Here is a 57362-nt window from a genome sequence, read left to right on the forward strand (position 1 = left end):
CACCGGGGCTGTGACCGACGAGACGTCCCCCGGGTTGGGGGATGAGGCCCCGCGCGCGGGACAATGGAGGCGCGAGGATCGACGAGGTCCGAGAGAGGGATGTCATGACGACGAGCACCACCGGCCGCCACCAGGTGGTCGTGATCGGTTCCGGGTTCGGCGGACTGTTCGGCACCAAGGCGCTGCGACGCTCCGACGTCGACGTCACGATGGTCGCCAAGACCACCCACCACCTGTTCCAGCCGCTGCTCTACCAAGTGGCGACCGGCATCCTCAGCGAGGGCGAGATCGCCCCGCCGACCCGCGAGGTGCTGTCGGGGCAGAAGAACGCCCAGGTGCTGCTCGGCGAGGTCACCGACATCGACCTGGCCGCCCAGACCGTCACCTCCCACGTGCTCGGCCGCGAGACGGTCGTGCCCTACGACTCGCTCATCGTGGCCGCCGGTGCAGGTCAGTCCTACTTCGGCAACGACCACTTCTCCGAGTTCGCCCCCGGCATGAAGAGCATCGACGACGCCCTCGAGCTGCGCGGCCGGATCTTCGGCGCCTTCGAGATGGCCGAGCTCGGCGCCCAGCGCGGCGACAACGTCGACCACCTGCTCACCTTCGTCGTCGTCGGCGCCGGCCCCACCGGTGTGGAGATGGCCGGCCAGATCGCCGAGCTGGCCCACCGCACCCTGCGTCGCGACTTCCGGGCGATCAACACCCGCAGCGCGCGGGTGATCCTGGTCGACGCCGCGCCGCAGGTGCTGCCGCCGTTCGGCGCCAAGCTCGGTGCCAACGCCCAGAAGGGGCTCGAGGACCTCGGCGTCGAGGTCATGCTCGGCGCCATGGTCACCGACGTCGACGAGCGCGGCCTGACCGTGAAGTACAAGGACGGCTCCACCGAGCGGATCAACGCCGTCACCAAGATCTGGGCCGCCGGCGTGCAGGCCAGCCCGCTCGGCAAGATCCTGGCCGAGCAGACGGGTGCGCCGCTGGACCGGGCCGGTCGGATCGGCGTCAACCCCGACCTCACGCTGCCCGGCTACCCCGAGGTGTTCGTGGTCGGCGACATGATCGCCCTCGACAACCTCCCGGGCGTGGCGCAGGTCGCCATCCAGGGCGCGAAGTACGCCGCCAAGTCGATCGACGGCCGGCTGCGCGGCAAGCCGGTCACCAAGCCGTTCAAGTACTTCGACAAGGGCTCGATGGCCACCATCAGCCGGTTCCGGGCGGTGGCGCTGGTCGGCAAGATCCGGCTCACCGGCTTCGTGGCCTGGCTGATGTGGCTGGCGGTCCACCTCTTCTACATCACCGGGTTCAAGAACCGGGTCACCGCGGTGCTGCACTGGCTGGTCTCGTTCCTGGGCCGCGGCCGCTCCGAGCGCACGGCGACCGAGCAGCAGATCTTCGGGCGCAACGCGCTGGCCCGGCTCCGCCGTGGCGCCACCGACCTGGTCTCCGAGCCCGGCGAGTTCGACGCCGCCCTGGAGGCCGAACGCCGAGCCGCGCTCGAGGAGCAGGCGGCCGAGGAGGTCCGGCTCACCGACGAGGGCGTCCGCGGCAGCCGGATCGCGCAGTCCCGCGTCAACGCCTGACCCGGACTACTCGAAGTAGCTGGGCGGCTCGTCCGCCGCGTCCTGCTTCGCCTTGAGCTCGCGCGCCCAGCGCGGCAGCACGAAGAGGCCCTCGGCCTCGACGGTGACGCCCTCGGCGTCCTCGATGTGGCCCCGGGCCCAGGTCTTGTGGTCCTCGACCCGATCGATCCACGCCTTGGCCCGCAGGTCGCCGAGCGGCGTGGGCCGCCGGTAGGTCATGGTGATCGTCGCGGTCATCCCGGGCCGGCCGCCGGCGCCGGCGGCCTCGCCGAGCATCTGGTCCAGGATCAGCGCCGAGACGCCGCCGTGCACGAAGGTCGGTGGCCCCTCGTACGCCGCGCCGAGGTGGAACTCCGACCACACGTCGCCGTTGGCGCTGGGGTCGTGGTCGATGACCAGGGGCGGTGCGCAGGCGTTGCGCAGCCCCACCACCGTGTTGCCCCACGGACGACCGCGCCCGGTGGGCCCGAACCGCACGCCGTACGAGCCCTCGAGCTGCGAGCTGCGCAGCCGGGCGGTGATCGCCTCGATCTCCGCCTGTGCCCGCCGTACCTCGTCGTCGTCGACGGTGGTGCGGATCGTCGCGTCGACCAGCTCGCGGACCGCCTGGGTGAACGGGCCGTAGAGCGCACGCTGGCGCTCCAGCTCCTCGGGGGAGATGTCGTCCTGCACGTAGCCGTGGGGCACCCGGCGATCCTAGAACAGGTTCCAGTTTGATGGGTCGGGTGTCTGCGGTCGTTGAGGAAGGACGAAGTCCTGTCTCGAAACGCGGTGAGACCAACGCTCTCTTCGGCGTCCTTGACCGCGAGCCTCGGCCGGCCTGCTGGTACGGCGCACTGCCGGCACTCGCAAGCTCGCGCCGCCAGCCTGCGCGGGCTTCGCGGATCGTTGGTTGAGGTGCGAGGAGCGCTAGCGACGAGCCTCGAAACCCGGTGAGCCGAAAGCCCTCCGGCGGGGACGCAGGGCGTTCGGCCGGCGGGGGTTTCGAGACAGTCGCTAGCGCGACTTCCTCAACCAGCGGTTGGCGCTGGTTGAGGTGCGAGGAGCGCTAGCGACGAGCCTCGAAACCCGGCGAGACGAACGCCTCTCCTTGCTCGGGATTCGGGTCACGCCGGTGGTGACTCGGGGCCCCCGCGCGGCTAGCAGGCCGACGCTCGCCGTCAAGGATTCCCTGCGGCGCCTTCGGCGTCCTTGACTGCGAGCCTCGGTCGGCCTGCTGTCACGGCGCACTGCCGGCACTCGCAAGCTCGCGCCGCCAGCAGTGCGCGGGCGCTCGTGCCCACCGCTGGTTGAGGAAGGCGTGCAACGCCTGTCTCGAAACCCGGTGAGACGACAACCCTCCCGCAACCCTCCGGCGGGCAACCCAGGTTTCGCCGAGCCGTCGTCAATTGACGCCGGGTCGGCGCAAGCCGGCGACAACAAGCGCCGGGTCGGCGATACCCCGACGCGCATCCGTTGGGGACGGAGGGCGTTCGGCCGGCGGGGGTTTCGAGACAGTCGCTAGCGACGAGCCTCGAAACCCGGTGAGCCGAACGCCCTTCCTCGCTCGGGCGTCGGGTCGCTCCGGTGGTGACTCGGGGCGCCCGCGCGGCTAGCAGGCCGACGCTCGCCGTCAAGGATTCCCTGCGGCGCCTTCGGCGTCCTTGACTGCGAGCCTCGGTCGGCCTGCTGTACGGCGCACTGCCGGCACTCGCAAGCTCGCGCCGCCGGCACTGCGCGGGCTTCGCGTATCGCTGGTTGAGCAAGGACGAAGTCCTGTCTCGAAACCTCGTACGACGAACGCCCTCCGGTGGGGACGGAGGCGGTCGGCGGGCGGGGTTCGAGACAGTCGCTAGCGCGACTTCCTCAACCAATGGTGAGCGACGGACGACCCCGGTATCGATCGGGTCACAACGTCGAATCCCGTTGTGGGCAACGCGGAAACCAGGCCGGGGACTGTCGGTGGTGGGTGCTTGGGTAGAGGCATGACAGCGAAGGCCACACCCCACGGACGGCACCGCATCTCGCGCGCCGTCGGCGAGGTGCGCGCCACGTTGGACGACGTGGGCGAGCTGCCGCTGTGGAGCATGCCCGCCCCCGAAGCGGCAGAGACCCTCACCGAGATCGCCAAGCTCGAGTCCCAGGTGGCGGCGCTGAAGCTGAGGGTCGCGAGGCATGCCCAGACCCAGAAGGTCGAAGCCGCCTCTGGCGCCACCAGCACCGCAGCGTGGTTGGCGGTCGCGACCCACGCCACCCGCCGGGACGCGTCGCGGACGATGCGGCTGGCCGAGCAGCTCGACACCATGCCCGTCGTCGCGCAGGCGCTTGGACGCGGTGAGCTGCTGCTGGAGCAGGCCGAGGTCATCGCCAGGGCGATCGCCAAGCTCCCCGACGACGTGGACGCCGTGATCCGGGAGCAGGCACAGGCCAAGCTGGTCGAGCTGGCCCGGCATCACGACGCCAAGGACCTCATCGTCTTCGGCAACCGGATCCTCGACATCGTCTGCCCCGAGGTCGGCGAAGCAGCCGAGGCCAAGGCGTTGGAGCGTGAGGAGCGGGAGGCCGAGAAGGCGTGCAAGCTCACGATGCTCGACGACGGGGAGGGCCGGACCCACGGCCGGTTCGTGATCCCGACCATGCACGCCGAAGCCTTGACGAAGGCGCTGTTCGCCCACGCCGCGCTCACCCACGGGAAGGTCACCTCGCAGACGCTCGGCCAGGCGTTCTGCGACTACGTGCTCCGCTACCCCGCAGACCGGCTTCCGCAGCGCGGCGGCGTCAACGCCACCGTCGTCGTCACCATCCCCCTCGCTGTCCTTGAAGGACGCCTCGCGGCGTGCGAGCTCGACACCGGCACCCGGATCAGCCCCGGCGCCGCCCGCCGCCTCGCCTGCGAAGCCGGACTCCTCCCCGCCGTCCTCGACGGACAGTCCCAGGTCCTCGACCTCGGCCGCACCCGACGACTCTTCACCACCCCGCAACGCATCGCCCTCGGACTCCAGCAGAAGACCTGCCGCAGCGAAGGCTGCGACCGACCCGCATCCACCTGCGAAGCCCACCACAAGACCCGCTGGACCGACGGCGGCAACACCGACCTCAAGGACGGCGTCCTCCTCTGCCCCTCACACCACCAACGCGCCCACGACCCCGCGTACCGGACCGCCTACCTGCCCACCGGCAAGGTCCAGTTCCACAGACGCACGTGACCGAGCGGGCTAGAACTCCCGCTCCGGCCGGAAGAAGCGCAGCACCCGCATGAAGTCGTGCGGGTCGACCATGGTGCGGTCGACGACGAACGGCGGCATGCCGCGGCGCAGGAACAGCACCTTCCAGCGGCGCTCACCGGGCTGGCCGATCACCTCGACCGGGGTGTAGTGACCGGCCAGGTCGAAGACGAAGCGGTCGCCCTGGCGGCGGACCTCCAGCTGGCCGGTGCGCACCTGGAGGCGGGTCACCGGCGAGGAGGTCCGCACCGCCCACACCGCGAGGGTGGCGACCGCGGCGATGGCCGCGAGCCCCGTGCTCACCGCGGTGCGCTCCTGCCACGCCTGCCAGCCGAGGACGCCGGTCAGCACCAGCCCGGCCAGCAGCAGCAGCGTGGTCGCCGTCCGCGCCACGGTGAGCGGGCGGAAGTCGTAGACGGCCGGCATGGCGGCCACCGGGGTCGTGGTCTCGCGGCGTGCTGGGCGCGTCGGTGGGGCCTCGGGTTCGGGTTCGGGCTCCGGCGCCGCGGCCTCGACGGTGTTCTCGACGACCGGCTGGGCCGGAGGCTCGGCGCGCAGCCGGGCCAGCAGCTCCTCGGTCGATTCCGCCTCGGGCTCGACCTCGGGCAGGGGATCGGTCAGGGGATCGGGGGCCGGGGCCTGCCGACGGGCCCGGCGCAGCCGTCCGCGGCGCTCCGCGGCCGGGTCGGCCTGGGCCTCCTGCTCCAGGCGCCGGCGCACCGAGGCCAGCAGCACCGGCTCGAAACCGGAGTCGTCAGGCCCGGCAGCGGGGGCCGGGCGGGGTGGCTCGGGTGCGGCCTCCGGCGCCGGGGCACGGGCCGGGCGGCGCTCCGGATCGCGCTCGTGGTGCTCGAGCCAGCGTCCCAGCAGGTCGTCGGCGCCCTCGGCCTCGTCGCCGGCCGCCTCGGGGCCGGGCCGGTCGCCGCGCTGCTCCGTCACGGTCGCGAGCATAGGTCGCGCACGACGACCGCGGGCACGAGACGCAGAAAGCCCGCTCAGGCGCACCCCCCGATGTCACCTGAGCGGGTCTCCGCTGTCGAGGCCGGACGCTGCGTGATCCCCCCGGATGCACGACGTCCTGGCCACCGCCGGCCCGGGACCCCCCGGTCCTGGTCCGACACCGAGAACGCTACGAGACCGGCCGACACGATCCGACCACGGGAAGTCCACGGGTCGGTAACAAAACCCGCCGGCCAGCGAGAGCGTCAGGCAGGTGACTCGGGATCCTCGGGGTGCCGACGCCGGCGGTCGAGGTCGCGCAGGAAGTCCTCGTCGTCGTCCGGGGCCACCGGCCGGGCCGGGCGGGCCGGGCGCTGCGGGCGCCGGCGGGGCTGCTGCGGGAGCAGGCCGCGGCGCTCGATCACCCGGATCGTCGCGTAGGTGATCGCCGCGAAGACGAGCACCACCAGCAGGAGCTTCAGCACGCCTCCATCGTAGGCCGCGCGTGGTGACCCGGGGCCGGGCGGCGGCGCCCGGCCGGACGCGGGCACGGCCTAGGCTGGTGGCATGAAGCCGTTCGTCGTCTACACCGCCCTGCGCCTGCTGCTGCTGGTGGGCACGTTCGCGATCGTGGGCGGCGTCTGGCTGCTCGTCGCCGACGAGGTGCAGGTGCTGCCGGCGATCGTGATCTCGTTCGTGGTGAGCGGGTTGCTGTCGTACGTGTGGCTGCAGCGCCCCCGCCAGGAGTTCGCGCAGCGGGTCGAGCAGCGTGCCCAGCGGGCGACCAGGGCGTTCGAGGAGATGAAGTCGCGCGAGGACGCCGACGACGACCCGCCGGTCAACCCAGGCCGCTGAGGAGGGGAACGGCGACCAGCGCCGCCCACGCCAGCTGCGCCAGCCCGGTCGTCTGCAGCGCCGGCACCAGGTCGCGACCGGTCGCGCCGTCCAGCACCGTGCGCACGCCGGGCGCGGCGACCACGAGGAAGCCCAGCCCGACCAGGCCCCACCAGGTCGTGGTCGCGGCCACGGCCACCACCGCGGCGGCGGCGACCAGCACGAGCAGCAGGTAGAACAGCCGGGTGCGGCGGTCGCCCAGGCGCACCGCCAGCGTCCGCTTGCCGGCGACCGTGTCGGTGGGGATGTCGCGGAGGTTGTTGACGACCAGGATCGCGCAGGCCAGCGCGCCGACGCCGACCGCGGCGGCCACCGCGGCCTCCTCCCAGGTGCGGGTCTGCACGTACGTCGTGCCGACCACCGCCACCAGCCCGAAGAACACGAACACCATCACCTCGCCGAGCCCGAGGTAGCCGTAGGGGCGCGAGCCGCCGGTGTAGGCCCAGGCGGCCACCACGCACACCAGGCCCACCGCCACCAGCCACCACGCAGTCGTGGCGGCGAGCACCACCCCGGCGACGCCGGCGACGCCGAAGGCCAGGAAGGCGGCGCGCTTCACCGCTGCCGGCTGGGCAGCCCCGGACCCCACCAGGCGCATCGGGCCGACCCGGTCGTCGTCGGTGCCGCGCACGCCGTCGGAGTAGTCGTTGGCGTAGTTGACCGCGACCTGCAGCGCCAGGCTCACCACCAGCGCGAGCGCCGCCCGCCACGCGACCGCCCCGTCGAGGTGGGCGGCGACGGCGGTGCCGGCGAGCACCGGCGAGACCGCGGCCGGGAAGGTGCGCGGCCGGGCGCCGGCGAGCCACTGAGCAGGGGTTGCCACGAGGCCTGATTCAAGCAGGCATAGCCTCGGTGACGTGAAGCCAGGAGGGACGCCGCACGAGGTCGCCGCGGCGCTGGCCGGTTCGTTGGCCGCCTGGCTCGACGCCCCCGTCGAGCCCGAGCCGCTGGTCGTGGAGACCTCCGGCTCGACCGGCCGGCCCAAGCGGGTGATCCTGCCGCGGGCCGCGGTGCTCGCCTCGGTCGTCGCCACCGAGCGACGGCTGGGCGGGTCGGGCCGCTGGCTGCTGGCCCTGCCGCCGTCGTACGTCGCCGGGCTGCTCGTCGTCGTCCGCTCGCTCGTGGCCGGCCACCAGCCGGTGGTGCTGCCCGAGGGCGGCCGGCTGGCCGACGCCCCACCGGTCGACTACGTCTCCCTGGTGCCGACCCAGCTGCACCGGGCACTCGACGACCCCCGCGAGGCGGGGTGGCTGGCCGCGACCACGGTGCTGCTCGGGGGCGGGCCGGTCGACCCCGCGCTGCGGGCCCGGGCCGCCGACGCCGGGATCCGCGTCGTGGCGACCTACGGCTCGGCCGAGACCTGCGGCGGCTGCGTCTACGACGGCGTGCCGCTCGACGGGGTCGCCGTCGCGCTCGAGGCCGACGGTCGGATCCGGGTGGGCGGCCCCACCCTCTTCGCCGGCTACGACGGCGACCCGGGGCTGACCGCCGAGGTGCTCGTCGACGGGTGGTTCCGCACCTCCGACGCCGGACGGCTCGACGACGACGGACGGCTCCAGGTGCTCGGCCGGGTCGACGACGTGGTCGTCAGCGGCGGCGTCAACGTGCCTGCCCCCGCCGTCGCGGCCCGGTTGCGCCACCACCCCGGCGTCCGCGAGGTCGAGGTGCTCGGCGTGCCCGACGAGGAGTGGGGGCAGCGGCTGGTCGCCTTCGTCGCCGGCGACCTCGACCTCGACTCCGCGCGGGCCTGGGTCGCCGAGCGGCACCCGCGCTCCTGGGCGCCGCGCCAGCTGGTCGCGGTCGACGCCGTACCCCTGCTGCCCAACGGCAAGCCCGACCGGGTCGCGCTGCGGGCGCTCGTGACGGGACGGCCGGCGTGAGGGTGTGGTCGGTGCCGATGCGCACGCGCTTCCGCGGCATCACCGTGCGCGAGGGCATACTCGTCGAGGGCCCCGCCGGGTGGGGGGAGTGGAGCCCGTTCCTGGAGTACGACGCTCGGGTAGCCGCACCGTGGCTGCGCTGCGCCGAGGAAGCCGCGGCCGGCGCCTGGCCGGCGCCGGTGCGCGACCGGGTGCCGGTCAACGTCACCGTGCCGGCCGTCGATCCCCAGCGTGCCCACGAGATCGTCCGCGTCGGCGGGTGCACCACCGCGAAGGTGAAGGTCGCCGAGCCCGGCCAGTCGCTCGGCGACGACCAGGCTCGGCTCGAGGCCGTGCGCGACGCGCTCGGCCCCGGCGGGCGGGTGCGGGTCGACGCCAACGGGCTGTGGGACGTCGACGGGGCGGTCGCCGCGATCGGGGTGCTCGACCGCGCCGCCGGCGGGCTCGAGTACGTCGAGCAGCCGTGCGCGACCGTCGAGGAGCTCGCCGCCGTACGCCGCCGGGTAGGGGTGCCGGTCGCCGCCGACGAGTCGATCCGTCGCGCCGACGACCCCTACCGGGTGCGCGAGCTCGAGGCTGCCGACGTCGCCGTGCTCAAGGTGCAGCCGCTCGGCGGGGTGGCGGCGTGCCTGCGGATCGCCGAGGACATCGGACTGCCGGTCGTGGTCTCCTCGGCGCTGGAGTCGTCGGTGGGCATCGCCGCCGGGGTGGCCCTGGCCGCCGCGCTGCCCGAGCTGCCGTACGCCTGCGGGCTCGCGACCGTGCAGCTGCTCACCGCCGACCTGGTGACCGAGCCGCTGCTGCCGGTCGACGGGCAGCTGCCGGTGGGGGCGCCGGCCGTCGACGCCGACCGGCTCACCGAGCTCGCGGCCGCCCCCAACCGGGTGGCGCACTGGGAGGCCCGGCTCGCCGAGGTCCGCGCCGTGATGGGGGAGGATCGGCCGTCGTGACCTCCTCCGCCGCCGAGCTGGCCCGATCGGTCGTCGACCAGCTGGTCGCCGCCGGCGTCACCGAGGTCGTGGTGTGCCCGGGCTCGCGCAACGCCCCGCTGTCGTTCGCCGTCCACGACGCGGCCGTCGCGGGCCGGGTGCGGCTGCACACCCGGATCGACGAGCGCTCAGCCGGCTTCCTCGCCGTCGGCCTGACCCGCACCGGGGCGCGGTCCGCGGTGGTCTGCACCTCCGGCACCGCGGTCGCCAACCTCCATCCCGCGGCCCTCGAGGCCGCTCACGCCGGGCTCCCGCTCGTGCTGGTGACCGCCGACCGGCCCGCCCGGCTGCGCGGCACCGGCGCCAACCAGACCACCGACCAGGCGGCGGCTTTCGGGCCGCTGGTGCCCGCCGCCGACCTCGACGCCCCCGCCGAGCTCGCCACGCTGCTGGCGCACCCGGGGGCCGTGCAGCTCAACGTGCAGCTCGACGAGCCGCTGATCGCGCCGGGGTGGTCACCCGCCGCCGGTCCGCTGGCCGCGCCTGCCCAGCGGTCCGACGGCCCCCGGCCCCGGGCCACCGAACCCGCCCCGGTGCCGCTCGGGCCGCGCACGGTCGTGGTCGCCGGCGACGACGCCGGCCCCCCCGCGCGGCTGCTGGCCCAGGCCGCCGGCTGGCCGCTCCTGGCCGAGCCGAGCAGCGGCGCCCGCACCGGTGACCACGCGCTGCGCACCTACCGCCTGCTGCTCGAGGGGCCGCTCGGCCGCAGCGTCGAGCGGGTGGTGGTGCACGGGCACCCCACCCTGAGCCGGCCGGTCAGCCGGCTGCTGGCCCGCCGCGACGTCGAGGTGCTGGCGGCCCCGGCCCGCGGGGCCTGGGCCGGGCGGCCGTTCCCGGTCACCGGCACCATCGTCGGTGGCGACCCCCACCCCGACCAGGCCACCGACGACCCCGACTGGCTGGCCTCGTGGCAGCGGGCCGACCGCGAGCTGGGGCTGGCGGTCGACCGGCTGCTCGCCGAGGAGCCCGCGCTCACGCCGTACGCCGTCGCGGGCGCGGTCGCCCGGGCCCTGCCGTCCGGCGGCCTGCTGGTCGTGGGGGCGTCCAGCCCGGTGCGCGACCTCGACCTGGCCGCCCGACCCTGGCCGGTCGGCGAGCGGCGCAAGGTGGTGGCCAACCGCGGGCTGGCCGGCATCGACGGCACCGTCTCGACCGCGCTGGGTGCCGCGCTCGGCCGGCCGCACGGCACCCGCAACCTGGCCCTGATGGGCGACGTCACCTTCCTCCACGACAGCAACGGGCTGGTGCTCGGCCCCGACGAGCCGCGGCCCGACCTCACGCTGGTCGTGGTCAACGACGACGGCGGCTCGATCTTCTCGATGCTCGAGCAGGGGGCGCCGGCGTACGCGTCGGCGTTCGAGCGGCTCTTCGGCACGCCCCACGGCGTGGACCTCGAGGCGCTGTGCGCCGCCACCCGCACCCCGCACCTGCGGGTCGACTCGGCCGCCGCCCTCGAGCAGGCCCTCGCCTCGCCCAACGGAGGGGTCGAGGTGGTGGAGGCCGTCGTCGACCGCACCGGCCGCCGCGACCTCGACGAGCGGCTGCGCGCACTGGCCCCGCGGTAGGCGCTCTATCGTCGAACCCATGCGGATCACCAAGCTCGGCCACTCCTGCGTCCGGATCGAGCACGACGGCACCACGCTGGTGCTCGACCCCGGGGTCTGGTCCGAGCCCGACTCGGTCGACGGCGCCGACGCGGTGCTGATCACCCACGAGCACCCCGACCACGTGCTGGTCGACACGCTGCGCCGCAGCACCGCACCGGTGTACACGATCGACGCCGTCGCCGCCCTCCTCGCCCGGGAGGCACCAGACGTCGCCGAGCGGGTCGTGGTCGTGGCGCCGGGGGAGTCGTTCGACCCCGGCCTCCCGGTGCGCGCGGTGGGCGAGCTGCACGCGGTGATCCACCCCGAGCTCCCGCGCTTCGCCAACAGCGGCTACGTCGTGACCGCCGGCGACGCGAAGGTCTACCACCCCGGCGACGCCCTCACCGCCCCCGGCGAGGACGTCGACGTCCTGCTCCTCCCGGTCTGCGCGCCGTGGATGAAGGCCTCGGAGGGGGTGGAGTTCGCCCGCGAGGTCCGCGCCCCGCGCAACGTCGCGATCCACGACCGCGTCTACTCCGAGGCCGGCCTCGGCGTCGTCGACGGTCACCTCGACCGCTTCCTCACCCGGGACGGTCTCTCCTACGTCCGCCTCCCGGACGGCACCGACCTCTAGCCACTCACCGGTGGTTGAGGAAGTTGCGCTGGCGAACCGCCGGTGGTTGAGGAAGTTGCGCTAGCAACTGTCTCGAAAGCCCTGCACCCGAACGCCCTCCGGTGGGGACGGGAGGGCTGTCGGCTCACCGGGCAACGAGTGAAGGACTTCGTCCTTCCTCGACCAGCGGCGGTCGCCGAGTCGCTCGCGGTGCCTGAGGGAGGGTCGTCGTCTCGCCGGGTCTCGACGACGCTCGCTGGCGCTGGTGCTCGACCAGCGCTGGAGCGGCCCTACGCGTACGCGTAGTCGTCGAGCGGGAAGGTCTCGGCGGTGCGGTGGGTCTGGATCGTGGAGCTGGGGCGGAGGAGGGCGGGCTCGCCGTGCTGGTTGAAGTAGTAGCTGCGGGCGGTGGCGCAGGACCCCACGGTGAACACCGAGTCGCGGAGCCGCTCGGTGACCCAGCCGAGGAACGCCTCGTTGGCGGGGTCCCTGACCTCGAACGTCGTGGCGCCGCGGCGGCGTACCTCGCCCAGCAGGCGGCCCAGGTGCTTCATCTGGCCCTCGACGGTGGTGAAGAACGAGAGGCCGGAGTAGGAGTACGGCGAGGCGAGGTTGAGGAAGTTGGGGAAGCCCGGCACCGCGATGCCCTGGTAGGCCTGGAAGCGCGTGGACCGCCACCAGCCGCCGAGGTCCTTGCCGTCACGCCCGGTGACCCGGATCGCCGGGAAGTTGGTGTCCCAGACGTCGAAGCCGGTCGCAAGCACCAGCACGTCGAGGTCGACCGTGCCGGTGTCGGTGACGACGCCGGTGGGGGTGATCTCGGTGATGGTGGAGGTCTCGAGGTCGACGTGGTCGCGGGTGAAGGTGCGGTAGTAGTCGTTGGAGAACGTCGGGCGCTTGCAGCCGAAGGAGTAGTCGGGGGTGAGCTTGCGGCGCAGCTCGGGGTCGGCGACCTGGCGGCGCAGGTGGCGCCGGGCGATCGCGGCGGCGGCGGCGTTGAGGAACCGGGCGTGGCGGTAGTGCAGCACCGCCGCGATCATCACCAGCTCGAGCACCGTGGTGTTGACGGTGCGCGCCACCCGCTGGGTCAGCGGCACCCGCGCGAAGAGCTGCTGCACCAGGCGCGGCATCCGGTGGTCGAGCTTGGGGGTGACCCAGATCGGCGTGCGCTGGAAGACGGTGAGGTGTCCGGCCCGGTCGGCCAGCTCGGGGACCAGCTGCACGGCGGTGGCGCCGGTGCCGATCACGCCGACCCGCCGCCCGTCGAGCTCGACGTCGTCGTCCCAGGCGCTGGTGTGGACGACGGCGCCGGCGAACTGCTCGACGCCGGGGATGTCGGGCAGCTTCGGCTGGGAGAGGAAGCCGGTGGCGGCGACCAGGTAGCGGCACCGCAGCCGCTCGCCACCCGCGGTAGCGACCTCCCACTCCTGCGCCGCCTCGTCCCAGGTCGCACCCTCCACGGCGGTGCCGAACCGCATGTGGCGGCGCAGGTCGTAGCGGTCGGCGACGTGCTCGGCGTACCGCTTGAGCTCGGGGCCGCGGGCGTACCAGTGCGACCACCACGGGTTGGGCTCGAAGGAGTAGGAGTAGGTGACGCTGGCGATGTCGACGGCCAGGCCGGGGTAGCGGTTGACGTGCCAGGTGCCGCCGAGGTCGTCCTCGCGCTCGAGCATCAGCAGGTCGTGGATGCCCTGGCGCTTGAGCTCGATGGCCGCACCCATCCCGCCGAAGCCGGTGCCGATGACGATCGCCTCGTGGGCCATGACCACTGAATAGCATTCAGTAGCGACGCAGGGAAGCCGGGTGCTTCCCTCCGGCGGCCCCGGCCCGTCAGGATGCGGCCATGCCCGAACCCGTCTACGGTCCCCCGCCCGGCGCGCCGACCGCCGGAGCGTCGTACGCCCGCAGCAGCGGGGAAGACCTGCCGCTGGCGGCGCCCCCGCGGCGGGTGCCGGCGGTCATGCACCTGGGCCTGTTCGCCTGGCGGGGCTGGGAGCTGTTCACCGTGGTGATGGTGGTCGTGGCCCCCCTGGCGCTGTGGATCTTCCTGCCGGCCGGGCTGCCGGTGATGCTCGGCCTGGTGCTCGCGGTCGTCGTGGGCTACCGCTGGCGGCTGCACCGCCAGCGGATGCGGGTGCTCCGGTGGGGCAAGGTCGCGACGGTCACCGACGTCACCACCAGCCCGACCAGCACCAGCTACACCAACGTGCCGATGCGCCAGGCCCGCGGGTGGCGGACCACCTCCCGGGCCTACACGGGTCAGGGGGTGCGCTCGGAGGTCGCCTTCGAGGTCGAGGAGGCGCCCGGACGGCTCGTGCTCAAGGGCCTGCCCTACGCCGGCGGCGTGGTGCTGGCCGACCCGCGTCGCACCGCCGACGCGCTGTGCATCAGCTCGGTGCCGTTCTCGGTCGCGCCCGGCCCGGACGGCGAGCTCGCCGTGCACGTCAGCCTCTGGCAGGGCATCGGCGCCGGACTCACGCTCGGGCTGTACGCCGCGCTCGCCGGCATCGCGGTGATCGTGGCGGGCCACACCTGGACCTGACCGCGGCTCAGGCCTCGAGGGAGTTGCGCACCGGCACGAACTTCGCCTGCGACTCGGCGAGCTCGGCCTCGGGGTCGGAGTCGGCGACGATGCCGCACCCCGCGAACAGACGCACCGTCTCGCCCGTGACCTCCGCCGAGCGCAGCGCGATGCCCCACTCGCCGTCGCCGTCGGCGTCCATCCACCCCACCGGGCCGGCGTAGCGGCCGCGGTCCATGCCCTCGATCGCGGCGATGAGCGCCGTCGCGACGGGGGTGGGCGTCCCGCCGACGGCGGCCGAGGGGTGCAGGGCGGCCACCAGCTCCAGCGACGAGACCGTCGCGGCGTCGTGGACCACGCCCGCGACGTCGGTGGCCAGGTGCATGACGTTGGGCAGGTGGAGGACGAACGGCGCCTCGGGCACGTTCATCGACGAGCAGTGGGGCTCGAGGGCGTCGGCGACCGAGCGCACGGCGTACTCGTGCTCCTCGAGGTCCTTCGAGGAGCGGGCCAGCGTCGCGGCGAGGGCGAGGTCGCGGCCGTCGTCGCCGGTGCGGCGGATGGTGCCGGCCAGCACCCGCGAGGTCACCAGGCCGCGCTCGCGCCGCACCAGCAGCTCGGGGGTGGCGCCGAACAGGCCGTCGACGTGGAAGGTCCAGCACATGGGGTAGTCCGCGGCCAGCCGGGCCAGCGGCCAGCGGACGTCGACCGGGGCCGCGCACGTCGCCACCAGGTCGCGGGCCAGCACCACCTTCTCGAGCTCCCCGGCGGCGATCCGGGTCACCGCGTCGGCGACCACCGACATCCACTGCTCCCCGTCGAGCGCGCCGTCGGCGAAGACCACCCCGGCCGGGGCGGCGGGGGCGTCGGCGGCGTCGGGCAGCACGCCGGTGACGTGGCCCTCGCGCGAGGTCGTCGTCATCCAGGCGACGTCGCCGCGGCGGCCCACGACCACCTCGGGGACGACGAAGACCGAGTCGCCCGGCTCGTCGGCGAACCCGAAGGTGCCGAAGCCGACCAGGCCGGTGCCGGGCTCGCCCACCCGGTCGTCGACCTCGGCCTGCGCACACGTCTCGCTCCACCACTTCGCGGTCTCGGCGAACCGGGTCGCGCCGCGGGTGCGGACCTCGGCGGCGCTGCCCCAGCCGACCAGGCCGTCGCCGCGGCGCAGCCACGAGACGGGGGCGTCGGCCGGCAGCAGGTCGAGCAGCGAGGCGCCGGCGTCGAGGTCGACACGGACGGTGCGGGTGAACAGCCGCGAGACCGGGGTCGGCGCGGTCGTCGTCACGGGTCGAGACTACTCAGCGACGGGTGATCCCCCGCACGCGCCCGGCTCCCCGCGTGGGTAACGTCACGCCCATGGCATCGGACTTCCTGCGCGCCCGCGTCCTCCCGATCGTGACCGGGCTGCTCGTGCTCGGCGTGGTCGTCGGCCTCGCCGTCGGCCTGCCCCGGCTGTACGACGAGGACGGCGGGTCGGTCGACCTGCCCGACGAGCTGGCGGGCGGGTGGAGCGCGGTCGACACCGTGGGTCCCGGCGGTGACGACGCCGCGGAGTACGCCGAGACCCAGGCCACCGCCACCGAGTACGTGCAGGACACCTACCGCGACGTCTACGACGCACCCGTCGGGTTCCGGGCCTACGCCGACGAGGAGCGCCAGCGGTTCGTCATCGCCACCGTCTTCCCCGGGCCGGGCCGGGCGTTCGGCCCGCCCAACGGCATCGCCGACCCCGAGGTGATCCGCACCAAGAGGGCGCCCACCGAGCTGGTGCGCGAGGACGACGCGGTCTGCGTCGTCAACTGGGAGGCGGTCTCGGCCGACGACGACTCGCAGCCCGAGCCGGAGACCCCGCTCGGCGTCAGCTGCCAGGCCCCCGCCGGCGAGCGCACCGTGCAGGTGTCGACCTCGCAGCAGAGCGTCGACGACACCGTCGAGCTCCTCCACGAGGTCGCCGAGGCCGTCGCCTCCTGAGCCGCCGCTCAGGACCAGTAGACGACGACCCGGTCGCCCACCTCCACCTGGTCGAAGAGCCACTCCACCCCGCTGCGGTCGCGCACGTTGACGCAGCCGTGCGACGCGCCGCCGTACCCGGTGGCCGCGAAGTCGGCGGAGTAGTGGACCGCCTGACCACCGGAGAAGAACAGCGCGAACGGCATCGGGGTGTCGTAGAGCCTCGACACGTGGTCGCGGCTCTTGAGGTAGACCTCGAACACGCCCTCGCGGGTGGGGGTGTAGTCGGAGCCGAACCGCACGTCGACGGTCTTGCGCACCTCGCCGTCGACCACCCAGCGCAGGGTGCGGCTGCTCTTGTCGACGCACAGCGCGCGCCCGGTGCGGCAGCGCGGATCGAGCCGGCCGGGCTGGTTGACGTTGCCGTTGTGCAGCTGCTCCTGGGTGGGCGTCGTGCTCATCGAGCGGAGCCGCTTCAGGGTGCGCTGGTCGACCTCGCCGGTGACGGGGAAGCCCCGCTTGTCCTGGAACCCCTCGACCGCCTCGACGGTGTGGTCGCCGTAGACGCCGTCGACGTCCTCGGAGTACCACGCGAGCTGCTTGAGCCGGGCCTGCAGGTCGCGCACCGCCGGCCCCTCGTCGCCGGGTCCGAGCACGGTCGGCCCGGGTTGGCTCGCCGGGTCGGGCCGGGGCCCGCGGGGCGGGTCCGGCTCCGGGGCCGCCACGGTCGGGACGTCGTCCGGGGTGTCGGCGACCGGCACCACCACCCGCTCGGGGTCCGGCGCGTCGGCGCGCGCCTGCTGGCGCTGGGCGTAGCCGACGGCGAAGGCGGTGGTGGCGAGCAGGGCCAGCGTGAGCAGGCCCAGCGCCGCACGGCGCAAGGAGGTCATCGAGGGCTCCTGGAGGGGAAGTGGAGGTCTCTCACCCCAGGGTGACGCCGCGGACCGCGATTTGGTTGCCGCCTCGCCGGTGCGACCTACGGTGCTCGAGGTGCGAAGGCCGCCAAGCCTGAGCCTCGAGACCCGGTGAGCCGAACGCCGGGCGCTGGTCGAGGTGCGAAGGCCGCCAGGCCTGAGCCTCGAGACCCGGTGAGCCGAACGCCTTCCGTAGCTGCGACCGCGCGGACGGGACTCGGGCGGGGGCTGACTCCCTGGGGTGTGATCCGGGGCGCGGGTGACAGTGGGTGGGGTGCGGGGTGCCGCGCGTGGGTGGGCACTGCGGCTGCTGCGCGTCGGACGTCGTTCGGCACTCGTTGCCGTGTCGCCGGTCGCTGCCCTGCCGTGCCCCGGCCACCGCTTCGGCGCCACGCCGCCGTCTACGTGCCGAACGACGCCCGTCGCTCCGCCGCCTCCGTGCCGGGCAGCGCGGCATCCCGACGCGTGCGCGGACGGGCACCGCTGGTCGAGCAGCGAGTCCCTGCGGCCACCGCTGGTTGAGGAAGGACGAAGTCCTTCACTCGTTACCCGGTGAGCCGCACGCCCTCCCGTGCGTGGCGACTCCGGGGATGAGGCTCGGGTGGGGGCTGACTGTGGGTGGGGGTGGGTGCGGGGGGCCGCGCGTGGGTGGGCACTGCGGCTGCTGCGCGCCGGACGTCGTCCGGCACTCGTTGCCGTGTCGCCGGACCCTGCCCTGCGGTGCCCTGTCGTGGTCTTCGGCGCCACGCCGCCGTCCACGTGCCGAACGCCGCCCGTCGCTCCGCCGCCTCCGTGCCGGGCAGCGCGGCAGCTCGCTGGTTGAGGAAGTACGAAGTCCTTCACTCGTTACCCGGTGAGCCGATAGCCCTCCCGTGGGGACGGGAGGGCTATCGGCGTACGGGGTTTCGAGACAGTCGCTAGCGCGACTTCCTCAACCAGCGGGGAACGTCAGCTCCAGTAGACGACGACCCGGTCGCCGGTGCGGACCTGGTCGTAGAGCCATTCGATGCCGGGGCGGTTGCGGACGTTGACGCAGCCGTGGGAGGCGCCGTTGTAGCCGACCGCGGCGAAGTCGCTGGAGTAGTGCACGGCCTGGCCGCCGGAGAAGAACATCGCGAACGGCATCGCCGAGCCGTAGAGGGACGACACGTGGTCGCGGCTCTTGCGGAAGACGGAGTAGACGCCCTCACGGGTCGGAGTGGCGCTGGAGCCGAAGCGGACGTCCATCGACAGCACGACGCGGCCGCCGACCATCCAACGGATGGTGCGCGAGGACTTGTCGATGCACAGCACCCGGCCGGTGCGGCAGCGGCCGTCGAGGCGGCCCGGGCGGTTGGAGCCGCCGCGGGCGTGCAGCTCGCGGGGGCCGGGGGCGCGCGTGAGCTTGCGCAGCTTCACGATCGTGCGCTTGTTGACCTTGCCGGTGACCGGGAAGCCGTTGCGGCGCTGGAAGACCCTCACCGCGGCGGTGGTCTCGGGACCGTAGAACCCGCTGACGTCCGGGACGAACAGGCCGCGCTGCTTGAGCCGGGCCTGCACCCGGCGGACCTCGATGCCCTGGTCGCCCGGCTTGGCGAAGAACGTCGGGGCGGCGGTGGCCCCGTCGCCCGGGATCTCGTCCGCGGTCGCCGGGGCGGCGGTCAGCAGCGAGCCCGAGGCGAGCACGAGGAGGAGGGTGAGCGCGCCCAGGGCGGCGCGGCGGAAGGTGGTCATGGTGAGGTCCTGAGGTGAGTCGTGGGAGGTGACACCCAGATGACGCCCGGCCGGACGATTCGGTTGCATCGCCGGACCGGGCGCCGGTCACCGCCACAGGATAGGGCCGTACGCTCCCGTTCGTGGCCCGAGCCGACCTCGACAAGCAGCCGACCGACGTACGCCGGATGTTCGACGCGGTCGCACGCCGCTACGACGTGACCAACGACGTCCTCTCGCTCGGCCAGGACCGCCGGTGGCGGCGCGACGTGGTCGCGGCCGTCGACCCGCGGCCCGGCGAGCGGGTGCTCGACCTGGCGGCCGGCACCGGCACCTCGAGCCAGCCCTTCGCCGACCTCGGCGCGGTCGTCGTGCCGTGCGACTTCTCCCTCGGCATGCTCCAGGTCGGCAAGCGGGCCCGCCCGGCGTTGCCGTTCACCGCCGGCGACGGCACCCTGCTGCCGTTCGCCGACGCGACCTTCGACGCCGTGACGATCTCGTTCGGCCTGCGCAACATCGTCGACCCGGCGGCGGGCCTGCGCGAGCTGCGCCGGGTCACCCGCCCCGGCGGCCGGCTCGTGGTCTGCGAGTTCAGCCACCCGACCTGGGCCCCGCTGCGCACGGTCTACGTCGAGTACCTCATGCGCGCGCTGCCCCCGGTGGCCCGGGCGGTGTCGTCGTCACCGGACGCCTACGTCTACCTCGCCGAGTCCATCCGCGCCTGGCCCGACCAGGCGGGGCTGGCCGCGCTGGTCGCCGAGGCCGGCTGGCGCGACGTCGAGTGGCGCAACCTCTCGGCCGGCATCGTCGCCCTGCACCGCGCCACTGCCTGATGGCACAGGCCGTCTGAGACCCGTCTGGGCAGGTCACGACGGGTGCCAATTAGGCAACGTTCCCGTGCGCAAAATGTGCAGGTCAGGACCGCTTTCAGGGGGTCACCCCCCGCGCGTGACGGCGTGCCGGAGGAGTGGCAGACTGTGACCCGCGCTACTTAGTGATTGCGTTCACAAGCACACAAGTGGGCGTCGATCCAGGGAAGGAACGTCGCAGCAATGGAGCTCTACACGCCGGTTCTCGTACTGGCGGCCCTCGCCGCTCTGTTCGCCGTCGGATCGGTGGCGATGAGCGCGTTCGTGGGGCCCAAGCGCTACAACCGGGCGAAGCTCGACTCCTACGAGTGCGGCATCGAGCCGACGCCGCAGCCGGTGGGCGGCGGCCGCTTCCCGGTGAAGTACTACATCACCGCGATGATGTTCATCGTCTTCGACATCGAGATCATCTTCCTCTACCCCTGGGCCGTCCACTTCGACGCGATGAAGTTCTTCGGCCTGGTCGAGATGGTCATCTTCATCGCCACCGTCTTCGTCGCCTACGCCTACGTGTGGCGCCGCGGCGGCCTCGACTGGGACTAGGAGCAACACCATGGGTATCGAGGAGAAGCTCCCGAGCGGGGTGCTGCTGACGACGGTCGAGGGCGTCGCCGGCTACATGCGCAAGGCGTCGTTCTGGCCGGCGACCTTCGGCCTGGCCTGCTGCGCCATCGAGATGATGACCAGCGGTGGCCCCAAGTACGACCTGGCCCGCTTCGGCATGGAGGTCTTCCGCGCCAGCCCCCGCCAGGCCGACCTGATGATCGTGGCCGGCCGGGTCAGCCAGAAGATGGCGCCGGTGCTGCGCCAGATCTACGACCAGATGCCCGACCCCAAGTGGGTGCTCGCGATGGGCGTGTGCGCCAGCAGCGGCGGCATGTTCAACAACTACGCGATCGTGCAGGGCGTCGACCACGTCGTCCCCGTCGACATGTACCTGCCCGGCTGCCCGCCGCGCCCGGAGATGCTGATCGACGCGATCCTCAAGCTCCACGACCAGGTGCAGAACAAGAAGCTCGGCGCCAACCGCCTCGCGGAGATCGAGAAGCGCGAGGACGACGCGCTCAAGGCGCTGCCCACCTCGCAGATGAAGGGGCTGCTCCGGTGAGCGAGGACCAGAAGGACGTGCTGCCCGAGCCCAAGGGGCCCGAGCAGCGGGCCGAGGACGCGTCGCCCGAGAACTCCCCGGCGACGCTCGACCCGACCGTCCCCGCGGTCGGCGTGCGGCGTGGCATGTTCGGCGTCAGCGGCACCGGCGACACCAGCGGCTACGGCGGCCTGGTGCAGCCGGTCGTCTTCCCGGGCGTGGCCACCCGGCCGTTCGAGGGGTGGCACGAGGACGTCGCCGCGGCGCTCGACACCGCGCTGGCCGGCGGTGGCGTCGAGCACGCCGTGGAGTCCGTGGTCATCCACCGCGGCGAGATCACCTTCCACGTGCGCCGTGACGACCTCCCGGTGGTCGCCCGACTGCTCCGCGACGACCCGGCGCTGCGCTTCGAGATGTGCCTCGGCGTCAGCGGCGTCCACTACCCCGACGACGTCGGTCGCGAGCTGCACGCCGTCTACCACCTGCTCTCGATGACCCACAACCGCCGGATCCGCCTCGAGGTCACCGCGCCCGACGCCGACCCGCGGATCCCGTCGATCGTGGCGACCTACCCCACCAACGACTGGCACGAGCGCGAGACCTACGACATGTTCGGCCTCGTCTTCGAGGGCCACCCGGCGCTGACCCGGGTCCTCATGCCCGACGACTGGCCGGGCCACCCCCAGCGCAAGGACTACCCGCTCGGCGGCATCCCGGTCGAGTACAAGGGCGGCAGCATCCCGCCGCCCGACCAGCGGAGGAGCTACAACTGATGAGCACCACCGAGGACCTCTACGCCGGCGCGTCGGACACCACCGAGGGCCGCGTCTTCACGGTCACCGGCCAGGACTGGGACCAGATCAGCGAAGGGCTCGCCGACGACGGCCACGAGCGCGTCGTCGTCAACATGGGCCCGCAGCACCCGTCGACCCACGGCGTGCTCCGGCTGATCCTCGAGCTCGAGGGCGAGACGGTCACCGAGGCGCGCTGCGGCATCGGCTACCTCCACACCGGCATCGAGAAGAACATGGAGTTCCGCTCCTGGGTGCAGGGCGTCACGTTCTGCACCCGGATGGACTACCTCTCGCCGTTCCACAACGAGCTGACCTACTGCCTGGGCGTCGAGCGGCTGCTCGACATCGAGGACGACGTCCCGGAGAAGGCCCGCGTGATGCGGGTGCTGCTCTCCGAGCTCAACCGGATCTCCTCCCACCTCGTCGCGATCGCCACCGGCGGCATGGAGATCGGCGCGCTGACGGTGATGACCATCGGCTTCCGCGAGCGCGAGCTGGTGCTCGACCTCTTCGAGCTGATCACCGGGCTGCGGATGAACCACGCCTTCATCCGCCCCGGCGGCGTGGCGCAGGACCTGCCGCCCGGCGCGCTCGACGAGATCCGCGGCTTCATCGCGCTGATGAAGAAGCGGCTGCCCGAGTACGCCGCGCTCTGCAACGCCAACCCGATCTTCAAGGCCCGCCTCGAGGGCGTCGGCCACCTCGACCTCGAGGGCTGCCTGGCGCTGGGCCTCACCGGTCCGGTGCTGCGCAGCACCGGCTACCCGTGGGACCTGCGCAAGACCCAGCCCTACAGCGGCTACGAGGAGTACGAGTTCGACGTCCAGACGTGGGACACCGCCGACTCCTACGGCCGGTTCCGGATCCGCCTCAACGAGATGTGGGAGTCGCTGCGGATCGTCGAGCAGGCCGCCAACCGGCTGGCCTCGCTGGAGGGCGCCCCGGTCATGGTCGCGGACAAGAAGGTGGCCTGGCCCAGCCAGCTGGCCATCGGCTCCGACGGCATGGGCAACAGCCTCGACCACATCCGCCACATCATGGGCGAGTCGATGGAGGCCCTGATCCACCACTTCAAGCTGGTCACGGAGGGCTTCCGGGTGCCGGCCGGCCAGGCCTACGTGCCGGTCGAGTCGCCGCGCGGCGAGCTCGGGGCCCACGTGGTCTCCGACGGCGGCACCCGCCCGTTCCGCGCGCACTTCCGCGACCCGTCGTTCACCAACCTGCAGGCGACGAGCGTGATGAGCGAGGGCGGCATGGTCGCCGACGTCATCGTCGCGATCGCCAGCATCGACCCCGTCATGGGAGGCGTCGACCGATGAGCTTCACCCAGGAGACGCTCGCGGAGCTGCGCGAGATCGCCGGCCGCTACCCGCAGCCGCGCTCGGGCCTGCTGCCGATGCTCCACCTCGTCCAGTCCGTCGAGGGCCGGATCACCTCCGAGGGCATCGAGACCTGCGCCGACATCCTCGACCTGTCGCCCGCCGAGGTCAGCGGCGTGGCGACGTTCTACACGATGTACAAGCGCAAGCCCGTCGGCGACTACCTCGTCGGCGTGTGCACCAACACGCTGTGCGCGGTGATGGGCGGCGACGCGATCTTCGACCGGCTCAAGGACCACCTCGACGTCGGCAACGACGAGACGACCGCCGACGGCAAGATCACCCTCGAGCACATCGAGTGCAACGCCGCCTGCGACTACGCGCCGGTGATGATGGTCAACTGGGAGTTCCTCGACAACCAGACCCCGGAGTCGGCGACCCAGCTGGTCGACGACCTCCGTGCGGGCAAGGAGGTCCACTCCACCCGCGGGCCGAAGCTCTGCACCTGGCGCGAGACCGAGCGGGTGCTGGCAGGCTTCCCCGACGGCCGGGTCGACGAGGGCCCGGCCGCGGGCCCGGCGTCGCTGGTGGGTCTCTCCATCGCCCGCGAGCGCGGCTGGACCGCGCCCGACACCGACGAGACCGCCGCGGCCGACGGCACCGGCGCCGAGTCGAAGGTCGGCGCCGCCGAGCAGGCCGACACCTCGCGCGCCGAGTCCGAGACCACCCAGGAGGAGGGCCAGAAGAATGGCTGACACGCTGACGCCGGTCCTCACCGACGACTGGGACGCCGAGCAGAGCTGGAAGCTCGCCACCTACGAGTCGCGCGGCGGCTACCAGGCCCTCACCAAGGCGCTGGGCATGGCCCAGGACGACATCATCACCGCGGTCAAGGACTCCGGGCTGCGCGGTCGCGGCGGCGCGGGCTTCCCGACCGGCATGAAGTGGTCGTTCATCCCGCAGGACAACCCCAAGCCGAAGTACCTCGTCGTCAACGCCGACGAGTCCGAGCCGGGCACCTGCAAGGACATCCCGCTGATGATGGCCTCGCCGCACACGCTCGTGGAGGGCGTGATCATCAGCTCCTACGCCATCCGGGCCAACCACGCGTTCATCTACATCCGGGGCGAGGTCGCCCACGTGATCCGCCGCGTGCAGGCCGCGGTCGCCGAGGCCTACGCCGCCGGCCACCTCGGCAAGGACATCCACGGCTCGGGCTACGACCTCGACGTCGTCGTCCACGCCGGCGCCGGCGCCTACATCTGCGGCGAGGAGACCGCCCTGCTCGAGGGCCTCGAGGGACGCCGCGGCCAGCCGCGGCTGCGCCCGCCGTTCCCCGCCGTGGCCGGCCTCTACGCCAGCCCCACCGTGATCAACAACGTCGAGTCGATCGCCTCGGTGCCGAGCATCGTCAAGAACGGCGCCGCCTGGTTCGCCGGCATGGGCACCGAGAAGTCCAAGGGCTTCGGCATCTTCTCCCTGTCCGGCCACGTCACCCGGCCCGGCCAGTACGAGGCGCCGCTCGGCATCACCCTGCGCGAGCTGATCGAGCTGGCCGGCGGCATCCGCGAGGGCCACTCGCTGAAGTTCTGGACCCCCGGCGGCTCCAGCACCCCGCTGCTGACCGACGCCCACCTCGACGAGCCCCTCGACTTCGAGGGGATGGCCGGCGTCGGCACCATGCTCGGCACCCGCGCCATCCAGCTCTTCGACGAGACCACCTGCGTGGTCCGCGCGGTGCTGCGGTGGACGGAGTTCTACAAGCACGAGTCGTGCGGCAAGTGCACGCCCTGCCGCGAGGGCACCTGGTGGCTGGTGCAGACCCTGGCAGCGCTGGAGAAGGGACAGGGCAGCGAGAGCGACCTCGACCTCCTGCTCGACCAGTGCGACAACATCCTGGGCCGCTCGTTCTGCGCCCTGGGCGACGGCGCGACCAGCCCGATCACGAGCTCGATCAAGTTCTTCCGCGACGAGTACCTCGCCCACCTCACCCACGGCGGCTGCCCGTTCGACCCGGCCGCCTCCACCCTGTTCCCGTCCCTGTCGAGCACTGCTGTCGGAGCCCAGGCATGACGACCACGCCCGAGAAGGCCGCCCAGGAGACCGACCTGGTCACCGTCACCATCGACGGCGTCCAGGTGAGCGTCCCCAAGGACACCCTGGTGATCCGCGCCGCCGAGCAGGTGGGCGTGCAGATCCCGAGGTTCTGCGACCACCCCCTGCTCGCGCCGGTCGGCGCCTGCCGGCAGTGCCTGGTCGACGTCCCCGACGCCGGCAACGGGCGCGGCTTCCCCAAGCCGCAGGCCTCGTGCACCCTGCCGGTGGCCGACGGCATGGTGGTGAGCACCCAGCTGACCAGCGAGGTGGCCGACAAGGCCCAGCAGGGCGTGATGGAGTTCCTGCTCATCAACCACCCCCTCGACTGCCCGGTCTGCGACAAGGGCGGCGAGTGCCCCCTGCAGAACCAGGCGATGTCCAACGGTCGCGGCGAGTCGCGGTTCACCGACTCCGGTGCGGGCGGCATCAAGCGCACGTTCCCCAAGCCGATCAACCTCTCGCCGCAGATCCTGCTCGACCGGGAGCGCTGCATCGTGTGCCAGCGCTGCACCCGGTTCGCCGCCGAGATCGCGGGCGACCCGTTCATCGAGCTGGTCGAGCGCGGAGCCCAGCAGCAGATCGGCATCGCCGAGAACGCGCCGTTCCTCTCCTACTTCGGCGGCAACGTCATCCAGATCTGCCCGGTCGGCGCGCTGACCTCGGAGTCCTACCGGTTCCGGTCCCGCCCGTTCGACCTGGTCTCGACCCCCTCGGTGGCCGAGCACGACGCCTGCGGCTCCGCGATCCGCGTCGACCACCGGCGCGGCAAGGTGATGCGCCGGCTGGCCGGCAACGACCCCGAGGTCAACGAGGAGTGGATCACCGACAAGGACCGCTTCGCGTTCACCTACGCGACCGCCCCCGACCGGATCACCTACCCCCAGGTGCGCGACCGGGTCGAGGACGGCGGCGACGGGGCGCTGCGGCCGGCGTCCTGGCCCGAGGCGTTCGCGGTCGCGGCCCGCGGCCTCGCCGCGGCCGGTGCGATCGGCGTGCTCCCCGGCGGCCGGGTGACGGCCGAGGACGCCTTCGCCTACAGCAGCTTCGCCCGGGTCGCCCTGGGCACCAACGACGTCGACTTCCGGGCCCGGCCGCTCTCGGCCGAGGAGACCTCGTTCCTCGCCGCCCGCGTGGTGCTCGGCGCACCCCAGGTCGGTGGCGTGTCGTACGCCGACCTCGAGGCGGCCAGCACGGTCGTGCTCGCGGGGCTCGAGCCCGAGGACGAGGCCGGCATGGTCTTCCTGCGGCTGCGCAAGGCCGTCAAGGCCGGCGCCCGCGTGGTCGCGGTCGCGCCGTTCTCGACCCGGGGCCTGCGCAAGCTCGGTGGGGAGCTGGTCGCCACCGCGCCCGGTGGCGAGGCCACCGCCCTCGACGCCCTGACCGGCCTCGACGAGCGCTCCGTGGTGCTGGTCGGCGAGCGCCTGGCGACCTCGCCCGGCGCCCTGTCGGCCGCCGCCCGGCTCGCCGACGGTGCCGGCGCTCGGCTCGCCTGGGTGCCCCGCCGCGCCGGTGACCGCGGCGCGATCGAGGCCGGCTGCCTGCCGAACCTGCTGCCCGGCGGCCGACCGGTCGCCGACGCCTCGGCCCGCGTCGACGCCGCGGCCACCTGGGGCGTCGACGGCGTGCCCGAGACCCCCGGCCGCGACGCCGACGCGATCGTCGCCGCGGCGGTGGCCGGCGAGCTCGGCGGCCTGGTCGTCGGCGGCGTCGACCCCGACGACACCGCCGACCCGGCGGCCTTCCGCGCGGCGCTCGACGCGGCGTCGTTCGTGGTCGCCCTCGAGCTGCGCGAGACCGACGTGACCCGGGCCGCCGACGTGGTGTTCCCGGTGGCGCCGGTCAGCGACAAGGCCGGCACCTTCGTGACCTGGGAGGGCCGGGTCCGGCCGTTCGAGGCGGTCTTCAGCAACCCCGCCTCGCTGCCCGACCTGCGGATCCTCGCCGGCATCGCCGAGGAGCTCGGCCGCCCGCTCGGCTTCCGCACCGTCCAGGAGGTCCGTGCCCGGATGGCCGAGATGGGCCCCTGGGACGGCGCCCGCGCTACCCACGAGCCGGTCGCGGCCGCGCCCGCGGCGCCGGCGGCGGCGTCGGAGGGCTTGCTGCTCGCCACCTGGAAGCAGCTGGTCGACAACGGTTCGATGCAGGACGGCGACGACTTCTACCGCAGCACCGGGCGCACCCCGGTGGTGCGGGTGACCCGCACCGTCTACGACGCGGTCGGGCCGGTCGTCACCCTCACCGGCGACCGGGGCTCGGTGTCGCTCCCGGCCGAGATCGCCGACCTGCCCGAGGGCGTGGCCTGGGTGCCCGCCAACTCCTTCGGCAACGGGGTGCTGGCCGACCTGGCCTCGCCCGGCAGCCGGGTCACCGTGAAGGGAGTGGAGGCATGATCTCCGCCGCCGACGACCTCTCGGCCTTCGGCCAGGACCCCTGGTGGGTCATCGGTCTCAAGGTCGTGCTGATCTTCGTCGTCCTGGTGCTGCTGACGCTGTTCAACATCTGGTGGGAGCGCCGCGTGGTCGCGCGGATGCAGCACCGGATCGGCCCCAACGTGCACGGCCCCTTCGGCCTGCTGCAGTCGCTGGCCGACGGCGTCAAGCTGGCCCTCAAGGAGGACATCATCCCCAAGGCCGCCGACAAGGTGGTCTTCCTGCTCGCCCCCGTGCTGGCCACGGTGCCGGCGTTCGTGACCTTCGCGGTGATCCCGTTCGGGCCCGAGGTCAACTTCTTCGGCCACCAGACCCCGCTCCAGCTCACCGACATGCCCGTGGCGGTGCTGTTCGTGATGGCCGTCGCCTCGATCGGCATCTACGGCATCGTGCTCGGCGGCTGGTCCAGCGGCTCGACGTACTCCCTGCTGGGCGGCCTGCGCTCCAGCGCCCAGATGATCTCCTACGAGGTCTCGATGGGCCTCGCGCTCGTCGCGGTCTTCCTCTACGCCGGCTCGATGTCGACGTCGGAGATCGTCGAGGCCCAGGACGACCTCTGGTTCGGCCTGATCCTGGTGCCGTCGTTCGTGATCTACGTGATCTCGATGATCGGCGAGGTCAACCGGGCGCCGTTCGACCTCCCCGAGGCCGAGGGGGAGCTGGTGGGCGGCTTCCACACCGAGTACAGCTCGCTGAAGTTCGCGCTCTTCTTCCTCGCCGAGTACATCAACATGGCGACGGTCTCCGCGCTGGCCACCACGCTGTTCCTCGGCGGCTGGCACGCGCCGTTCTGGATCGACGAGCTCTACAGCGGCTTCAACGAGGGCTACTGGCCGGTGCTGTGGTTCTTCGGCAAGGTGCTCTTCTTCATCTTCATCTTCATCTGGCTGCGCGGCTCGCTGCCGCGGCTGCGCTACGACCAGTTCATGGCGTTCGGCTGGAAGCGGCTGATCCCCGTCTCGCTGGTGTGGATCGTCGCGGTGGCGACCATCCGGTCGATCTCGCTCGACGGCGGTATCGACCGGCGCTACCTGCTGATCGGCATCGGCGTGCTGGCCGTGGTCTTCCTCGCGCTGTTCTTCGTCGGCGACCCCGGCGGCGACGACGAGGAGGAGGCCGCCCCCGAGGGTGGTCGTGCCGGGGGCTACCCCGTGCCGCCGATGCCCGCCGGCGGCGCCGTCCGCGGGGCCGCTGCACCGCTGACCTTCGAGACATCGACCGTCGCCGCGAGCGCCGGGAAGGACGAGTAGCCCATGCCCACGTTGAAGGAGCAGTTCTGGGACCCGGTCGCCGGCTTCGGCGTCACGTTCCGGACCATGTTCAAGAAGGTCGTCACGGAGCAGTACCCGTTCGAGAAGCTCCCGACGGCCCCCCGCTTCCACGGCCGTCACCAGCTCAACCGCTGGCCCGACGGGCTGGAGAAGTGCATCGGCTGCGAGCTGTGCGCGTGGGCCTGCCCGGCCGACGCCATCTACGTCGAGGGTGCGCAGAACTCCGAGGACGAGCGGTTCAGCCCGGGCGAGCGCTACGGCCGCGTCTACCAGATCAACTACCTGCGCTGCATCCTGTGCGGGCTGTGCATCGAGGCGTGCCCCACCCGCGCGCTCACGATGACCAACGAATACGAGCTGGCCGACGACAACCGCGCCGACCTGATCTACGAGAAGAAGGACCTCCTCGCGCCGCTGCTGCCCGGCATGGAGCAGCCGCCCCACCCGATGCGGCTCGGTGACGACGAGGGGGCCTACTACCGCGGCGCCTACAGCGCCCCTGCCCCCGACGAGGCGCAGGCATGACCGCGTTCTACGTCCTGGCGCCGCTGATGGTGATCGCTGCGTTGTGCCTGCTCTTCGTGCGCAAGGCCGTGCACGCCGCGCTGCTGCTGGCCGTGGTGATGGTCAGTCTCGCGATCCTCTACGCCGTGCTCGAGGCGCCGTTCCTCTTCGCGGTGCAGATCATCGTCTACACCGGCGCGATCCTGATGCTGTTCCTGTTCGTCCTGATGCTCGTCGGCGTCGACGCCTCGGACTCGGTGGTGGAGACCATCCGCGGCCAGCGGCTGATGGCGGCGGTGGCCGGCCTCCTGCTGGGCGTCGTCCTGGTCGTCGGCCTCGGCCAGGTCACGCTCGGCACCGTGGTCGGCCTCGACGAGGCCAACTCCGGTGGCAACATCCAGGCCCTGGCCAACGTGCTGTTCTCCAAGTACGTCTTCGCCTTCGAGACCACCAGCGCCCTGCTGATCACCGCGGCGGTCGGCGCGATGGTGCTCGCCCACCGCGAGCGGCTGACCCCCAAGCCCTCCCAGGCCGACCTCGCCGCCCAGCGGGTGCGCGACTACGCCGAGACCGGCCGCAGCCTGGGCCCGCTGCCCGCACCGGGTGTGTTCGCGCGGCACAACGCGGTCGACACCCCCGCCCTGCTCCCCGACGGCACGGCCGCGGAGTCGTCGGTCTCCCGCGTGCTCGCCGCTCGGGGCACCGTGCGCTCGGTGCCGGCCGACGCGGCAGATCAGGTGGCCCGCACGATCGACGGCGTGCCCGGCGGGGCGTCGAGCGCGACGGACACCTCCGCCGGCTCGGGCCACAACACCGAGAACCCGTCGACCAGCACCCCCGACCCGGGCGAGGAGGCCGACCGATGACCGACATCACCCCGTTCATCGTGCTCTCCGCGATCCTGTTCACGATCGGCGCGGTCGGCGTCCTCGTGCGCCGCAACGCGATCGTGGTCTTCATGTGCGTCGAGCTGATGCTCAACGCCTGCAACCTCGCGCTGGTGGCCTTCGCCAAGCAGCACGGCAACCTCGACGGCCAGATCGCCGCCTTCTTCGTGATGGTGGTGGCCGCGGCCGAGGTCGTCGTCGGGCTCGCGATCATCATGACCATCTTCCGGACCCGTCGCTCGGCCTCGGTCGACGACGCGAGCCTGCTGAAGTTCTAGGAGCCACCCACCGATGCTGTCCCTCTCCGAGGACCACCACATCCCGCTCGTGGACCCCTCCGCGGCCGACGGGGTCTTCTCGCTGACCTGGCTGGTGATCGGCCTGCCGCTGCTCGGTGCGGTCGTCCTGCTGCTCGGTGGGGCGCTGTTCCCGCGGGCGCTCGACCGGTGGGGCCACTGGTTCGGCACCGCGATGCCGATCGGCTCGTTCCTGATCAGCCTGGCGATGTTCTTCTCGCTCGCCGGCCGCGACTCCGGCGACCGCCAGGTGGTCCAGGAGCTCTACACCTGGATCGAGACCGGTGACCTCCACGTCGGCCTCGACCTGCTCTACGACCCGCTGTCCGCGCTGTTCCTCCTGCTGATCACGGGCGTCGGCTCGCTGATCCACGTCTACTCCATCGGCTACATGGAGCACGACGTGCGCCGCCGCCGCTTCTTCGGCTACCTGAACCTGTTCGTCGCGGCGATGCTGATGCTGATCCTCTCGGAGAACTACCTCGGGCTGTTCCTCGGCTGGGAGGGCGTCGGCCTGGCGTCGTACCTGCTGATCGGCTTCTGGCAGCACAAGCCGTCGGCCGCCGCGGCCGCCAAGAAGGCGTTCGTGGTCAACCGGGTCGGCGACCTCGGCATGTCGACCGCGATCATGCTGATGTTCGTCACCTTCGGTTCCACCAGCTTCGCGGTCGTGAGCGCCGGCGCGGGCGGCGCCTCCGACGCGGCGCTCACCGCGCTCGGCGTGCTGCTGCTCGTCGGTGCCTGCGGCAAGTCCGCCCAGGTGCCGCTGCAGTCGTGGCTGCTCGACGCGATGGAGGGCCCGACCCCGGTCTCGGCCCTCATCCACGCCGCGACCATGGTCACCGCCGGCGTCTACCTCATCACCCGCTCCAACTTCATCTTCGAGCTCGCCCCGCACGCCCAGACCGCCGTGGTGGTCGTCGCCACCGTGACGCTCCTGTGGGGCGCGATCATCGGTTGCGCCAAGGACGACATCAAGAAGGCGCTGGCCGGCTCGACGATGAGCCAGATCGGCTACATGATGCTCGGCGCCGGCCTCGGCGTCGCCGGCTACGCCTTCGCGATCTTCCACCTGCTGACCCACGGCTTCTTCAAGGCCAACATGTTCCTGGGCGCCGGGTCGGTCATGCACGCGATGGACGACGACGTCGACATGCGCCACTACGGCGCGCTGCGCAAGCTGCTGCCGGTCACGTTCCTGACCTTCGCGATGGGCTACCTCGCGATCATCGGGTTCCCGGGCTTCTCGGGCTTCTGGTCCAAGGACAAGATCATCGAGACCGCCCTGGTCGAGAACCCGGTCGTGGGCATCTGCGCGCTGCTCGGCGCCGGCATCACCGGCTTCTACATGACCCGCCTGATGCTGATGACGTTCTTCACCAAGCAGCGCTGGGAGGACCAGGTCCACCCGCACGAGTCGCCGAAGGTGATGACCGTGCCGCTGGTCGTGCTGGCGGCGCTGTCGGTGCTCGGCGGCCTGCTGCTGGCCGGCGACTGGATCGTGGAGTGGCTCGCGCCCGTCGTGGGCGAGGCGCCCCACCACGACCCGCCGCTGCCGGTCGTCGTGATCACCCTGATCACGGTCGCGACCGTCGCCGTCGGCGTGGCCGCCGCCTGGTTCCTGGTCGGCAAGCGCGACGTGCCCCGCGAGGCCCCGCAGGACGTCTCGTTCGCCACCCGCGCGGCGCGCGCCGACCTCTACGGCGACGCCACCAACGACGCCCTCGTCGTCCGCCCCGGCCGCGCGCTGGTGACCGGGCTGACCACCGCCGACCGCAGCGTCGTCGACGGCACGTTCCGCGGCACGGCGCTGACCGTGAGCGCGCTCGGCACCCTGCTGCGCCGCGCGCAGAACGGCTACGTGCGCAGCTACGCGCTCTCGCTGCTGGCCGGCGTCCTGCTCGTGGTGCTGGCGCTCCTGGCGGTGAACCTCGCATGAGCCTCCGCCAGCCCCGCCCCGTCCGCCCACGCGCCTGCGAGGACCCCGCATGAACGACTTCCCCTGGCTGACCGTGCTGGTCGCGGTGCCCCTGCTGGGCGCCCTGGCCACCGCGCTGGTGCCCAAGGGCGGGGCCCTGCCCAAGCAGGTCGCGCTCGCGGCGTCGCTGCTGACCCTGGTGGTCGGCGTGGTCGTGGCCGCGCAGTTCGACACCGGCGACGGCGGCCTCCAGCTCACCGAGACCCACTCGTGGATCGAGGCGTTCGGGGTCCACTACGCGCTCGGCGTCGACGGCCTGGGCCTGCTGCTGATCCTGCTCACCGTCGTGCTCGTCCCGGTCGTGCTGGGTGCCGCCTGGCGCGACGACGACACCCGCCCGGCGTTCTTCGCCTGGGCGCTGGCGCTCGAGGGCCTCTCGCTGCTGGTCTTCGCCGCCACCGACGTCTTCCTCTTCTACGTCGTCTTCGAGGCCACGCTGATCCCGGCGTACTTCCTCATCGGCGGCTTCGGTCGCGAGGGCCGGTCGGCGGCGGCGCTGAAGTTCCTGATGTTCCAGCTCGGCGGCGGCCTGGTGCTGCTCGGCTCGGTCATCGGCCTCTACGTCGTCTCCGCCGACGCCGGCCCCGCGTCGTACCTCTACACCGACCTGCAGGCGCTCGACATCCCCACCGAGGCGGGGCGCTGGCTCTTCGCCGGGTTCTTCATCGCGTTCGCGGTCAAGGCCCCGCTGTTCCCGCTGCACACCTGGCTGGCCGACACCACCGAGAAGGCCACGCCGGCCACCAGCGTGCTGCTGGTCTGCGTGCTCGACAAGATCGGCACCTTCGGCATGCTCCGCTTCTGCCTGGGGCTGTTCCCCGAGGCCTCGGAGTGGGCCACGCCGCTGGTGATGGTGCTCGCGCTGATCTCGATCATCTACGGCGCGCTGGTGGCGATCGGCCAGGACGACATCCTGCGGCTGATCGGCCTCACGTCGCTGAGCCACTTCGGCTTCATCACGCTCGGCATCTTCGCCCTCACCCAGCAGGGCGGCTCCGGCTCGATCCTCTACATGGTCAACCACGGCATCGGCACGGCGGCGCTGTTCCTCCTCGCCGGCTTCCTGATCAAGCGCCGCGGCACCTCGCTGATCAGCGAGATGGGCGGCCTCGAGAAGGCCACCCCGGTGCTGGCCGGCCTGTTCCTGGTCGCCGGCCTGGCGACCCTCGGCCTGCCGGGCCTGAGCCAGTTCGTCTCCGAGATCCTGGTGCTGATCTCGGCCTTCGACTACGCCCCGTGGGTGGGCGCGGTCGCCGTGCTGGGCATCGTGCTCGCGGCGGTCTACGTGCTGTGGGCCTACCAGCGGATGATGACCGGCCCGACGCCGCCCGACGCGGAGGCGACACCCGACCTCGACCGTCGCGAGGTCGGTGTGCTGGCGCCGCTGGTGCTGGCCCTCGTGCTGTTCGGCTTCTTCCCGATGCCGCTGCTCGACGTCGCCAACCCGACCGTCGACGCCCTGCTCGAACACGTCGGCGTGCCCGACGACGGACCGGACGTCGAGCCGGGCTCCGTCGACCACGCCGAGCCCGCTGAGGAAGGGGCCCACTGATGGACTTCGTGAAGCCCACGCTCGACTACACCACCCTGCTCCCGCTCTTCGTGGTGTTCGGAGCCGGCTGCCTCGGCGTCGTGGTCGAGGCGTTCCTGCCGCGCGAGCGGCGCCACCTCTCCCAGGTGGCGCTGGCGCTGGTCGCGCTCGTCGGTGCCCTCGGCGTCTCGATCTGGGTCGGCACCGACCTGACCAAGGTCGGCGACGGCGCCGCTCGCGGCATCCTCACCGCCGGCGAGACGCTGGTCGTCGACGGTCCCACGGTCTACCTCTGGGCACTGGTCCTGGTCTTCGCCATCGGCGGCGTGCTGCTCTTCGCCGAGCGGCGTCTCGAGGGCGGCGTCTCGGCGTTCGCCGGCCAGGCGGCCGCCCTGCCCGGCACCGAGGCCGAGCGCGAGGCCTCGACCAAGGGCCTCGACCACACCGAGGTCTACCCCCTGCTGATGTTCGCGGTCACCGGGATGATGCTGTTCCCGACGGCCAACGACCTGCTCACCATGTTCGTGGCCCTCGAGGTGCTGTCGCTGCCGCTCTACCTGCTCTGCGGCCTGGCCCGGCGCCGGCGACTGCTCAGCCAGGAGGCGGCACTCAAGTACTTCCTGCTGGGCGCCTTCTCCTCCGGCTTCTTCCTCTACGGCGCCGCGCTGGTCTACGGCTACGCCGGCTCGATGCAGTTCGCCCAGATCAACGAGGCGGTCCGCAACGACACCGACAACCAGGCGCTGCTGCTCATCGGCATGGGCCTGCTCGCGGTCGGCCTGCTGTTCAAGGTCGGCGCCGCGCCGTTCCAGGCCTGGACCCCCGACGTCTACCAGGGCGCGCCCACCGCGGTCACGGCGTTCATGTCGGCCTGCACCAAGGTGGCGGCGTTCGGTGCCCTGCTCCGGCTGTTCTACGTCGCCTTCGGCTCCGACCGCTGGAGCTGGCAGCCGATGCTGTGGGTGGTCGCGATCCTCACCATGGTGGTCGGCTCGGTGCTGGCCATCGTCCAGTCCGACGTCAAGCGGATGCTCGCCTACTCCTCGGTGGCCCACACCGGGTTCATCCTCACCGGCGTCCTCGGCGTGCAGGCGGCGGGCGACCTCGGCGACGGTCAGGTCACCTCGCTCCAGGCGGTGCTGTTCTACCTCACCACCTACGGCTTCTCGATGATCGGCGCCTTCGCGATCGTCACCCTGGTGCGCGACTCCGGTGGCGAGGCGACGTCGTTCGCCCGCTGGCAGGGCCTGGGCCGCCAGGCACCCCTGGTCTCGGCGCTGTTCGGCTTCTTCCTGCTCTCGATGGCCGGCATCCCGCTGACCGCCGGGTTCATCGGCAAGTGGGCGGTCTTCGCGGTCGCCCTCGACGCCGGCGCCTGGCCGGTGGTGCTGGTCGCGATCGGTGCGAGCATCGCGTCGGTGTTCTTCTACGTGCGGCTGATCCGGGTGATGTTCTTCAGCGACGGTGCCAGCCCGGTCGCGGACGGGCAGTCGGCGAGCGTCACGACGCCCTCGGTGCTGACCTCGGCGACCATCGGCGTGTGCGCCGCCGCGACCCTGGTGCTCGGCGTGGTGCCCGGCCCGGTTCTCGATCTGGCGGCCCATGCGGGACAATTCATCAGGTGAGCCATGACCAGGCCGGCGGCCTCGCGCTGCCGGTGACCGACGAGGCCCTGGCCCGCCGACTGGGCGAGCGCCTCGAGGTCGTCGAGAAGGCCCTCCAGGGGCACGTCCAGAGCCGCTTCCCCTACGTCACCGAGACGGCGGGGCACCTGCTCGCGGCGGGCGGCAAGCGGTTCCGGCCGCTGCTGGTGCTGCTCGCGGCCGAGACCGGCGACCGTCCCGACGCCGACGAGGTCGTCACCGCGGCCTGCATCGTCGAGATCACCCACCTGGGCTCGCTCTACCACGACGACGTGATGGACGAGGCCGCCCTGCGCCGCGGCGCCGACTCCGCCAACGTCCGCTGGGACAACCTGGTCGCGATCCTCACCGGCGACTTCCTGTTCGCCCGCTCCTCCGAGCTGACCGCCCAGCTGGGCGCGGAGGCGGTGCGCATCCAGGCCGAGACCTTCACCCGGCTGGTCGAGGGGCAGATCCTCGAGACCGTGCCGCCCGGCCCCGGGGACGACCCGCTGGCCCACTACCTGGAGGTCGTGGCCGGCAAGACCGGCTCGCTCATCGCCACCTCCGCGCGCTACGGCGCCCGGTTCAGCGGCGCCGGCACCGAGGTCGAGGAGGCGCTGGCGGCGTACGGCGAGCTCGTGGGCTCGGCGTTCCAGCTCTCCGACGACATCCTCGACATCGCCTCGGAGTCGGTCGAGTCGGGCAAGACCCCCGGCACCGACCTGCGCGAGGGCGTGCCGACGCTCCCGACGCTGATGGCCCGGGCGTCCACCGACCCCGCCGACGCCCGCCTGCTCGAGCTGCTCGACGCCGACCTCACCGACGACGCCCTGCACGCCGAGGCGCTCGGGCTGCTGCGGGCCCACCCCGCCCTGGCGCAGGCTCGGGCCTACGTCGTCGCGCAGGCCCAGGAGGCCAAGCAGCGGCTCGCGGTGCTGCCCGAGGGTCCGGTGCGCGACGCGCTCGAGGGCTTCGCCGACGGCGTCGCCACCCGCACCGCCTGAGGCGTCCCGGTCAGGCGCTGGTCGCCAGCGCGGTGAGGCGCAGCTGCCTCCGGTGGTGGCGCACCGCCTCGACGGTGAACACGGCCAGGGCCAGCCAGACCAGCCCGAAGCCGGTCCAGCGGCCGGCTCCCATCTGCTCGTGGAACCACAGCACGCCCAGCCCGAACTGGAGGATCGGCGCGAGGTACTGCAGCAGGCCCAGGGTCACCATCGGCACCCGGGTCGCGGCCGCGCCGAAGCAGACCAGCGGCACCGCGGTGACGACCCCGGTGGTGGTGAACAGCAGGGCGTGCCCGAGCCCGTGGGCCCCGAAGCCAGACTCGCCCACCGCCACCGCCCAGCCGATGTAGCCGAGGGCGAGCGGCAGCAGCAGCAGCGTCTCGAGGGTGAGGCTCTCGACGGCCGGGGCGTCCGCGGACTTCTTGGCCAGGCCGTAGGTGCCGAACGAGAAGGCCAGCACCAGCGCGACCCAGGGCGGGCGGCCGTAGTCGAGCGTCAGCACCACGACCGCCGCGGTCGCCACCCCCATCGCGACCCACTGGAGCGGGCGCAGCCGCTCCCGCAGGATGAGCACGCCCATCAGCACGGTCACCAGCGGGTTGATGAAGTAGCCGAGCGAGGCCTCGACCACGCGGTCGTTGGTGACGCCGTAGATGTAGGTGCCCCAGTTGAAGCTGATCGTCACCGCGGCCACGGTGAGCAGCGCCAGCCGGCGCCGGTCGGCGACCAGCGCGCGCAGCCGGCCGGTGCGGCGCAGCAGCACGACCAGCAGTCCCATGGTGAGCGCCGACCACGCCACCCGGTGGGCGAGGATCTCCACGGCGCCGGCCGGTTCGAGCAACGGGAAGTAGAGCGGGAACCCGCCCCAGAGCACGTACGCCGTGGCGCCGAGCAGCAGGCCTCGACGTCGCTCCGACACCACGTCAGGATAGGCGGGTGGCCGACCCGGCGGGTCGCGCGCCCCGGGCGGGTTTGGGGTCCGACGCGGCAGGGCAGGGTTGACCCGACACACACCCGTCTCGTTCCCGACCCCGAGGGGGAAACATCATGCGGATGACCCGCATCATCTCGGCCCTGGTGGCCCTGTTCATGGTCGCGACGGTGCCGTTCCTGGCGACCGGCTCGGCCACCGCGTCCGAGTCCGCGGCGAGCGCCGCCAAGGCCCGCCACGACCTGACCGTCTCCGGCAAGGAGATCGGCACCAGCAACCGGTTCATCGCCAAGGGCAAGGTGACGACGTACAAGAACCGCAAGATCATCGTCCAGCGCAAGATCAACGGCAAGGGCTGGAAGTTCTACAAGAAGGTCAAGACCAGCGCCAGCAAGGGCGCGTTCCGCACGAAGATCACCGCCGGCAAGCGCCGCGGTGACAAGTACTGCTACCGGGTCACCGTCCCGGCGACCGCTCGCTACAAGCTGACCCGCGGTCAGGTCGGCTGCATCACCACCTTCTGACCCGCACCACGCCACCGGGCCCCCACCACGAGTCGTGGTGGGGGCCCGATGCCGTCGCTGGTTGAGGAAGGCGTGCAACGCCTGTCTCGAAACCCGGTGAGTCGAAAGCCCTCCCGCGCGTGGTGAGTCCGCGGACGGGGCTCGGGCGGGTGCTGACTCCGGCTGGTGTGATCCGGGGCGTGGGTGACTGTGGTTGGTTGGTGGGTGCGGGGTGCCGCGCGGGGGTGGGGCACTGCGGCTGCTGCGCGCCGGACGTCGTTCGGCACTCGTTGCCGTGTCGCCGGACGCTGCCCTGCGGTTCCCCGGCGCCCGCTGCGGCGCCACGCCGCCGTTGACGTGCCGAACGCCGCCCGTTGCTCCGCCGCCTCCGTGCCCTGCGGCGCGGCCGCTCGCTAATTGAGGAAGGCGTGCAACGCCTGTCTCAAAACCCGGTAAGACGACAGCCCTCCCGTTCCCACCGGAGGGCGTTCGTCGTACCGGGTTTCGAGACAGTTGCTAGCGCAACTTCCTCAACCAGCGGTCAGGCGACGGTCCAGGTGTCGCCGCCGCCGATCAGCGCCGCGAGGCGGTCCTGGGGGGTGCCGGGGGCGGTCTGCTGGGCGGTCTGGATCTGGCTGCGCGCCTGGTCGTCGTAGGTGGTCCGCTCGACCTGGCGGAAGATCCCGATCGGGCTCTGGTTGAGGTAGCCCGCGTCGGTGAGCCGCGAGATCGCGAACGCCGTCGTGGGGTCGGGGTTGTGGGCGTCGTGGACGAGGATCGCGTCCTCGCCGACGTCGGCGACCAGCGCGACCTTGACGCCGCCGGTCTCGCTGTCGTGGATCAGGCCCTTGGCGCCCAGCCCGGAGGCATCGGGGGCCCCGAACCGGATCGGCCGGCCGTGCTCGAGCGGGATGATCGCGTCGGCCTTGGTGTCGTTGTCCTTGATCGCGTCGAACGCGCCGTCGTTGAAGATCGGGCAGTTCTGGTAGATCTCCACGAACGACGTGCCGCGGTGGGCTGCAGCGGCCGACAGCACCGCGGTGAGGTGCTTGCGGTCGGAGTCGATGGTGCGGGCCACGAACGACCCCTCGGCGCCGAGCGCGAGCGAGACGGGGTTGAACGGGTGGTCGATCGAGCCCATCGGGGTCGACTTGGTGACCTTGCCGGTCTCGGACGTGGGGGAGTACTGGCCCTTGGTGAGCCCGTAGATCCGGTTGTTGAACAGCAGGATCGTCATGTTCACGTTGCGGCGCAGCGCGTGGATCAGGTGGTTGCCGCCGATGGACAGCGCGTCGCCGTCACCGGTGACGACCCAGACCGACAGGTCCTCGCGCGCGGTGGCGATGCCGGTCGCGATCGACGGCGCCCGGCCGTGGATCGAGTGCATGCCGTAGGTGTCGAGGTAGTAGGGGAATCTGCTGGAGCAGCCGATGCCCGACACGAACACGATGTTCTCGCGGCGCAGGCCCAACTGGGGCAGGAAGCCCTGCACCGCCTTGAGCACGGCGTAGTCGCCGCAACCCGGGCACCAGCGGACCTCCTGGTCGGAGGTGTACTCCTTCGCGGTCTGCGGCTCGTCGTTGGTGGGGACCAGGTCGACGCCGGAGCGCAGGCCGGGCAGACCCAGGTCGGTGGCGGTCATCGGGAGACCTCCTCGGTTGCGGGCTCGGTTGCGGGCTCGGTTGCGGTGCTGGGGGTGGTCAGGTCGACGGCGATGCCCTCGGCGTCGGCGACCAGGTTGCCGATCGCCTCGGCCAGCTCGGCGGCCTTGAGCGGCAGCCCGCGCACGTGGTTGTAGCCGATGGCGTCGACGAGGTAGCGGCCGCGCAGGAGCAGCGACAGCTGGCCCAGGTTCATCTCGGGCACCAGCACCTTGTCGTAGCGCTTCAGCACCTCGCCCAGGTCCTTCGGGAACGGGTTGAGGTGCCGCAGGTGGGCCTGGGCGACGTCGTAGCCGGCCCGGCGCACCCGGCGGACGCCGGCGCCGATCGGGCCGTAGGTCGAGCCCCAGCCGATCACCAGCACCTTGGCGCGGCCCGACGGGTCGTCGACCTCGAGCGGCGGCAGCGACTCGGCGATCCGGTCGACCTTGGCCTGGCGGGTGCGGACCATGAAGTCGTGGTTGGCGGGGTCGTAGGAGATGTTGCCGTGGCCCTCACCCTTCTCGAGGCCGCCGATGCGGTGCTCGAGACCGGGGGTGCCGGGCACCGCCCACGGGCGAGCGAGGGTCTCCTCGTCGCGCAGGTAGGGCCAGAAGTCGGTGCCGGTGACGTTGCCGTCGGCGTCGACGAGCTCGTGGTTGGGCTCGGTGGCGAACGCGGGGTCGATGGTCGGCAGGTCGGCGATCTCGGGGATCCGCCACGGCTCCGAGCCGTTGGCGAGGTAGCCGTCCGAGAGGAGCATCACCGGGGTGCGGTAGGTGACCGCGATCCGGCACGCCTCGAGGGCGGCGTCGAAGCAGTCGCCGGGCGACTGCGGCGCCACGATCGGCACCGGCGCCTCGCCGTTGCGGCCGAACATCGCCTGCAGCAGGTCGGCCTGCTCGGTCTTGGTGGGCAGGCCGGTGGACGGGCCGCCGCGCTGCACGTCGACGACCACCAGCGGCAGCTCGGTCATCACCGCGAGCCCGATCGCCTCGGACTTCAGCGCGATGCCCGGCCCGGAGGTGGTGGTGACGCCGAGGTGCCCGGCGAACGACGCGCCGATGGCCGCGCCGACGCCCGCGATCTCGTCCTCGGCCTGCAGCGTCGTGACGCCGAAGCCCTTGTGCTTGCTGAGCTCGTGGAGGATGTCGCTGGCGGGGGTGATGGGGTAGGAGCCGAGGAAGACCGGCAGCCCGGACTGCACGCCGCCGGCGACGAGGCCGTAGGCGAGCGCCAGGTTGCCGGTGATGTTGCGGTAGGTGCCCATCGACATCGGGGCCGGCTTGATCTCGTACTGGACGACGAACGTCTCGGTGGTCTCGCCGAAGTTCCAGCCGGCCTTGAAGGCGGTGATGTTGGCGTCGCGGATGTCGGCGACCTTGGCGAACCGCTTGGTGAGGAACGCGATCGTCGAGTCCGTGGGGCGGCCGTACATCCACGACAGCAGGCCGAGGGCGAACATGTTCTTGGCCCGGGCGGCGTCCTTGCGGGAGAGGCCGAACTCCTTGACCGCCTCGACGGTCATGCCGGTCAGGTCGACCGGGTGGACGGAGAACTCCCGGAGCTGGTCGTTGGCGTCGCCGAGCGACTCCAGCGGGTTGGCGTCGTAGCCGGCCTTCTGCAGGTTGCGACCGGTGAAGTCGTGGGTGTCGACGATGATCGTGGCGCCCTTGGGCAGGTCGCCCAGGTTGGCCTTGAGCGCCGCCGGGTTCATCGCGACCAGCACGTCGGGGGCGTCGCCGGCGGTGAGGATGTCGTGGTCGGCGAAGTGGACCTGGAACGACGAGACGCCGGGCAGGGTGCCCTGGGGGGCGCGGATCTCCGCCGGGAAGTTCGGCAGCGTCACCAGGTCGTTGCCGAAGACCGCGGACTCCTGGGTGAACCGGTCGCCGGTCAGCTGCATGCCGTCACCGGAGTCGCCCGCGAACCGGATGATCACCCGGTCGAGCTGCTTGACCTGCTTGGCCACTGCGCCACTTCCTCGTTGTCCTTGACCCGCGCCGGACACGTGTCCAACCGACGAGAACTGTATCCCGCTCAGGCGTAGAACTGGAACACGTTCCAGTTCTGCCAGATGCGCCCGCCGGGGGCTGCACCGACCCTCCACTGTAGCCCGGCACGACGCCCAGCCCGGCTCGTCTCCGGCTGCGGACAGTGAGTCTCGACACAGCCCCGACCGGGCCCCGGCAGGACGGCGACACGCGGGTCCGTGGCGCGGACAATTGGCATCGAATCCACTAAGTCGAGTAGTCTGCCTGACATTAACGAGACAAGCCCCGCTCGGGTGGGCGGAAAGAGTGGAGATGAACATCAGGATCAAGGCTGCGGTAGCGGGACTCGCCGGGGTGCTGGCCTTGACCGCATGCGGTAGCGGCGGCGACAGCGCTTCGGACGACGACAAGACCATCCGGCTCGTGGGCTTCGCGGTCCCGGAGGCGGCGAACAAGGCCATCGCCGAGGAGTTCGAGAAGACCGACGCCGGCGACGGCGTGAAGTTCAAGACGTCGTACGGCGCCTCGGGCGACCAGAGCCGGGCGGTGGCCGACGGCCTCGCCGCCGACTACGTGCACTTCTCCGTCGCCACCGACGTCGCCCGGCTGGTCGACGCCGGGCTGGTCGACGCCTCGTGGAACCAGGACGAGAACAAGGGCATCGTCTCGACCTCGATCGTGGTGCTGGGGGTCCGCGAGGGCAACCCGAAGAACATCCAGGGCTGGGACGACCTGGTCAAGCCCGGCGTCGGCATCGTCACCGCCAACCCGGCCTCGTCGGGTGCGGCCCGCTGGAACGCGCTGGGTGCCTGGGGCCACATCACCGAGAACGGCGGCTCCGAGGCCGAGGCCACCGAGTTCGTCGACAAGCTGTTCGCGAACGTCGTCTCGCTGACCAACTCCGGCCGCGACGCGACCACCAGCTTCCTGCAGGGCAACGGCGACGTGCTGCTCGCCTACGAGAACGAGGCGATCCTGGCCGCCCAGAACGGCGAGGGCTTCGAGTACGTCATCCCCGAGACGACGATGCTCATCGAGAACCCGGGAGCCGTCCTCAAGGACGCCGTGCCGGTGGCCGAGGACTGGTTGGAGTTCGTGAAGAGCAAGGAGGGGCAGAAGCAGTTCGCCCTCACCGGTTTCCGTCCGGTCAACCCCGCCAACCCCGGTGTCGTCGACTTCGCGGCCGTCGGCATCGAGCCGACCGACGTCGAGGGCGCGCCCGACCCGGAGGACCCGTTCCCGGCGGTCACCAACCTGCTCACCCTCGACGGCAACTTCGGCGGCGGCGACTGGAGCGGCGTCGCGGACAAGCTGTTCGGCACCGGCGAGGACGGCCAGGCGCTGGGCATCGTGACCGAGGCCATCGCCAAGTCCGGCAAGGCCTCCGAGTAGGTCCCCGGACGAGAAGAGAAACACGCAAGGGTGCCATGAGCGTGCAGATCGAGGAGGTGCGTCCGGCTCCGACCCGGCGCACCCCGACCCACGACCTGACCCGGACCTCCGGGATCGGGCTGGGCGTGACCATGACCTGGTTCAGCCTGCTCGTCCTCATCCCGCTCGCCGCTGTCGTCACCACGGCAGCGGCGGGTGGGTGGGGCGGGTTCTGGCGGGCCGTGTCCAACGACCAGACCGCGGCGGCCATCCGGCTGACCGTCACCGCGGCGTTCGGCGTCACCGCGGTGAACGTCGTCATCGGGACCGTGATCGCCTGGGTGCTGGTGCGTGACCGGTTCCCGGGCAAGGGCATGCTGGAGCTGGTCATCGACATCCCGTTCGCCCTGCCGACGATCGTGGCCGGCCTGGTGCTGGCCTCGCTCTACGGCAACGACAGCCCGCTGGGCCTCAACCTCGTCAACTCCGGTTGGTCGGTCTACCTGGCCTTCCTGTTCGTGACGCTCCCGTTCGTCGTCCGCACGGTGCAGCCGGTGCTGGAGGAGCTCGACCAGGAGATCGAGGAGGCGGCCGCCTCGCTCGGCGCCAGCCGTTTCACGACGTTCCGGCGGATCATCCTGCCGGCGCTGACCCCGGCGATCGCCGCGGGCGCCGCACTGTCGTTCGCCCGTGCCATGGGCGAGTACGGCTCGCTGGTGCTGCTCTCGGGGAACCTGCCGTTCACCTCCGAGGTGACCTCGGTGCGGATCCTCAGCGCGATCGAGAACGACAACCGCGCGACCGCAGCGGCGATCGCCACGCTGCTGCTGCTGATCTCGCTCCTCGTGATCGTCGTCCTCGACGTGATCCAGCGGAGGGTGGCGAGTCGTGGCTGAGCGGCACCGCTACCCGAAGGGCCCCACGACGTACGTGCTGCGCGCGCTGGTCGTCGCCTACCTCGCGCTGCTCGTCGCGTGGCCGGTGGCCCTGGTGGTCACCAACACCTTCGAGCACGGCGACGAGGCGCTGCGCACGATCCTCGAGGACCCCGACATGCAGGCGGCGCTGCGGCTGACCGCCGTCGCCGCGGTGGTCGCGACCGCGATCAACACCGTCTTCGGCGTGAGCGTCTCGCTGCTGCTGGTGCGCAACCAGTTCCCCGGCAAGCGCGCGCTGAGCGCCCTGCTCGACCTCCCGCTGTCGGTCTCGCCGATCGTGGTGGGCCTCGCCCTGGTGCTGGTCTACGGCGGTCGCAACGGCTGGTTCGGCCCGTCGCTGGAGGAGAGCGGCTTCCAGGTCATCTTCTCCACGCCCGGGATCATCATGGCGACGGCGTTCGTCTCGCTGCCGCTGGTGATCCGCGAGGTCGTGCCGGTGCTCCAGGAGCTCGGCACCGAGCAGGAGCAGGCCGCCCAGAGCCTCGGGGCCAGCGGCTGGCAGACGTTCTGGCGGATCACCCTGCCGAGCATCAAGTGGGCCGTGATCTACGGCGTGGTGCTCACCCTGGCCCGGTCGCTCGGCGAGTTCGGCGCCGTCAAGGTCGTCTCGGGGAACATCCTCGGCGAGACCCGCACGGCCACCCTCGCCGTCGAGGAGAAGTACCTCAACTTCGACCAGGAGGGTGCTTACGCGATCGCCTTCCTCCTCGCCAGCGTCTCCGTCCTCGCCATCCTCGTGGTCTTCGTGCTGCGCTCGCGCGAAGCCCGTCGCTGAAAGGTCCCACCGACATGAGCATCGACGTCTCCGGCGTCTCGAAGCGCTACGGCGACTTCGTCGCCCTCGACAACATCAACCTGACGCTGCCCACCGGGCAGCTCACCGCCCTGCTCGGCCCGAGCGGCGGCGGCAAGACCACGCTGCTGCGGATCATCGCCGGCCTCGAGACTCCCGACGGCGGCTCGGTGGTCATCGAGGGCAACGACGCCACCCGGCTGCCGGTGCAGAAGCGCAACGTGGGCTTCGTGTTCCAGCACTACGCGGCGTTCAAGCACCTCTCGGTGGCCCGCAACGTCGCCTTCGGTCTCGAGATCCGCAAGCGATCCAAGGCCGACGTGAAGGCCAAGGTCGAGGAGCTGCTCGCGCTCGTCCACCTGAGCCAGTTCGCCGACCGGCTGCCCTCGCAGCTCTCCGGCGGCCAGCGGCAGCGGATGGCGCTCGCCCGCGCGCTCGCGATCGAGCCGACCGTGCTGCTGCTCGACGAGCCGTTCGGCGCGCTCGACGCCAAGGTCCGCAAGGAACTGCGCGACTGGCTGCGGCGCCTGCACGACGAGGTGCACGTCACCACGGTCTTCGTGACCCACGACCAGGAGGAGGCCCTCGAGGTCGCCGACGAGATCGTGGTGATCAACGAGGGCCGGGTCGAGCAGGTCGGCACCCCCGACCAGCTCTACGACCAGCCGGCGAACGACTTCGTGATGGGCTTCCTGGGCGAGGTCACCACCGTCGGCGACGTACGGGTGCGCCCCCACGACGTCGAGGTGGCGGTGGCTCCCGGGGTGCCCGGCGCGGTCACCGGGACGGTGCGGCGGATGCTGCGGATCGGCTTCGAGGTGCGGATCTCGGTGGCCACCGAGGGCGACGCCCCCGACGTCACCGTGGTGATGACCCGCACCCACGCCCGCCAGCTCGAGCTCGCCGAGGGCACCCGGGTCTGGCTCACCCCGGCCGCGGGCGCCACCACCATGGCCGCGGCCCGGGACGCCGTCCCGGCCTGACGCCGTTCCGGGCCCTCGATCCGGTCCGTCCCGCGGTGGTCGCCGCAGCCGCCGCGGGACGGGCCACGGGCACGCCGCACTAAGGTGCTGGCCATGGCGTTCGCGCACCCCTCGGCGTCCCGGGTGGGCCGCGCCTGATGGTCGACTCCTACGACGTCGCCGTGGTGGGCGGCGGGCCGGCCGGTGGCTCGGCGGCCGCGGCGGCGGCCCGGGCGGGGGCGAGCGTCGTGCTCCTCGAGCGGGCCGGGCTGCCGCGTTACAAGACCTGCGGTGGCGGCCTGATCGGGCCGACCCTCGGTGCGTTGCCGGGGGCCCCGCCGGTGCGGGCGACGGTCACCCGGGCGTCGTTCACCCTGCGGGGCGGCCGGGCGGTGGAGCGCTCGGAACCCGAACCGCTGCTGTTCACCGCTGCCCGCACCGAGCTCGACCACTGGCTGGCCCGCGAGGCGGTGGCGGCCGGCGCCGAGCTGCGCACCGGCTGCCAGGTCACCGGCGTCGACGACGGACCCGAGCACGCCGTCGTCACCACCGACGACGGCGTCCTGCACGCGCGGACGGTGGTCGCCGCCGACGGCACGTCGAGCCGGCTGGCCCGCGCGGTCGGCGTCCGGCTCTCCCGCGTGGACCTGGGCCTGGAGCTGGAGCTCGACGCCGGTCCGCTCACCGAGGCGTGGGCCGACCGCATCCACCTCGACTGGGGGCCGCTGCCCGGGTCGTACGGCTGGGTCTTCCCCAAGGGCGACTCGCTGACGGTCGGTGTGATCACCGCGAAGGGCCGGCCGGCCGAGACCCGCCGCTACCTCGCCGACCTCGTCGACCAGCAGGGCCTCGACGGGCTGCGGGTCCTCCACGACTCCGGCCACCTCACGCGGTGCCGCGCCCCCGGCTCCCCGCTCGGTCGCGGCCGCGTCGTCCTCGCCGGCGACGCGGCCGGCCTGCTGGAGCCGTGGACCCGCGAGGGCATCTCGTTCGCCGTCCGGTCGGGGATCGCCGCCGGCACCGCCGCCGCGGCCGGCGCCACCGGCCTCCAGCAGCGGTACGCCGCCGGGGTCGCCGACCTGGTGGAGGAGATGGCCGCCGGCGAGACCTGCCTGCGCGCCTTCGAGCGCCGTCCCGCCGCCTTCCACGCCCTCATCGGCCGCACCCCCGTCGGCTGGCGCCAGTTCGTCCGCCTCACCCGTGGCGACACCACCCTCGCCCGCGCCCTGACGCACCGGTCGGTGCGGCTGGGGCTGGGGGTGCTGGGGGCGGGCTTCGCTGGTTGAGGTGCGAGGAGCGCCAGCGACGAGCCTCGAGACCCGGTGAGACGAACGCCCTCCCGCAACCACCTGCGCCCGCATCCGTAGGGGACGGAGGACGTTCGGCCGGCGGCGGGGTTTTGAGACAGTCGCTAGCGCGACTTCCTCAACCACCGGCACTGGCTGGTTGAGGAAGGACGAAGTCCTTCACTCGTTACCCGGTGAGACGAACGCCCTCCCTGGACCAGGGTTCGGGCCACCCCGGTGCTGACTCGGGTTGCCCGCGCGCCTAGCAGGCCGACGCTCGCCGTCAAGGATTCCCTGCGGCGCCTTCGGCGTCCTTGACTGCGAGCCTCGGTCGGCCTGCCGTACGGCGCACTGCCGGCACTCGCAAGCTCGCGCCGCCAGCATGCGCGGGCGCTTGTCCCACCGCTGGTTGAGGAAGGCGTGCAACGCCTGTCTCGAAACCCGGCGAGACGACGCCCTCCCGCAACCACCCGCGGGCGGCCCAAGTTTCGCCGAGCCGTCGTTAGTTGACGCCGGGTCGGCGATACCCCGATGCGCATTCGGGGAGACGGAGAGCGTTCGGCCGACGTGGGTTTCGAGACAGTCGCTAGCGCGACTTCCTCAACCACCAGTGGCCCAGATAACGATCGGGTCACAACCCCCGAATCCCGTTGTGGACAACGCGAAAACAGGCCGGGGACTGTCGGTGGTCGGTGCTTGAGTAGGACACATGGGAAGGCCGCACACCACTCGCTACCGGCACCGCGTCACGCGCGCCGTCGGGGAGGCGCGTGGCGTGCTCGACGACGTCCACGACCTGCCGCTGTGGAGCATGCAGGCACCCGAAGCAGCCGAGACCCTGATCGAGCTCGCCAAGCTCAAGAGCCAGGTCGCAGCACTCGAGCTGCGCGTCGCGAGGCACGCCCAGACCCAGAAGGTCGAGGCCGCCTCCGGCGCCACGTCGACCGCGGCCTGGCTGGCGGTCGCGACCCACGCCACCCGCCGCGAGACCGCCCGGACGATGCGGCTGGCAGAACAGCTCGACACCATGCCTACCGTCGCCCAAGCCCTCGCGCGTGGTGAGCTGCTGCTGGAGCAGGCCGAGGTCATCGCCCGCGCGATCACCAAGCTCCCCGACGACATCGACCCGCAAATCCGCGACCAGGCCCAGGCCAAGCTGATCGAGCTAGCCCAGCACCACGACGCCAAGGACCTGATCGTCTTCGGCAACCGGATCCTCGACATCGTCTGCCCGGAGGTCGGTGAGGCCGCCGAGGCCAAGGCCCTCGAACGCGAGGAGCGCGCGGCCGAAGCCAAGTGCAGGCTCACGATGCTCGACGACGGCGAAGGCAGGACCCACGGTCGGTTCGTCATCCCGACCCTGCACGCCGAGGCGCTCAAGAAGGCGCTCTTCGCCCACGCGGCCCTGACCCACGAGAAGGTGACCTCGCAGTCGCTGGGCCAGGCGTTCTGCGACTACATCCTCAAGTACCCAGCAGACGTGCTGCCTCAGCGCGGCGGCGTCAACGCCACCGTCGTCGTCACCATCCCCTGGCGGTGCTGGAAGGCCGGCTCGCGGCGTGCGAGCTCGACACCGGCACCCGGATCAGCCCCGGCGCCGCCCGCCGCCTCGCCTGCGAGGCCGGCCTCATCCCGGCCGTGCTGGACGGGCAGTCCCAGGTCCTCGACCTCGGCCGCAGCCGCCGCCTCTTCACCACCCCGCAACGCATCGCGATGGGCCTCACCCAGAAGACCTGCCGCTCCGAGGGCTGCGACCGCCCCGCCAGCACTTGCGAGGCCCACCACAAGACCCGCTGGACCGACGGCGGCAACACCGACCTCCAGGACGGTGTCCTGCTGTGCCCCAGCCACCACCAGAGAGCACACGACCCGGCGTACGAGACGACCCACCTGCCCACCGGGAAGGTCCAGTTCCACAGAAGAACGTGAGTCGCCCAACGATGTGACCCTTTCGGACCGCAACCGCGACGGTCGACCCCAGCGGACCCGACGGCCGCCGACGACGCGCGACGACCCACCGCAACCACCCACGACGAGCAACCACATTGATCGTCTCGCGACTGCAACCCGGCGCATGTCCGTCAGACGAAGACGTCGGAGGGTTCCCGTCTCACCGGGTTTCGAGATAGGACTTCGTCCTTCCTCAACCACCGGCGCGGGGCAGCGTTCGTCGCTCCTCAACCACCAGTGGCGGCGAGGGCCTCGGCGCGCGCCTTCAGCCCCTCCGCGTGGCGGCGGAAGCCGTCGGCGACGCGGGCGGGGCCGGCGAGGGGGACGAGGGGGCCGGTGAACTCCTCGACGGTGTCGTAGCGGGTGGGGCCGCCGGGGGACTGCGTCAGCACCTGGTGGCGTACGCCGCGCACCAGGCGCAGTCGCGCGGGCAGGCCCTCGTAGGCGTAGGACAGTCGAGCGGTGGTGACGCCGTCGACGACGGCCGGCGGCTCGAGGGCGCTGATCCGCTCGGGCGAACGAGCGCCCCGGCCGTTGGCCCACCGCACGTGCAGCACGATCGGGTTGCCGACGGCCGGGGGAGCGGGGGTCTCGACGCGGACGACGAACGGGTTCCACTCGGCGTACGACGCGGTGTCGAGCATGACGTCCCACACCCGCTCGAGCGGGGCGTCGATGTCAATGGCCGCGCGCGGCCGGGCGGTGCTCACGCCTCGAGCGCGGACTTGAGCCGGGCCAGCGTCTCGTCGATGTGGGCGGCGTTGCCCGCGTCGCGGTCGGGCACGCCGGTGGCGAGCCCGGCCGGCCCCTTGAACCAGGCGGGGCGCTGGTCCCACGTCGACTCGGTGACCCGGCAGCGGTCGGCGCCGAGCGGCTCGACGTCGTACTGCCAGCGGGCGACGGGGATGCCGAACGACGACACCTCGAACGCGAACGTCCGGCCCGGCTCGGCGTCGGTCACCTCGCAGCGGGTCGACCAGCGACGCCAGCCGTTGCGGTTGCGGCCCTTGAACACCGCGCCCGGGGTGGCGGCGGTACCGGAGGTCCAGCGCATCGCCACCGCCTCTGCCGTCACGGTCGCCATCCGGTCGAGGTCGGTGACGAACGCGTACGCGGTGTCGGCGCTCGCGCCGATCTCGACCGAGCCGCTGGCGGAGGGACTGGCGGAGGGGTTGGTCGCGGGTGCGCTCATCGGTAGTTGGTGAACTGGACGGCGAAGTCGTAGTCCTGCTGCTTCACCAGCGCGATGACGGCCTGGAGGTCGTCACGCTTCTTCGACGACACCCGCAGCTCGTCGCCCTGGATCTGCGCCTTGACGCCCTTCGGGCCCTCGTCGCGGATCAGCTTGGAGATCTTCTTGGCGTCCTCGGACGAGATGCCCTCCTTGAGCGCGATCGAGATCTTGCTCTGCTGCCCCGACTGGCGCGGCTCGGAGGCGTCGAGGACCTTGAGGCTGACGTCGCGCTTGACCAGCTTGCCCTTGAACACGTCGAGCACCGCGCTGGCCCGGTCGTCTGCGGAGGCGGAGATCTCGATCGCCTGCTCGCCCTGCCACTCGATGGTCGCGCCGGTGCCCTTGAAGTCGAAGCGGGTCGCGATCTCGCGGGCCGTCTGACCGAGGGCGTTGTCGACCTCCTGGCGGTCGATCTTGCTCACGATGTCGAACGACGAGTCGGCCATGTCTGCTCCTTCGCGGCCGGGACGGCGGGGCCGCCCGGCGTTTTCCGTCTGGGGTTGCTGCTGCGCTATTGTTTCGCCTCGTTGTGCCCGTGCCAAACGGCCCGGTGCCCGGCACCCCGGCAGGTTGCCCGAGCGGCCAATGGGAGCGGACTGTAAATCCGTCGGCTTACGCCTACGCAGGTTCGAATCCTGCACCTGCCACGTCAGCGCCCCCGGTCCACCAGGTCCGGGGGCGCTCTGCGTCCCGGGGGTCGAGGGCCCGGCCATGGTGACCGAGAACGTCACGTGGCGGCCGGCTTGGTGACGTCCCCGTGCCCGGCGCGACACAACCGCGCAACGTGCGCTCCATACGTTTCCGGTGCTCGACACACATGTCTCGCTCTCGGCTCGTGCCAGTGCAGCCGCGGGCCGCGGACGACCGGACTCCTCAGGAGCCTCATCGTGCGCCTCTCCGCCCGACGGCGGGTAGGGCTCGGCCTCTCGGCCGCCCTGCTCGCCACCCCGCTGACCGCCCTGCTGCCGGCACCCGCCGTCGCGGCCGACCCGGACGGCGTCGTCGCCGCCGGTGACGACTGGGCCGTGACCAGGGCCCCCGGTGGCTACCTGGTCACCGTCGACCTCGACCAGCCGCTGCCCATCCGCTCCGACGCGCCCACCGTGGTGGTCGACGGCGAGACCGTGGGGTTGGCCACCCAGTCTGCCGACGGCCTCTCGCTCACCACCTTCACCACCGACCCGTCGGTGGGCGACGCGTCGTCGGCCTCCGCCGGCTGGGCCAGCCAGCCGCCGGGCGGCTCCGGCACGCCGTCGCGCGCGGTGGCGGTGCCGGACGTCACCGCGGCGGCGCCCGCCCTCGACGTCGACCCGGCCGCGCCGGGCACCTTCGACTGGACCGAGTCGATCTACAAGTTCGGCGACCAGGCGATCCCGCTGGCCGCCATCGGCGGAGTGCGCGGCGAGCTCGAGGGCAAGATCTACCTGCCCACCACGGGCGGTGCCCGGCCCACCGTGCTGCTCCTGCACGGTCGCCACACCTCCTGCTACACCGCCGTCAACGGCACGCCCGCCAACCCGGCCCGCTGGCCCTGCACGACCTCGCCCGACAACACCGGCCGCCTGTCGATCCCGAGCTACGCCGGCTACGACGGCACCGCCCGGGCGCTCGCCAGCCGCGGCTACGCGGTGGTCTCGATCTCGGCCAACGCGGTCAACTCCAACGACAACGAGCTGGCCGCCGACCAGGGCGCGCAGGCGCGTGGGCAGCTGCTGCTCGACACGCTCACCATGCTCGACAGGGCGAGCAAGGGTGAGCCGGTCAGCTACCACGACGCGTTCACCGACCGCGACGTCTCGCTCGCCCAGGCGCTGACCGACGGCGCCGCGTCGTACGCCGTGCGGTCCGCCGGGTTCGTGGGCGGGGCCCCGGAGCTCGACACCGTCACGCCGGCCGACCTGGTCGGCCGCTTCGACCTGACCACGATCGGCATGATGGGTCACTCCCGTGGCGGCGAGGGCGTCACCTCGGCGGCGACCCTCAACCAGGCGCTAGCCGAGCCGTGGAACATCGAGTCGATCCTGCCCCTGGCGCCGGTCGACTTCGGCCGGATGACCGTGCCGAACGTGCCGATGAACGTGATCCTGCCCTACTGCGACGGCGACGTCTCGAACCAGCAGGGCCAGCACATGCTCGACGACTCGCGCTACGCCTTCGGTGACGACGCGCTGCGCTCCGGCACCTGGGTGATGGGGGCCAACCACAACTTCTACAACACCGTCTGGACGCCGGGTAAGTACTCCTTCAGCGTCAGCGACGACTGGAGCGGTACCAACCCGACGTCGGCCCGGGCGACCGAGCCGATCTGCGGCACCGCACCGTCGACGGCCGAGACCTCGATCCGGATGACGCCGGACGAGCAGTACGCGCAGGGCACGTCGTACATGACGGCGTGGTTCCGGCTGACCCTCGGTGGCGAGGAGCAGTTCCTCCCGATGTTCGACGGCACCGGCTCGGTCCCGGCGGCACTGGGCGGCGAGGACGTGCGCACCACCGCCACCGCCCCCTCGAGCGCGCGGGCGACCATCACGTCGTTCGAGCGGTCCTCGTCGCTGGTGCGCACCTTCGGCACCGCAACCGCCAACCCGTGCGCGAGCATGAACGCCCGTACGACGCCGCAGGACCTGGCGCCGTGCACCACGACGCTGGCCAGCGCCCAGGTGCCGCACTGGACCCCCGCGTCCAACGGCGGCAACGTGCCGGCCACCCCGGTCACCCGAATGACGTGGACCAGCGCGACCGGCGAGGTCCGGGTCTCCGTGCCGGCCGGCAAGCGCGACGCGAGCGACTTCGAGCGGCTGTCGGTCAAGGTCGCCGCCGACGAGACGGTCGCCACCGGCACCGACCTCACGCTCACCGTGGTCGACGGCGAGGGCGAGACCTGGAGCTCGCCGGTCTCGGCGCTCAACCCGGTGGCGCTGGTGCGGATGCCGACCTCGGAGAGCAGCGCGGCGACCACCACGCTGAAGAAGATCGTGCTCCAGCAGGTGAACGTGCCGATCGCCACCCTGGCCGCCGACGGTCTCGACACCGGCGACCTGCGCGAGGTCCGCTTCACCGCGGCGGTCGGGGCCGACGCGGTCGCGAGCGGCGCGGCGTACCTCTCCGACCTGGCGTTCGAGAGCTCGTCGATCGGCGTCGCGGCCAACCGCACCGAGCCGGTCGTGAACGTCTACGCCCCCGGCGTCGACGAGGGCCGAGCCCCCGGCACCGTCGACCTCGCGGTCTGGCTCGACCAGCCCGCGACCTCGCCGGTGACCGGGTGGGTCTCGCTGCTCGGCTCCACCTCGAGCCGCGCCGGCGCCACCATGGAGAAGGTCACGTTCGCACCCGGCGAGACCTGCAAGGTCGTCACCGCGGCGGTGCAGGGCGACCTGGCCGACAGCACGAGCAACGTCACCAACGTCAAGGCGAGCGTCATCAGCGTCTCGGGTGCGGTGCAGGGCAAGGAGGCCATCGTCTTCATGCGGATCCGCGAGGACGACGGCCTGCTGCCCAGCGGCAACCCGCCGTCGACGCCGACCCCGCTGCCGGCGTTCGGCACGCCGGGGCCGGTCTGCGAGGAGCTGGCCGGCGTGCGCGCCGGAGGTGCGGTCAGCGTGCCCGCGACCACCGCACCCGGCGCCACGGCGCCGGTGTCGGCCGCCGGCTTCCGTGCCGGCGAGGCCGTCACCTTCGCCGGGACCGGCCTGGCTCCGGTGACCGCGGTCGCCGACGCCGCCGGCACGGCCACGGCGGCGCTGGACGTCCCGGCCGACGCGGCCCGGGGCGCCCTGCCCGTCACCGCCACGGCCGCGGCCACCGGCCGGGTCGCGCGCGGCGACCTCGGGGTGCGTGACGTCAGCACCACGACCCTGGCGATCGCGCCGGAGGCGCCGGCGCTGCGCGAACCGGTGACGCTGACCGCCACCGTCGCGGGTGGCGACACCGGCGGCACGGTCACCTTCCTCGACGGCACGACCGTGCTCGGCACGGCGCCGACCGCCGGGGGCGTGGCCACGCTGACCGTGCCGGCGGGCTTCGGGGCGGGTGCCCACTCGCTCACGGCCGCCTTCGACCAGACGGCGGTCACGACCGGGTCGGAGTCGGCACCGGTCGCCTTCGCGCTGGCCAAGGCCACGCCGACGGCCGTGGTCACGCTGAGCACCGCCAAGGTCGTCTTCGGCTCGCCGGCGGCCACCGCCGACGTCGTGGTCGGCGGGGCGGTGGGCGGCGGTGACGTCCGCCTGACCGTCGGGTCGACGACCGTGACCCTCCCGCTCGACGAGGCGGGCCGGTCGTCGTACGCCCTGCCGGCGCTGGCGGCGGGTACGTACTCCGTCGGTGTTCGCTACCTCGGCTCAGCGGACTCCGAGGAGTCGGCACCGGTCGCGGTGCCCTACACCGTCAGCCCGAAGCCGACCACCACCGCGGTGAGGGCGCCGTCGGTCCGGGCCGGCAAGAAGGTGACGGTCACCGTCACCGTCGCGGGCGCCGTGCCCGGGGTCCCGGCCACCGGGACGGTGCGGATCAAGGTGACCGGTGCGGTCACCCTCACCCGCACGGTCACGCTGCCCGCCTCCGGCAAGGTCGTGCTGAAGGTGCGCACCAAGGCGAAGGCCAAGGGCAAGCGGCTCAAGGTCCGCGCGACCTACACCGCCACCGGCAGCTACGTCTCCAGCACCTCGCCGCTGCGGACGGTGAAGCTGAAGTAGCCGGACGGCACGCCGCCGGTGGGCGGGAGGGCTCGGGCCCTCCCGCCCGCTAGGCGCGTCGCGCCGAGCGGGCCAGCCGGCCGGCGTGCCGGTCGCCCCAGGCGGCCACCGGGTCGAGCAGGTCGTTGAGCTCGCGGCCGTCGTCGGTGAGCCGGTAGTCGACCCGGCGCGGGAAGCCCTCGTGGTCCTCGCGGGCCACCAGGCCGTCGCGCTCGAGCTCTCGGAGCTGGGCCGTGAGCACCTTCTCCGACACCCCGCCCACGGCCCGGCGCAGCTGGGCGAAGCGGTGGTCGCCCTCGGCCAGGCGCCACAGGATCGTGGGCTTCCACTTGGAGCCGATCAGGTCCATGACGACGTTGACGCCGCACTCGGGATCGGGTGCCTCCACGCTGCCTCCTGGGTCGCGGGGTACGCACAACTTTGTGCGTACTGGACCGGGAGCGGTGCGCCTCGCAGGATCGTGGGCATGTCGAGCGCACAGCCTGATCCCCAGTCACCACACACGATAGCCGTGCTCGGCCTCGGCGCGATGGGAGTCGCGATCGCCGAGGCCGTGGCCCGGGCCGGGCACCGGGTCCGGGCCTGGAACCGCAGCCCCCGCGGGTTCGAGGGCGACGACGGCGGGCGGGTCGAGGTGGCGGCCACGGTGGCCGAGGCGGTGGCCGGGGCCGACGTCGTCGTGGTCTGCGTGCGCGACCACCCCGCCGCTCGCGAGCTCCTGGCGGCGGTGGCCGCGGTCCCCGGGCCGACGGGGGAGGGTCGCGTCGTGCTCAACGTCTCGACCGGCAGCCCGGCCGAGGCGGTGGAGACCGCCGCGCAGGCCGGCGACCTCGGCCTGCGCTACGTGACCGGCGCGGTGATGGTGCCCACGCCGATGGTCGGCTCGGCCGACTGCGTCGTCCTCTACGCCGGCGCCGCGGCCGACCTGGCCGTGCTCGGGCCGTTGCAGGAGGCCCTCGGCGGCCACGCCGACGCCACCGGCGCCGACCACGCGGTGCCGCCGGCGCTCGACCTGGCCATGCTCGACATCTACTTCAGCGGCATGTACGCCCACCTCCACGCCACCGCGCTGGCGGCCGCCCACGGCATCCCCGCGGCGCGCTTCCTGCCCTACGCCGACGGCATCGTCGAGACGCTCCGCGGGTCGTTGGCCGGGCTGAGCGACGCCGTCGTGCGGCGTACGTACGAGACCGGCGAGGCCCGCCTGGACATGTGCCTGGCCTTCCTCGACCACATCGTCTCCGCGAGCCACGAGGCGGGCCTCCCGGCGGGACCGGCCGGGCTGGTGCGCGACGCCTCGGCGCGGGCGCTCGAGGCCTGGCCCGGCAGCACCGACTGGGACGTGGTGGCCGAGGGGCTGACGCCGTCCGCGGCGCCGGTCAGGGGGTGACCGGCTGCTCCGGCTCCGGGCCGGGGTAGGGGTCGTTCTCGGGATCGGCGGTGATGTCGGGGTCGCCGACGCCGGGCTCGGGCACGGGTGCGGTCACGGTTCCTCCTCGGGATGCGGTCACCAGAGGTATCCGCATCCGCCGTGCGGCAACCCGGCACCGGGTCCGGCGCCGGGTCTGGTGGCGGCGGGGGTGGGGCATCGGGGGCGCATGGGAGAGCTCCGCGGTCTGCTCGGCCTGGCGCTGCTGCTGCTCGTCGCGTACGCGCTGTCGCGGCACCGCCGGGGCGTCTCGTGGCGCACGGTCGGGGTGGCGCTCGCGCTGCAGGTCGCGTTCGCGGCGCTGGTGCTGCGGTGGGGGCCGGGCGAGGCCGCGCTGCGCTGGACCTCCGACCGGGTGGAGTCGCTCATCGGCTACACCACCGATGGGACGGCGTTCGTCTTCGGCCCGCTGCTCGACGTGGGGGAGGAGGGCAGCACGATCTTCGCCCTCCAGGTGCTGCCGGTCATCGTCTTCCTCGGCGCGCTGATCGGGCTGCTCTACTACCTGCGGGTCGTGCAGTGGCTGGTGTGGGGCCTGGGCGGTGCGCTGTCGAAGCTGCTCGGGGTGAGCCGGGTCGAGTCGACGTACGGCGGCACGGTGATCTTCCTCGGCCAGAGCGAGGCGCCGCTGCTGATCGCGCCGTACCTGCGGCGGCTGCGGCGCGGCCAGCTGTTCACGGTGATGACGGCCGGCTTCGCGGCGGCCGCCGGCTCGACGCTGGTGGGCTACTCGCTTCTCGGGGCGCCGCTGGAGTACCTGCTCGCCGCGACCGTGATGAACGCGCCGGCCTCGCTGCTGATGGCCAAGCTGATGTGGCCCGACAGCACGCCCGACGAGCCGTGGGAGGGCGAGGAGGTCGACCCGGACGCGGACGATGCGGCCACCGACGAGCCCGACGTCCGGTCGGTGCGCGACGAGGAGTCGGCCAACGCCATCGACGCGATCGGCCGCGGCGCCCTGGCCGGCGGCCGGATCGCGGTCACCGTCGGTGCGCTCCTCATCGCCTTCGTCGCCCTGATCGCGCTCGCCGACGGCGTCCTAGGGGCGGTCGGCGGCTGGTTCGGCGCCGACGGGCTCACCTTCGAGAAGCTGCTCGGGTGGGCGCTGGCGCCGCTGGCCTGGCTGCTCGGCGTCCCGTGGCCGGAGGCGGTCGAGGCCGGCGGCTGGATCGGCGAGAAGAC

The 57362-nt window shown here is 72.4% G+C and carries 50 protein-coding genes, 1 tRNA gene and 1 pseudogene (1 of these 52 only partly in view); 37 read left to right on the forward strand and 15 right to left on the reverse strand.

Annotated features, from left to right (window positions below; genetic code table 11):
- Positions 1-104: 104 nt before the first annotated feature.
- Positions 105-1580 (forward strand): NAD(P)/FAD-dependent oxidoreductase, encoded by a 1476-nt coding sequence (locus JT721_RS11870; protein ID WP_205473350.1) that lies wholly within the window; start codon positions 105-107, stop codon positions 1578-1580.
- Positions 1581-1586: 6 nt separating this feature from the next.
- Here JT721_RS11870 and JT721_RS11875 read toward each other — a convergent pair whose 3' ends face one another.
- Complete coding sequence (locus JT721_RS11875; protein WP_205473351.1) at positions 1587-2267, reverse strand: PaaI family thioesterase; 681 nt, start codon at positions 2265-2267, stop codon at positions 1587-1589.
- Positions 2268-3544: 1277 nt separating this feature from the next.
- Between JT721_RS11875 and JT721_RS11880 the strand changes: the two genes are divergently transcribed.
- On the forward strand, positions 3545-4765 hold the full coding sequence (locus JT721_RS11880) for an HNH endonuclease signature motif containing protein (RefSeq protein WP_205473352.1): 1221 nt from the start codon (positions 3545-3547) through the stop codon (positions 4763-4765).
- A gap of 9 nt (positions 4766-4774) precedes the next feature.
- Here the strand turns inward: JT721_RS11880 and JT721_RS11885 are convergent, their stop codons facing one another.
- Positions 4775-5722: a hypothetical protein gene (locus tag JT721_RS11885; RefSeq protein ID WP_205473353.1), complete on the reverse strand. Its 948-nt coding sequence runs from the start codon at positions 5720-5722 to the stop codon at positions 4775-4777.
- Between the two features lie 266 nt (positions 5723-5988).
- Positions 5989-6207 carry a hypothetical protein gene (locus JT721_RS11890; protein WP_240340613.1) on the reverse strand — a complete coding sequence of 73 codons (219 nt, stop codon included), beginning with the start codon at positions 6205-6207 and terminating at the stop codon, positions 5989-5991.
- An 82-nt stretch (positions 6208-6289) separates the two neighbouring features.
- On the opposite strand from JT721_RS11890, the gene JT721_RS11895 reads away from it, so the two are divergent.
- Positions 6290-6577 (forward strand): DUF4229 domain-containing protein, encoded by a 288-nt coding sequence (locus JT721_RS11895; RefSeq protein ID WP_205473354.1) that lies wholly within the window; start codon positions 6290-6292, stop codon positions 6575-6577.
- Here the strand turns inward: JT721_RS11895 and JT721_RS11900 are convergent.
- Positions 6561-7439, reverse strand: a complete 879-nt coding sequence (locus tag JT721_RS11900; protein ID WP_205473355.1) for a 1,4-dihydroxy-2-naphthoate polyprenyltransferase — start codon at positions 7437-7439, stop codon at positions 6561-6563. The genes JT721_RS11895 and JT721_RS11900 overlap by 17 nt on opposite strands.
- Positions 7440-7473: 34 nt before the next feature.
- Here JT721_RS11900 and JT721_RS11905 point away from each other — a divergent pair, with 34 nt between their 5' ends.
- The 4 genes from JT721_RS11905 to JT721_RS11920 are packed head-to-tail and all read left to right on the forward strand — an operon-like array spanning position 7474 to position 11705.
- Complete coding sequence (locus tag JT721_RS11905) at positions 7474-8496, forward strand: AMP-binding protein (RefSeq protein ID WP_205473356.1); 1023 nt, start codon at positions 7474-7476, stop codon at positions 8494-8496.
- An 11-nt stretch (positions 8497-8507) separates the two neighbouring features.
- Positions 8508-9446, forward strand: a complete 939-nt coding sequence (locus tag JT721_RS11910) for an o-succinylbenzoate synthase (RefSeq protein ID WP_374220884.1) — start codon at positions 8508-8510, stop codon at positions 9444-9446.
- Positions 9443-11050 carry a 2-succinyl-5-enolpyruvyl-6-hydroxy-3-cyclohexene-1-carboxylic-acid synthase gene (gene menD / locus JT721_RS11915; protein ID WP_205473358.1) on the forward strand — a complete coding sequence of 536 codons (1608 nt, stop codon included), beginning with the start codon at positions 9443-9445 and terminating at the stop codon, positions 11048-11050. Before JT721_RS11910 ends, menD begins: the two co-directional genes overlap by 4 nt.
- Positions 11051-11069: 19 nt before the next feature.
- Positions 11070-11705 (forward strand): MBL fold metallo-hydrolase, encoded by a 636-nt coding sequence (locus JT721_RS11920; protein WP_205473359.1) that lies wholly within the window; start codon positions 11070-11072, stop codon positions 11703-11705.
- 269 nt (positions 11706-11974) lie between these two features.
- Here the strand turns inward: JT721_RS11920 and JT721_RS11925 are convergent, their stop codons facing one another.
- Positions 11975-13447, reverse strand: coding sequence for an NAD(P)/FAD-dependent oxidoreductase (locus JT721_RS11925; RefSeq protein ID WP_205473360.1), 1473 nt, complete (start codon positions 13445-13447; stop codon positions 11975-11977).
- 80 nt (positions 13448-13527) lie between these two features.
- On the opposite strand from JT721_RS11925, the gene JT721_RS11930 reads away from it, so the two are divergent.
- Positions 13528-14226 (forward strand): hypothetical protein, encoded by a 699-nt coding sequence (locus tag JT721_RS11930; protein ID WP_205473361.1) that lies wholly within the window; start codon positions 13528-13530, stop codon positions 14224-14226.
- A gap of 7 nt (positions 14227-14233) precedes the next feature.
- On the opposite strand, the gene JT721_RS11935 is transcribed toward JT721_RS11930, so the two are convergent.
- Entirely contained in the window at positions 14234-15493 is a 1260-nt protein-coding gene (locus JT721_RS11935; protein WP_205473362.1) for an isochorismate synthase MenF, read from the reverse strand.
- 71 nt (positions 15494-15564) lie between these two features.
- On the opposite strand from JT721_RS11935, the gene JT721_RS11940 reads away from it, so the two are divergent.
- On the forward strand, positions 15565-16179 hold the full coding sequence (locus tag JT721_RS11940) for a hypothetical protein (RefSeq protein WP_205473363.1): 615 nt from the start codon (positions 15565-15567) through the stop codon (positions 16177-16179).
- 8 nt (positions 16180-16187) lie between these two features.
- Here the strand turns inward: JT721_RS11940 and JT721_RS11945 are convergent, their stop codons facing one another.
- Positions 16188-17048, reverse strand: coding sequence for a L,D-transpeptidase family protein (locus JT721_RS11945; RefSeq protein WP_205473364.1), 861 nt, complete (start codon positions 17046-17048; stop codon positions 16188-16190).
- Positions 17049-18020: 972 nt separating this feature from the next.
- Entirely contained in the window at positions 18021-18785 is a 765-nt protein-coding gene (locus JT721_RS11950; RefSeq protein WP_240340615.1) for a L,D-transpeptidase family protein, read from the reverse strand.
- A 122-nt stretch (positions 18786-18907) separates the two neighbouring features.
- On the opposite strand from JT721_RS11950, the gene JT721_RS11955 reads away from it, so the two are divergent.
- The 16 genes from JT721_RS11955 to JT721_RS12030 all read left to right on the forward strand — a co-directional run bounded on the left by JT721_RS11955 (position 18908) and on the right by JT721_RS12030 (position 36455).
- Entirely contained in the window at positions 18908-19597 is a 690-nt protein-coding gene (locus JT721_RS11955; protein WP_205473366.1) for a demethylmenaquinone methyltransferase, read from the forward strand.
- A 219-nt stretch (positions 19598-19816) separates the two neighbouring features.
- Positions 19817-20176: an NADH-quinone oxidoreductase subunit A gene (locus JT721_RS11960; RefSeq protein WP_205473367.1), complete on the forward strand. Its 360-nt coding sequence runs from the start codon at positions 19817-19819 to the stop codon at positions 20174-20176.
- 10 nt (positions 20177-20186) lie between these two features.
- A complete protein-coding gene (locus JT721_RS11965) occupies positions 20187-20741 on the forward strand; it encodes an NADH-quinone oxidoreductase subunit B family protein (protein WP_205473368.1) in 555 nt (184 codons plus the stop codon).
- On the forward strand, positions 20738-21493 hold the full coding sequence (locus tag JT721_RS11970) for an NADH-quinone oxidoreductase subunit C (protein ID WP_205473369.1): 756 nt from the start codon (positions 20738-20740) through the stop codon (positions 21491-21493). The genes JT721_RS11965 and JT721_RS11970 overlap by 4 nt, the downstream gene beginning before the upstream one ends.
- Positions 21493-22833, forward strand: a complete 1341-nt coding sequence (locus JT721_RS11975) for an NADH-quinone oxidoreductase subunit D (protein ID WP_205473370.1) — start codon at positions 21493-21495, stop codon at positions 22831-22833. Before JT721_RS11970 ends, JT721_RS11975 begins: the two co-directional genes overlap by 1 nt.
- Positions 22830-23588: an NADH-quinone oxidoreductase subunit NuoE gene (gene nuoE, locus JT721_RS11980; RefSeq protein WP_205473371.1), complete on the forward strand. Its 759-nt coding sequence runs from the start codon at positions 22830-22832 to the stop codon at positions 23586-23588. Before JT721_RS11975 ends, nuoE begins: the two co-directional genes overlap by 4 nt.
- The gene (gene nuoF, locus JT721_RS11985; protein WP_205473372.1) at positions 23581-24906 is read left to right on the forward strand and encodes an NADH-quinone oxidoreductase subunit NuoF; all 1326 of its coding nucleotides are present in this window, start codon (positions 23581-23583) and stop codon (positions 24904-24906) included. The genes nuoE and nuoF overlap by 8 nt, the downstream gene beginning before the upstream one ends.
- Positions 24903-27320 (forward strand): NADH-quinone oxidoreductase subunit G, encoded by a 2418-nt coding sequence (locus JT721_RS11990; RefSeq protein WP_205473373.1) that lies wholly within the window; start codon positions 24903-24905, stop codon positions 27318-27320. Before nuoF ends, JT721_RS11990 begins: the two co-directional genes overlap by 4 nt.
- Complete coding sequence (gene nuoH / locus JT721_RS11995) at positions 27317-28609, forward strand: NADH-quinone oxidoreductase subunit NuoH (RefSeq protein WP_205473374.1); 1293 nt, start codon at positions 27317-27319, stop codon at positions 28607-28609. Before JT721_RS11990 ends, nuoH begins: the two co-directional genes overlap by 4 nt.
- A 3-nt stretch (positions 28610-28612) precedes the next feature.
- Complete coding sequence (nuoI, locus tag JT721_RS12000; RefSeq protein ID WP_205473375.1) at positions 28613-29155, forward strand: NADH-quinone oxidoreductase subunit NuoI; 543 nt, start codon at positions 28613-28615, stop codon at positions 29153-29155.
- A complete protein-coding gene (locus tag JT721_RS12005) occupies positions 29152-30000 on the forward strand; it encodes an NADH-quinone oxidoreductase subunit J (protein ID WP_205473376.1) in 849 nt (282 codons plus the stop codon). The genes nuoI and JT721_RS12005 overlap by 4 nt, the downstream gene beginning before the upstream one ends.
- Positions 29997-30299, forward strand: a complete 303-nt coding sequence (gene nuoK / locus JT721_RS12010) for an NADH-quinone oxidoreductase subunit NuoK (protein WP_205473377.1) — start codon at positions 29997-29999, stop codon at positions 30297-30299. Before JT721_RS12005 ends, nuoK begins: the two co-directional genes overlap by 4 nt.
- Before the next feature lie 13 nt (positions 30300-30312).
- Positions 30313-32256: an NADH-quinone oxidoreductase subunit L gene (nuoL, locus tag JT721_RS12015; protein ID WP_205473378.1), complete on the forward strand. Its 1944-nt coding sequence runs from the start codon at positions 30313-30315 to the stop codon at positions 32254-32256.
- Between the two features lie 49 nt (positions 32257-32305).
- Positions 32306-33847 carry an NADH-quinone oxidoreductase subunit M gene (locus JT721_RS12020; protein ID WP_205473379.1) on the forward strand — a complete coding sequence of 514 codons (1542 nt, stop codon included), beginning with the start codon at positions 32306-32308 and terminating at the stop codon, positions 33845-33847.
- A complete protein-coding gene (gene nuoN / locus JT721_RS12025) occupies positions 33847-35451 on the forward strand; it encodes an NADH-quinone oxidoreductase subunit NuoN (protein WP_205473380.1) in 1605 nt (534 codons plus the stop codon). Before JT721_RS12020 ends, nuoN begins: the two co-directional genes overlap by 1 nt.
- Complete coding sequence (locus tag JT721_RS12030; protein WP_307828015.1) at positions 35448-36455, forward strand: polyprenyl synthetase family protein; 1008 nt, start codon at positions 35448-35450, stop codon at positions 36453-36455. Before nuoN ends, JT721_RS12030 begins: the two co-directional genes overlap by 4 nt.
- Before the next feature lie 10 nt (positions 36456-36465).
- Here JT721_RS12030 and rarD read toward each other — a convergent pair whose 3' ends face one another.
- On the reverse strand, positions 36466-37374 hold the full coding sequence (gene rarD, locus JT721_RS12035; protein ID WP_205473381.1) for an EamA family transporter RarD: 909 nt from the start codon (positions 37372-37374) through the stop codon (positions 36466-36468).
- A 134-nt stretch (positions 37375-37508) separates the two neighbouring features.
- On the opposite strand from rarD, the gene JT721_RS12040 reads away from it, so the two are divergent.
- On the forward strand, positions 37509-37910 hold the full coding sequence (locus tag JT721_RS12040; RefSeq protein WP_205473382.1) for a hypothetical protein: 402 nt from the start codon (positions 37509-37511) through the stop codon (positions 37908-37910).
- Positions 37911-38430: 520 nt separating this feature from the next.
- Here JT721_RS12040 and JT721_RS12045 read toward each other — a convergent pair.
- Both JT721_RS12045 and JT721_RS12050 read right to left on the reverse strand, forming a co-directional pair.
- A complete protein-coding gene (locus JT721_RS12045) occupies positions 38431-39531 on the reverse strand; it encodes a 2-oxoacid:ferredoxin oxidoreductase subunit beta (protein WP_205473383.1) in 1101 nt (366 codons plus the stop codon).
- Entirely contained in the window at positions 39528-41501 is a 1974-nt protein-coding gene (locus tag JT721_RS12050; protein ID WP_205473384.1) for a 2-oxoacid:acceptor oxidoreductase subunit alpha, read from the reverse strand. Before JT721_RS12050 ends, JT721_RS12045 begins: the two co-directional genes overlap by 4 nt.
- A 334-nt stretch (positions 41502-41835) precedes the next feature.
- Here JT721_RS12050 and JT721_RS12055 point away from each other — a divergent pair, with 334 nt between their 5' ends.
- The 7 genes and pseudogenes from JT721_RS12055 to JT721_RS20930 all read left to right on the forward strand — a co-directional run bounded on the left by JT721_RS12055 (position 41836) and on the right by JT721_RS20930 (position 48802).
- Entirely contained in the window at positions 41836-42915 is a 1080-nt protein-coding gene (locus JT721_RS12055; protein WP_205473385.1) for a sulfate ABC transporter substrate-binding protein, read from the forward strand.
- 35 nt (positions 42916-42950) lie between these two features.
- On the forward strand, positions 42951-43790 hold the full coding sequence (gene cysT / locus JT721_RS12060; protein ID WP_205473386.1) for a sulfate ABC transporter permease subunit CysT: 840 nt from the start codon (positions 42951-42953) through the stop codon (positions 43788-43790).
- Positions 43783-44607: a sulfate ABC transporter permease gene (locus JT721_RS12065; protein WP_205473387.1), complete on the forward strand. Its 825-nt coding sequence runs from the start codon at positions 43783-43785 to the stop codon at positions 44605-44607. Before cysT ends, JT721_RS12065 begins: the two co-directional genes overlap by 8 nt.
- Positions 44608-44621: 14 nt before the next feature.
- The gene (locus JT721_RS12070) at positions 44622-45608 is read left to right on the forward strand and encodes a sulfate/molybdate ABC transporter ATP-binding protein (protein WP_205473388.1); all 987 of its coding nucleotides are present in this window, start codon (positions 44622-44624) and stop codon (positions 45606-45608) included.
- Positions 45609-45745: 137 nt separating this feature from the next.
- Positions 45746-46873: a geranylgeranyl reductase family protein gene (locus JT721_RS12075; protein WP_205473389.1), complete on the forward strand. Its 1128-nt coding sequence runs from the start codon at positions 45746-45748 to the stop codon at positions 46871-46873.
- Positions 46874-47684: 811 nt separating this feature from the next.
- A pseudogene (locus tag JT721_RS21915) lies at positions 47685-48374 on the forward strand (DUF222 domain-containing protein); the annotation flags it as partial.
- A gap of 35 nt (positions 48375-48409) precedes the next feature.
- Positions 48410-48802 (forward strand): HNH endonuclease signature motif containing protein, encoded by a 393-nt coding sequence (locus JT721_RS20930; protein WP_240340617.1) that lies wholly within the window; start codon positions 48410-48412, stop codon positions 48800-48802.
- Between the two features lie 248 nt (positions 48803-49050).
- Here JT721_RS20930 and JT721_RS12085 read toward each other — a convergent pair whose 3' ends face one another.
- The 3 genes from JT721_RS12085 to JT721_RS12095 are packed head-to-tail and all read right to left on the reverse strand — an operon-like array spanning position 49051 to position 50503.
- Positions 49051-49533: an SRPBCC domain-containing protein gene (locus JT721_RS12085; RefSeq protein WP_205473391.1), complete on the reverse strand. Its 483-nt coding sequence runs from the start codon at positions 49531-49533 to the stop codon at positions 49051-49053.
- The gene (locus JT721_RS12090; RefSeq protein WP_205473392.1) at positions 49530-50015 is read right to left on the reverse strand and encodes an SRPBCC family protein; all 486 of its coding nucleotides are present in this window, start codon (positions 50013-50015) and stop codon (positions 49530-49532) included. Before JT721_RS12090 ends, JT721_RS12085 begins: the two co-directional genes overlap by 4 nt.
- Complete coding sequence (locus JT721_RS12095; protein ID WP_205473393.1) at positions 50012-50503, reverse strand: YajQ family cyclic di-GMP-binding protein; 492 nt, start codon at positions 50501-50503, stop codon at positions 50012-50014. The genes JT721_RS12090 and JT721_RS12095 overlap by 4 nt, the downstream gene beginning before the upstream one ends.
- Positions 50504-50621: 118 nt before the next feature.
- On the opposite strand from JT721_RS12095, the gene JT721_RS12100 reads away from it, so the two are divergent.
- Both JT721_RS12100 and JT721_RS21760 read left to right on the forward strand, forming a co-directional pair.
- Positions 50622-50704 (forward strand) — tRNA-Tyr (locus JT721_RS12100).
- A 240-nt stretch (positions 50705-50944) separates the two neighbouring features.
- Entirely contained in the window at positions 50945-54751 is a 3807-nt protein-coding gene (locus JT721_RS21760) for an Ig-like domain repeat protein (protein WP_205473394.1), read from the forward strand.
- 49 nt (positions 54752-54800) lie between these two features.
- On the opposite strand, the gene JT721_RS12110 is transcribed toward JT721_RS21760, so the two are convergent.
- Positions 54801-55139: a helix-turn-helix domain-containing protein gene (locus tag JT721_RS12110; RefSeq protein ID WP_307828017.1), complete on the reverse strand. Its 339-nt coding sequence runs from the start codon at positions 55137-55139 to the stop codon at positions 54801-54803.
- Positions 55140-55217: 78 nt separating this feature from the next.
- On the opposite strand from JT721_RS12110, the gene JT721_RS12115 reads away from it, so the two are divergent.
- Together JT721_RS12115 and JT721_RS12120 are read left to right on the forward strand one after the other, a co-directional pair.
- Positions 55218-56141, forward strand: coding sequence for an NAD(P)-binding domain-containing protein (locus JT721_RS12115; protein WP_205473395.1), 924 nt, complete (start codon positions 55218-55220; stop codon positions 56139-56141).
- Between the two features lie 208 nt (positions 56142-56349).
- Positions 56350-57362, forward strand: the 5' portion of a protein-coding gene (locus JT721_RS12120) for a NupC/NupG family nucleoside CNT transporter (protein WP_205473396.1). 259 nt of this gene lie beyond the right edge of the window; the window shows 1013 of its 1272 coding nt (coding positions 1-1013); it begins with the start codon at positions 56350-56352; its stop codon lies beyond the right edge, outside the window.

The organism is Nocardioides sp. SYSU D00038 (genome assembly GCF_016924665.1).
Lineage (GTDB): Bacteria > Actinomycetota > Actinomycetes > Propionibacteriales > Nocardioidaceae > Nocardioides.

Excerpts from the sequence above, each read along its gene's own strand:
- JT721_RS11990 (WP_205473373.1), top strand. The coding sequence starts at position 24,903 with ATGACGACCACGCCCGAGAAGGCCGCCCAGGAGACCGACCTGGTCACC.
- JT721_RS11880 (WP_205473352.1), top strand. The coding sequence starts at position 3,545 with ATGACAGCGAAGGCCACACCCCACGGACGGCACCGCATCTCGCGCGCC.
- cysT (WP_205473386.1), top strand. The coding sequence starts at position 42,951 with ATGAGCGTGCAGATCGAGGAGGTGCGTCCGGCTCCGACCCGGCGCACC.
- JT721_RS12095 (WP_205473393.1), bottom strand. The coding sequence starts at position 50,503 with ATGGCCGACTCGTCGTTCGACATCGTGAGCAAGATCGACCGCCAGGAG.
- JT721_RS12090 (WP_205473392.1), bottom strand. The coding sequence starts at position 50,015 with ATGAGCGCACCCGCGACCAACCCCTCCGCCAGTCCCTCCGCCAGCGGC.
- JT721_RS11960 (WP_205473367.1), top strand. The coding sequence starts at position 19,817 with ATGGAGCTCTACACGCCGGTTCTCGTACTGGCGGCCCTCGCCGCTCTG.
- JT721_RS12070 (WP_205473388.1), top strand. The coding sequence starts at position 44,622 with ATGAGCATCGACGTCTCCGGCGTCTCGAAGCGCTACGGCGACTTCGTC.
- JT721_RS11895 (WP_205473354.1), top strand. The coding sequence starts at position 6,290 with ATGAAGCCGTTCGTCGTCTACACCGCCCTGCGCCTGCTGCTGCTGGTG.
- JT721_RS12115 (WP_205473395.1), top strand. The coding sequence starts at position 55,218 with ATGTCGAGCGCACAGCCTGATCCCCAGTCACCACACACGATAGCCGTG.
- nuoE (WP_205473371.1), top strand. The coding sequence starts at position 22,830 with ATGAGCTTCACCCAGGAGACGCTCGCGGAGCTGCGCGAGATCGCCGGC.
- JT721_RS12040 (WP_205473382.1), top strand. The coding sequence starts at position 37,509 with ATGACCCGCATCATCTCGGCCCTGGTGGCCCTGTTCATGGTCGCGACG.
- JT721_RS11920 (WP_205473359.1), top strand. The coding sequence starts at position 11,070 with ATGCGGATCACCAAGCTCGGCCACTCCTGCGTCCGGATCGAGCACGAC.
- JT721_RS12045 (WP_205473383.1), bottom strand. The coding sequence starts at position 39,531 with ATGACCGCCACCGACCTGGGTCTGCCCGGCCTGCGCTCCGGCGTCGAC.
- JT721_RS12055 (WP_205473385.1), top strand. The coding sequence starts at position 41,836 with ATGAACATCAGGATCAAGGCTGCGGTAGCGGGACTCGCCGGGGTGCTG.
- JT721_RS11930 (WP_205473361.1), top strand. The coding sequence starts at position 13,528 with ATGCCCGAACCCGTCTACGGTCCCCCGCCCGGCGCGCCGACCGCCGGA.
- JT721_RS11870 (WP_205473350.1), top strand. The coding sequence starts at position 105 with ATGACGACGAGCACCACCGGCCGCCACCAGGTGGTCGTGATCGGTTCC.
- JT721_RS12020 (WP_205473379.1), top strand. The coding sequence starts at position 32,306 with ATGAACGACTTCCCCTGGCTGACCGTGCTGGTCGCGGTGCCCCTGCTG.
- JT721_RS11940 (WP_205473363.1), top strand. The coding sequence starts at position 15,565 with ATGGCATCGGACTTCCTGCGCGCCCGCGTCCTCCCGATCGTGACCGGG.
- JT721_RS12075 (WP_205473389.1), top strand. The coding sequence starts at position 45,746 with ATGGTCGACTCCTACGACGTCGCCGTGGTGGGCGGCGGGCCGGCCGGT.
- nuoH (WP_205473374.1), top strand. The coding sequence starts at position 27,317 with ATGATCTCCGCCGCCGACGACCTCTCGGCCTTCGGCCAGGACCCCTGG.
- nuoK (WP_205473377.1), top strand. The coding sequence starts at position 29,997 with ATGACCGACATCACCCCGTTCATCGTGCTCTCCGCGATCCTGTTCACG.
- nuoN (WP_205473380.1), top strand. The coding sequence starts at position 33,847 with ATGGACTTCGTGAAGCCCACGCTCGACTACACCACCCTGCTCCCGCTC.
- JT721_RS11950 (WP_240340615.1), bottom strand. The coding sequence starts at position 18,785 with ATGACCACCTTCCGCCGCGCCGCCCTGGGCGCGCTCACCCTCCTCCTC.
- JT721_RS11945 (WP_205473364.1), bottom strand. The coding sequence starts at position 17,048 with ATGACCTCCTTGCGCCGTGCGGCGCTGGGCCTGCTCACGCTGGCCCTG.
- JT721_RS11965 (WP_205473368.1), top strand. The coding sequence starts at position 20,187 with ATGGGTATCGAGGAGAAGCTCCCGAGCGGGGTGCTGCTGACGACGGTC.
- JT721_RS11975 (WP_205473370.1), top strand. The coding sequence starts at position 21,493 with ATGAGCACCACCGAGGACCTCTACGCCGGCGCGTCGGACACCACCGAG.
- nuoL (WP_205473378.1), top strand. The coding sequence starts at position 30,313 with ATGCTGTCCCTCTCCGAGGACCACCACATCCCGCTCGTGGACCCCTCC.
- nuoI (WP_205473375.1), top strand. The coding sequence starts at position 28,613 with ATGCCCACGTTGAAGGAGCAGTTCTGGGACCCGGTCGCCGGCTTCGGC.
- JT721_RS11925 (WP_205473360.1), bottom strand. The coding sequence starts at position 13,447 with ATGGCCCACGAGGCGATCGTCATCGGCACCGGCTTCGGCGGGATGGGT.
- JT721_RS12005 (WP_205473376.1), top strand. The coding sequence starts at position 29,152 with ATGACCGCGTTCTACGTCCTGGCGCCGCTGATGGTGATCGCTGCGTTG.
- nuoF (WP_205473372.1), top strand. The coding sequence starts at position 23,581 with ATGGCTGACACGCTGACGCCGGTCCTCACCGACGACTGGGACGCCGAG.